Origin of the sequence: uncultured Tenacibaculum sp., assembly GCF_947495995.1 — a bacterium.
Lineage (GTDB): Bacteria > Bacteroidota > Bacteroidia > Flavobacteriales > Flavobacteriaceae > Polaribacter.
On record NZ_CANMAX010000006.1, the window covers coordinates 115,343 to 173,013 of the forward strand.

A 57,671-nucleotide genomic window follows, 5' to 3' on the forward strand; every position below is an offset into this window, starting at 1 on the left:
GTAGGTCCACATAGTTGGGATGTTAATATTACCAACGAAACTGCTACTCATCGCCAGAATATCTATACCGACAAGGCTTTTTATTTTATTAATATTTCTGATACTCCAGGGAAAAGAATAACTAATGCTTCTCCTGTTACAAATGCTTCTACTGCTACGCTAACTAGTTTTGACGATTTTATTTTTTATGAACGAGAAGAAACAAATTTACTTGCAGTTGGGCGATTATGGTTTGGAGAGAGCTTTAGTTTTGAAAATAATCAGACTTTTTCAATTCCATTTGATAAAGCTTTAACAGGCTCAAATGTTGCTGTAAGAGTAACTGCTGTTACTCAATCAACGACTACATCTAATATGAATATTACAGCAAACGGAAGTAATTTATCAACTATCGGCTTCCCTCCTGTCTCAACTTCTTCTTCATCTGGACTAGCCAGATATGGTACTAGTACCGGTACAACTAATGCAGCAAATACTATTTCTATAAATATTATATACAATAATAATGGTAATCCTTCTGCAAATGCTTATCTAGATTATATTGAAGTAGTTGGAAAAAAACAACTAATAGCAGATGATAAACAATTTACATTTAGAAGCTTTGAACAAGCTAAAAGTGCAGGAGCAATTACTTTTCAAATTCAAGATGCTTCAAATATTACGAATGTTTGGGATGTTAGTGACCCAATAAATCCGACTAATATTAGTAATGAAGATACTACTTCTGCCAATTTTATTTTTACCGCTTTAGGTGGTAATTTAAATGAATATATTGTTTCCAATGATAATGATTATTTTTCGCCTGAAAGAATCAATACTTCTTCAGTAAGCAATCAGAATTTACATGGATTAGTTGATATTGATTATTTAGTTATTACCAATACTAATTTAATTCCTCAAGCACAGAGATTAGCAGATTATCACGAACAAAATTCTAATTTCACTACTAGAGTGGTAGAAGTTGGAGATATTTTTAATGAATTTTCTTCTGGTGCTCCTGATATAGTTGGTATTCGAGATTTTATAAAACATTTACATGATAATAGTACTCGTAAATTAAAATACGTTTGCTTTTTTGGTGATTCTTCATACGATTTTAAAGATCGTTTAACCGGGAATAATAATATCGTCCCTACTTTTCATGCTGAAAATAGTTTCGACCTAGTGGCTTCATATGTTACTGATGATTTTTATGTAATGATTGAAGATAGCGACGGTAGAATGTTATCTTCTGATACTATTGATATCACTTCTGGAAGAATACCAGTTACTACAATTCAAGAAGCAACTACTGTTATTGATAAAATTTTAAGTTATTACGATACTGAATCTTTTGGTGACTGGAGAAATAATATCACCTTAATCGCTGATGATATTGACGAAAATTCTGATAGAACGCTTCAATCTGGATTAGAAGAAGTTGCTGATAGTATTAAAAAGTATAAACCTATTTTTAATATCAATAAGATTTATGCAGATGCATTCAGGCAAGAAAATTCTTCGGGTGGTGAACGTTATCCTGATGTAAAAGATGCCATAACTAATACTATGGAAAAAGGTGCCCTAGCTTTTAATTATTTTGGTCATGGTGGTGAAGACGGACTAGCAGCTGAGCGTATTTTAGAAGTTCCTCAAATACAAGGATTCAATAACTTCAATACATTACCTTTATTTATTACAGTTACATGTGAATTTTCAAGATTTGATAATCCTTTGAGAGATACTGCTGGAGAACAATTATTCTTAAATGAAAATGGTGGAGCAGTTAGTATGATTACAACTACTAGAGATGTCTTTATATTTTTAGGTGAAGCTTTTAATAAGGAATTGGCAAAATATGTTTTTGATTTTGATAATTCCGACGATAGTATTGCTACAAATTTGATTAAAACAAAAAACGAGACTTCTAGTAATCAACGATTTTTCATTTTTTATTTTGGTGATCCTGCAATGAAATTGGCTATTCCAAAACCAGATGTAAGAATAACTAAAGTTAATGATGTAGATATTACGCAGCCAATAGATACGTTAAAAGCTTTATCACGAATAAAACTAGAAGGTATTGTAAGTGATAATAGCGGAATTCCTTTATCTAATTTTAATGGAACAGTATTTACTACAATATTTGATAAACCTATTGATAAAACAACATTAGATAATGATGGTTTTGGCATTGTAAACACATTCGATTCTCAAGAGAGTAAAATCTTCAGAGGTAAATCTTCTGTTCAAAACGGACAATTTGAATTCGAATTTATTGTTCCAAAAGATATTAAAATTACCAATGGTAACGGAAAAATTAGTTTGTATGCCCTAAATGAAAATGAAGATAAAGCTGGTGTAAATTTCGATATTGTTGTCGGTGGCATCAATGAAAATGCTCCTGAAGACACAATCGGACCAGAACTTGCTGCATTCATGAATGATGAATCTTTTGTTGATGGCGGAACCACGAATTCTTCTCCAAACCTTATTTTAAAACTATCAGATATTAGCGGAATCAACACATCTATTACTGCTGTTGATCATGATATTGTAGCTATTTTGGATGACAATCAAGCTGAACCAATTATTCTAAATGATTTTTACGAAACCGAGCTTAACGACTTTACGAAAGGAGAAGTAAACTTTAAATTTAGAGATTTAGATGTTGGTTTGCATACCCTTAAAATAAAAGCTTGGGATACTTATAATAATTCTTCTGAAATCACGTTAAATTTTGAGGTTATAAGCGATACCAAACTTTCTCTAGAAAATGTATTAAATTATCCTAATCCATTTACTAATTATACAGAGTTCTGGTTTAACCATAATAAACCTAACGAACCTTTAGAAGTTCAAGTGCAGGTTTTCACTGTTTCAGGAAAATTAGTAAAAACAATTAACCAAACTGTACAGACAAATGGAGGTTTATCAAGATCTATAACTTGGAATGGTTTAGATGATTTTGGTAATAAAATAGGTAAAGGAGTTTATGTGTATAAAATCAAAGTTACTTCTTCGGTTAGTAATTTAACTTCAGAGAAGTATGAGAAATTAGTTATCCTATAATAAAATCATATATTTGTCAAAATAATGTTAAAATCAAAATGAAAAAATTACTATTACTAATTCTAGCTATTTCCGCAACGGGTATCAAAATGAACGCCCAAGTCGATTCTAAAGCAATTACAACATCTTTACCTTTCTTATTAATTACTTCTGATGCAAGAGCCGGTGGTATGGGAGATATTGGTGTTGCTACATCTGCAGATGCTTTCTCTTTATTTCATAACCCTGCAAAAATTGCTTTTAATAGTAATAAATTAAGTATTGGAGGAAATTATGTGCCTTGGTTAAGAAACTTAACTGATGATATTTTCGCTGGTAACTTATCAGTTGTAAACAGATTTAGTGAAAATAGTGCTTGGGGAGCAGATTTAAAGTTTTTCTCATTAGGTCAAATTGATTTAACAGATCAAGCTGGTTTACCTACAGGTTTTAAAAACCCAACAGAATTTGCAATTTCTGGATACTACTCTCTTAAATTAAGTGAAAAATTCTCTATGGGAGTTGGTTTAAAATATATTAACTCTAACTTAGATGTAGACGATTCTTTAGAAGCAGTTAACTCCTTCGCTGTTGATATTTCTGCATACTACCAATCTGATGAAGAAAACTATGGGACTTTTAATGGTCGATACAGAATTGGTTTAAATGTAGCTAACATCGGTCCTAAAGTAGAATACACTCCTGGAGAAGAAAACTTCATTCCAACTATCGCAAAATTAGGTGGTGGATTTGATTTCATTTTTGATGACTTCAATACATTAGGTGTTAATGTAGAATTTAGAAAATTATTAGTTCCTTCAAGCGGAACTCAATCTGAAAGAGGTTGGTTCGAAGGAATGTTCACATCTTTATTAGATCGTAGCTTCAGTGAAGAATTACAAGAAGTTAACTGGTCTTTAGGTGCTGAGTATTTATATAACAATGCATTTGCAGTAAGAGCAGGATATTTTAATGAAAGTGAAGTTAAAGGAAATAGAAAATATTTCACTTTAGGAGCTGGATTTACAGCTAACGCTTTCAACGTTGATTTATCTTATTTAGTTAACGTTTCTGACGTAAATAATCCTTTAGAAAATACATTACGTTTTTCTATATCATTTGATTTAGGTGAGATTTACGAAGATTATTAGTATCTTTCCAACATAAAAACATTAAAGAAGCAGTCAATCATGACTGCTTTTTTTAGCTACTATTGAATTTGAATACATGAAAAAAATAAATTTCTCCTCTCAAGCTATCATTTATGATGATGTTTCCGAATTAAGCATTGAAGATCAAAATATGATCAAAGAAGCAAACATTGCTAAAGAAACTTCTTACGCACCATATTCTCAATTTAATGTCGGTGCTGCTATCTTGTTAGAAAATGGCGTTGTCATTCACGGTAGTAATCAAGAAAGCGCTGCGTATCCTTCTGGAATGTGTGCAGAACGTGTAGCCGTTTGGAAAGCAGGATCTGAATATCCTAATGTGAAAATTTTAAAACTAGCTATTGTAGCTTCTTCAAAAACCACTAAAGTGGATAAACCCGTTGGTCCTTGTGGAGCGTGTAGACAAACTTTATTAGATTATGAAGTAAATCAAAAAGCTCCTTTCGAAGTTATTTTTATGGGAGAAGTGGGAAAAGTAATTAAAACAGAATCTTTAGTTTCTTTATTACCTTTTTCATTCGATAGCAGTTATTTATGATTATTCATTAACATAAGTTAATTTTTAGTTTTTCATCAATAAAAACACCTAAAAAAAGAAAATTCATTAACGAAAACGTTTTTTCTTCAAATATCACAATTGTTAAATATTCATTTTTTAACCCTATAAAATTATTAATTCTAAAAAATACACTATTCAAAATAAGAATCTGTTAAAAGTGAAATATCCTTTTGATTTTAAATAGGTTTAATAATACAAAACCTGTTTATTTGTTACTTCCCTAGATAAAATTTTAGCAAATGAAGGTAGTAATAACAGGAACAGGAAGCTATATTCCAACAATAAAAAAGGAGAATAATAAATTTACTTCAAACAGATTTTTAAATGCCGATGGAACTCCTTTTAATTCCTGTAATACCGAAATCATTGAAAAATTTAAATCTATCACTGGTATTGTAGAAAGACGATATGCTGAACATGATTATAATGCTTCTGATTTAGGTTTTTTTGCTGCAAAAAATGCAATTGAAAATGCCAACATCGATCCAGAAACTATCGACTATATTATTTTAGCTCACAATTTTGGAGATGTAAATAAATCTGGAATTCAAAGTGATATTATTCCTAGTCTTGCTACTAGAGTAAAGCATTTACTTCAAATTGAGAATCCGAACTGTATTGCTTACGATATTTTATTTGGTTGCCCAGGTTGGGTAGAAGGTGTAATTCAAGCTCAAGCATTTATAAAAGCTGGAATTGCAAAAAAAGCCTTAGTTATTGGAGCAGAAACATTATCAAGAGTAATCGATAAACACGATCGAGATTCTATGATTTATAGTGATGGTGCGGGTGCTTGTATTGTTGAATCTTCAGAGAACGGTGTTGACACTGGAATTTTAGGTCATGCTTCACAAACATTTTCAAAAGACGAAGCTTATCATCTTTTCTTTGGAAATTCTTATGATAAAAATAAAGATGAAAATGTGCGTTATATAAAAATGCACGGTAGAAAGATTTATGAATTTGCATTAACCCACGTACCTAAAGCTATGAAAACAGCTTTAGATAAAAGTAATATCGAAATTGATGAAGTTCGAAAAGTTTTTATTCATCAAGCCAATGAAAAAATGGATGAAGCGATAATCAAACGTTTTTACCGTTTATACAAGAAACCTGTCCCTAAAGATATCATGCCTATGAGCATTCATAAATTAGGAAATAGTTCTGTAGCAACAGTTCCTACACTATTAGATTTGGTTTTAAAAGGAGAAATTGAAGGTCACGATTTACAAAAAGGTGATATTTTTATTTTAGCTTCAGTTGGTGCTGGTATGAATATCAATGCAATAGTGTACAGATATTAATTTCTAAAAAATATAGGCAAAAATAAATTCAAACTATTATTTTTGCGGATGCAACAACACAACGTATTAATATTAGATTTTGGTTCGCAATACACTCAGTTAATTGCGCGTAGAGTAAGAGAGTTGAATATTTACTGTGAAATTCATCCTTACAATAAGATTCCACAAAACTTAAACGAATTTAAAGCTGTTATTTTATCAGGTAGTCCTTCATCTGTTCGATCAGAAGAAGCTCCACACCCAGATCTTTCTGAAATAAGAGGTAAAAAACCTTTATTAGCAGTTTGTTATGGTGCTCAATATTTAGCTCATTTTTCAGGAGGTTTAGTCGCTCCTTCTAATACTAGAGAGTATGGAAGAGCAAACTTATCTTTCATTAAAGAAGAAGAACAATTTTTAAATGGTATTTCTGAAGGAAGCCAAGTATGGATGAGTCATTCAGATACTATAAAAGAATTACCTACTAATGGTGTACTTTTAGCTAGTACTAAAGATGTAGAAAATGCAGCGTATAAAATTGAAGGTGAAACTACTTTTGCTATTCAATTTCACCCAGAAGTTTATCACTCTACAGATGGAACTAAATTATTAAAGAACTTTTTAGTTGATATCGCAGGAGTAGCACAAAACTGGACACCAAATTCATTTGTTGAATCTACAGTTTCTTCATTAAAAGAAAAGATCGGAAACGATAAAGTAATTTTAGGTTTATCTGGTGGTGTAGATTCTACAGTAGCTGGAGTTTTATTACATAAAGCTATTGGTGATAATTTACATTGTATCTTCGTAAATAACGGATTATTACGTAAAGATGAGTACAAAAGTGTACTTAAGCAATACGAAGGAATGGGATTAAACGTTAAAGGAGTAGATGCTTCTGAAAGATTTTTAAATGCTTTAGAGGGAATTAGTGATCCTGAAACGAAAAGAAAAACTATCGGTAGAGTATTTATTGAAGTTTTTGATGATGAAGCAGCAAAAGTTGAAAATGCAAAATGGTTAGCTCAAGGAACAATTTATCCTGATGTTATTGAATCTGTTTCAGTGAATGGCGGACCTTCAGCAACTATTAAAAGTCATCATAATGTAGGTGGATTACCAGACTTTATGAAATTACAAGTGGTTGAACCACTTCGTATGATTTTTAAAGATGAAGTAAGACGTGTTGGTGCTTCTATGGGAATTGATAAAGAATTGTTAGGTAGACATCCATTTCCTGGACCAGGTTTGGCTATTAGAATTCTTGGAGATATCACTTCAGAAAAAGTTCGTATTTTGCAAGAAGTAGACGCTATATTTATTAACGGATTAAAAGAATCTGGTTTATACGACAAAGTTTGGCAAGCCGGAGCTATTTTATTACCAGTTAATTCTGTAGGTGTAATGGGAGATGAAAGAACTTACGAAAAAGTAGTTGCTTTAAGAGCTGTAGAAAGTACTGATGGTATGACAGCAGATTGGGTAAATTTACCTTATGAGTTCTTACAAAACATATCTAATAAAATAATTAATAATGTGAAAGGTGTAAATAGAGTTGTTTACGATATTAGCTCTAAACCACCAGCAACAATAGAATGGGAATAATCGTACTTAAGTAGTTATTGAATTATATGAATAAGATTAAATTTTGGGCTTTTACTTTAGTTTTAGCTATGCTAGTATCTTGTAGTCAACAAAAAAGATACATTTCTTATAAAGTAAAAGAAGGTGAAAGTATGCGAGAAATCGCTGAACGTATTAATGTTAAGACGGAAGATTTAGTTCGTTTAAATCCTGATGTAGGAGAAAATCCGTCAACTAATAGTGTTATTATTGTACCGAATCCGAAGTACAAAAAACAAATACCATTAATACAAGAACCTAAAGAAGATAAAGATACTGATGTAGTGAAAGACGAAACTATAACAGACACTTCATCAGATAATGACAATACTACTAAAGACGAAGAAAATACAGATATCGCTGCTAAAGCAGATTCTACACAAATCGTAAGAACAGTTATTGAATTTAAAAAACATACTGTTCAACCAGGAGAAACTGTATATAGAATTACAAAACAGTACGATATTTCTAAAGAGGAATTAATCAATTTAAATCCTCAATATCCAAGATTGAGAGACAACTATTTAGATGTCGGTCAGGTTTTAAAAGTAAAAGTAGCGGAAAAGAAAATTGTTTACTTATCTCGTGAAGAAGACTTAAAAAATCATGTTACTCACACAGTTAAATCTAAAGAAACAGTTTATAGTTTAACACGTTTCTATAATATTACTAAGGAAGATTTAATGAATCTGAATCCGGAATATCCAGAGATCGAAGATAATCAATTACAAATCGGACAAGTATTAAGAATTCGTAATATAGCTGATAATGTAGAAACATATTCATCTGAAATGTTTATTGACAGTATTGCTGATATCGAAGAAAATATTAAAGTAGCTTTACTATTACCATTTAGAGCAGATGAATACAATGGAAAAGACTATGAAGATATTTTTGACACATCAAAAGCTGATCGTGGAAATGCAAACTTAGCAAACTTGGTTACCGACTTTTTCATGGGAAGTGAAATAGCAATCGATTCTATTAAAAGCTTAGGGATTAAAGTTGATGTTTCTGTTTTCGATACAGGAAACAGAGGAAAGAATATTGAACAAATTTTGGAGAAAGAACTTTTAAATGAAATGAATGCGATTATCGGTCCATTTTATTCTGACAAAGTATCATCTGTGGCTAAATCTGCTGATGCTCCAGTAATTTTCCCTCACTTTTCTAGAAATCAAAGTCAATTTTCATCTTCTAAAATTGTAAAATCTGCACCAGATAAAATAACACGTAGTGAAGTTTTAGCTAATTATTTAAGTAAAATCCATGATGGGGAAAGTATTTTTATAGTTTCTGACGGAACAGAAGTTTCTGATGCACAAGCTAAAGAAATGACGAAAATCCTAAGAGATAATGATTCTATAAAAGATGTTTTTGTTTTAAAGCCAGAAAAAGGATATATTAAAAAAGAGCGTTTTACAGATAAAATGAAACCAAATTCTAGTAGTTGGGTTATTATTGCTACAGATGAAACTGCACTAGTTGCAAATGCTGTAAATAGTATGGTTGTTTTACCAGAAGGTTTATCTGCAAAAGTATTTGCTATTTCTAAAGGATCATCTTACGAAAATGTAGACAACAATACTTTAGCTAGAATCGGTTTTACTTATGTAACCGATAACTACGCTAATTATGATGATAAAAACTTAAAAGATTTCATTAATAAATACAAAGCTAAAAACAACGATATTCCTTCGCAATACGCTGTCCGTGGTTTTGATATTACATTTGATGTATTAATGCGTTTAGCTTCTGGAGAAAAGCTTTTACACACATATAAGCAAGGTTCATCTATTCGTTTAGAAAACAAGTTTGAATTTGATAAAAAACTTTTTGGTAGTGTATATAACAAAGGATTATTTATCGTTAAATACAATCCTGATTTAACGCTACAAAGAATTAAATAAGTTCTACAACTCATAAAAATAAAAAGGTGTCTAAAATTAGACACCTTTTTATTTTTTTCATTTCAGAAATTTCTTTTTACTCAAGTAAGTATAATTAATTTTGAATAATCTTTATGCATTCTTTCAATGAATCTTTCCAATACGGAATTTCAATATCAAAATCTTCTTTAATTCTGGATTTATTTAAAAGTGAATAGTTTGGTCGTTTTGCGGGAGTTGGGTAATCTTTAGTTTCAATTGGATTAATTTCACAATCTATATTTGCTAACTCCATAATACATTTTGCGAAATCGTACCAAGATAAAACACCCTCATTTGAATAATGGTATATTTTAGATCTATTTTGAAAATCTTTATCTAATAAAAATAAACATAAATTTGCTAGATCTTTAGCATAAGTTGGAGAACCTATTTGATCAAATATTACATTTAAATTTTCTCTCTCTTCTCCCAAACGCATCATTGTTTTCACAAAGTTATTTCCAAAACTAGAATACACCCAAGATGTTCTTATAATAATTCCATCTATCATAGAATTTAAAATAAGCTCTTCTCCTACTCTTTTTGTTTTCCCATAAATTCCTATCGGATCTACATCATCGGTTTCTTTATAAGGAATGTGATTTGTTCCATTAAATACATAATCTGTAGAAATATGTATTAGTTTACTGTTTTTAACTTTAACTAAAGCTGAAAGTATATTCTTAACTCCTAAAACATTAACAGCCTCTGCTTTTTCTATTTCTGATTCTGCCTTATCTACTGCTGTATAAGCAGCACAATTTATTACAACTGAAATGTTATGCTCAGTTATATAATTTTTGATAATTTCTGATTGAGTAATATCTAGACTTTTAGAATCTTCAAAAAAGAAATTATATTCTTTGTAAGCATCTGATTCTACTTGTATTTCTGAACCTAATTGTCCTTTTGCTCCAGTTACTAGTATATTCATTTTAATAGGTAAATGGGCTTTCAAAGTTTTTAAAGAGTTCTAATTTAGTATCCTTTTCAGAAAGTTTTACTTCTTCTTTGTTTATCTTCCAATCTATTTGTAAGTTTTCGTCATTCCACATGATTCCACCTTCACATTCAGGAGCATACCAATTATCTACTTTGTAAGAAAAAATAGCTTCTTCAGATAGTACAACGTAACCATGAGCAAAACCTCTTGGAACAAATAATTGTCTTTTATTTTCACCTGATAACTCTACAATTTCATGCTTACCATAAGTTGGTGAACCTTTTCTTAAATCTAAAACTACATCAAGTACTCTACCTGTAATACATCTCACTAACTTAGTTTGAGCATAAGGTGGCTTCTGAAAATGTAAACCTCTTAAAACTCCTTTTGTTGATTTTGATTCATTGTCTTGAACAAATTCAACTTTATTTAGATGTTCTTCAAACTTTTTTTGGTTATAAGATTCTAAAAAATATCCTCTATGATCTCCAAAAACTATTGGTTCAATAATAATTAAATCTGGAATGCTTGTTTTTATAAAGTTCATTTTAATCAATTAATTTTTCTATTGAACTTTTAATTCTTAATTTATCATTATGTGTTAAATTTGAACCAGAAGGCAGGCATAATCCATAATCAAATAATTTTTCCGAGATTTTGCTGCCGTAATATAAACAATCCTTAAAAATAGGCTGCATATGCATTGGTTTCCATAATGGTCTAGATTCAATATTATCCTCTAACATTGATAATCTTAAATCTTCTCTACTGAAACCAGTTTTTTTCTTATCTATAATAACTGAACTCAACCAATGATTTGAAAAATAATCTGAAGAAGATTCAGTAAACACCTCTACTCCTTCAACATTTTTAAACACTTCTTTATAGAAATTATTATTTGCTCTGCGATAGTTTATATGCTTATCTAGTACTTCCATTTGCCCTCTTCCGATACCAGCAGTAATATTACTCATTCTATAGTTATACCCTATATGAGAGTGCTGATAATGTGGAGCATTATCTCTAGCTTGAGTTGCTAAAAACACAGCTCTTTTCTTTACTTCATCAGTATTACAAACCAAAGCTCCTCCTCCTGATGTCGTGATAATTTTGTTTCCATTAAAAGATAAAATTCCAAAATCACCAAAAGTTCCACATTTCTGGCCTTTATATGAGGAACCAAGAGCTTCAGCAGCATCTTCAATAAGTTTTATCTCATATTTTTTTGCTATTGTGGCTATTTCATCCATTTTAGCTGGCATTCCATATAAGTGAACCACAATAATAGCTTTCGGCTTTTTACCTTTTGAGATTCTCTCTTTAATTGCCTTCTCAAGAAATACTGGACACATATTCCATGTATCTTTTTCGCTATCTACAAAAACAGGTTTAGCTCGTTGATAAACTATAGGATTAGCAGATGCTGAAAAAGTTATACTTTGGCACAACACTTCATCATCGTATCCTACACCAGAAAGTATTAAAGCTAAGTGTAATGCAGAAGTACCAGATACCAAACATGCCACATGAGATTTTTCACCCAGATAGTTTTCTAAATCTTTTTCAAAACCATTCACGTTTGGTCCTAATGGTGCCACCCAATTCGTATCAAATGCCTCTTGAACATACTTTTGTTCTCCACCTCCCATATGGGGTGATGACAACCAGATTTTATCCATTTTTCTCTTTTTGTTTTATAATTCTACCTGGATTACCGACAATTGTGGTATAGTCAGGAATGTCATTAATTATTACAGCTCCGGCACCAACAGTTACCCATTTACCAATTTTTACACCTGGGATTACTATTGCTCCAGCTCCAATATGTGTTCCTTCTCCAATAGAAACTCCACCTGTAATAGTGGCATTTGGAGAAATGTGAGCGAAGTCACCAATATTACAATCGTGTTCAACTATTGCTCCTGTATTTAAAATTACATGTGCTCCAATATTTGTATCAGAATTTATAACTACAGATGGCATAACAACTGTACCATTTTCTATCGTAACAAAATCAGAAATTAGAGCCGAAGGATCAACAATAGCATTACCAATTTTATTGAGTTTTTCACTAATTATTTTTCTAATTCTATTGTTGCCTACAGAAATAACAAATTCAATATTATTTATATCAACCAAATAATCTGTATTAAGAATTGGAATATTTAATAATGTACTTGACTTAGGATTATCATCAACAAAAGCAACAATATCTATATTACACTTTACAGCAATATCTCTAATTACTTTACCATGACCACTTGCTCCATATAAATAGACTTGTCTATTACTCATTCCCCATAAATTTAGACATTGTAACTTGTCCTTCTTGACTAATTCCTTCAGACTTAAAGACTTTTAAAAAAGTCATAAAAAATATTTTCAAATCTAGAAAAAAACTTAAATTATCTACATATTCTAAATCGTACTTAAATTTATCTTTCCAACTTAAAGCATTTCTTCCATTAACTTGAGCTAAACCTGTAATTCCTGGTCTAACATTATGCCTTCTTTTTTGTTCTTCATTATACCTTGATAAATATTCAACTAAAAGAGGTCTAGGTCCAATTAAACTCATATCCCCTTTTAATACATTTAACAATTGTGGAATTTCATCCAAAGAAGTTTTTCTAACAAATTTACCGAAAGGAGTCAATCTCTTACTATCTGATAATAACTCACCGTTACTACCTGTCTTATCATTCATTGTTTTGAACTTTATAACTTTAAATATTCTTTCATTTTTACCTGGTCTCTGTTGAAAGAAAAAAGGCTTTCCATTATTATAGATAAAAAGCAATACTAATACTATTAAAAAGACCGGAAGCATTATTATTAAACCAATTAAAGCTAAAAAAAAATCTATAATACGTTTTAAAAAATATTTATACATAGTTTATCGCATTACTAATTAATTTATATGTTTTTTCTACCATATATTCTTTTTCTAATAAAGCCTTAGATTTTTCTTTCATCTCCTCTAATAATCTATCATCATGAATAAATTCATTAATTTTTTTAAGCGCTTTATTTAAGTTTCCTGATTCTACCCAAAAACCGCACTTTTCTTTTTCTACAATTTCTCCTAGATCAGTGGCTAGGTCAGTTGCTGCAAAAATAGGGAATCCCATTTCCAAATACGACAGCAATCTTGATGGAAAATTAGGTATAGTGAAATCTTTATGTAAAAAAATCATTCCAATATCACAAGACGCTAACAACTTATCGTAATCTTCCTTACATAATGCAGATAATAATTTTGCATTACGAGGTCTTTTTGTTTCAAACCACTGTTTTATTTTTATAAATTCAGTTCCTGATCCTACAATTAAAAAAAAAGCATCCGGATTTTTACAGTTTTCAATTATAGATAGTAAAAAGTCAACTCCTTGTGGCTTACCTAAATTTCCTCCATAAACAAAAACTTTCTTACCGCATGGTATATTGTACTTTTCTCTGACTTCTATTTTTTCTTCCGAAGAATATTCAATTGTTATTGGCGCTATTGTATTAGGGTTAATCTCAACTTTATCCTTTGATAACCATTGATTATGTTTTAACACATAATTCAAATTAGCTGGCGACATACAACCTATTTTATCAGAGTTTTCATAAAGATTCTTTTCCTTTTTTAGAAAAAAACGATGTAAAATCCCTCCTCTTTTTATCATTTTTAAATCTACTGCATTCTGTGGAAAAATATCCTTAAGCAGCAGATAAGAGTAGGCATTGTCTCGTTTCTTTATATAAGAAACTACATTTGAGAAAGTAATGGGAGGTGTGCTATATAAGACTAAATCAAACTTTACTTTTTTGAAATTAGATTTAACTTCTCTTAAAAACTGCTTTTCTAAAATCAGTTGTCCGATTCCTTTTTCTATTAAAGATGCTTTTTGAAGATTTAAAGTATTTACTCTTAAAATTGTAACTCTTTTTTCCTTGATAATTTTAGTAACTTTTTTTTCTCTTCTCTCCGATGGTGAAACAATATAGACATTGTCTTTATTCTTAACAAACTCTCTTAACAAATCCGTGTAAATACCTCTTTGATCCAATGAAGTTATCTTTAACATTGATAAAAATAGGATATTCATATTTTAATATTTACTCCAAACAGTTCGATTAATATAATCTGTGTATGACAAAATAATTCTAACCATTTTCTCACTTACATTTGGCATTGAATAATCATAAACTTCTCTAAAATTTCTTTCTGGATCTCTTTTTTGAACCTCTAAGGCTACTAATCCTTGTAAAACTCGTTCTGGATTTAATCCAACCATCATTACCGATGCTTCCTCCATTGCTTCAGGCCTTTCATGAGCTTCTCTTATATTTAGCGCTGGGAAATTCAGTATTGATGATTCCTCTGAAATTGTTCCTGAATCTGATAGCACTGTAAATGAATGCATTTGTAATGCATTATAGTCACTAAAACCTAAAGGTTTTAAAAATTGGATGTTTTTATGAGTTTTCATCTCTTTGCTATTCAGCATATTTCTTGTACGTGGATGTGTCGATACAATTACAGGATAATCATATTTTTCGGCAATCAAATTTAAAGACTCAATTAATCCATTAAAGTTTTTTGGGTTGCTAATATTTTCCTCCCTGTGAGACGAAACAACAAAAAATTTATTCTTCTCTAGATTCAATTTTTCAAGTACCTCAGAGCTTTCTATTTTAGATTTAAATTTATGTAGTACTTCGTACATAGGACTTCCAGTTTTAATTACTCTATCTGGAGATAATCCCTCTCTTAATAAATACTCTCTCGCTATCGAACTATATGTTAAATTTATATCGGCAACGTGATCTACAATTTTTCTATTTGTTTCTTCAGGCACTCTTTGGTCAAAACAACGATTACCTGCCTCCATATGAAATACTGGAATTTTTCTCTTTTTAGCAGGAATAGCACATAAACAAGAATTTGTGTCTCCCAATACTAAAAACGCATCAGGATTTTCTTTTTCTAAAATAGGATCTATTTTTATAAGAATATTCCCAACAGTTTCTGTTGCATTTTTTCCAGCAGCTTCCAAAAAATAATCCGGTTTCCTTAAACCTAAATCTTCGAAAAATATTTCATTTAATTCATAATCATAATTTTGACCTGTATGGACCAAAATATGATCTATTGCTTCGTTCTTATCTAAGGCTATAAGAGTACATGATAACCTGATAATTTCAGGTCTTGTTCCAACTACCGTAACTACTTTTAATTTCTTCATTTTTATATTTTAAACTTCTACAAAATAAGTATCTGCATCATCAGGGTTGTATGGTTCATTTATCCAAAACAATGTAACTAATTCTTCTTCCCCAATATTTGTGATATTATGGGTATACCAAATTGGCATATCCACATAAGACGGTTTATCTCCATCTAAAAAGTACTCTATAACTTCGTCACTATCAACTTTCCTCAATTTAATAGAAGCCTTACCTTTAATAACAGCAAAGCGTTCCACTTTTCTAGTATGATAATGATTTCCTCTTGTTATACCGGGAACCGTTGTTGAATATGAAGACTGTCCAGAAACACCTGCTCTCATAATTTCAACAAATGCTCCTCTATTATCAGTATGTTTCATGAAATTTCTGGGAAAATATGATTTAGGAATAAAACTTGTAAACGTATTAAACAAGTTCAATTCAAAAGATTTCATAGGAACATTTGGAACTTCTCCATTATCCATATAAGCCTCTTTGTATTTGCATAGTAAACTTAAAATTTCTGAAACCTTGTTACTAGATGTATGTTCAACTAATTTAGAACTGATACTCTTATTATTTCCTTTTATTTCTTCGTAAAATGACTCACACAACTCATTAATATAAATAAGATTAACCGTACTATCATTAATTACTCTAGGCTCTTCTCCATTTATAATTTGGTGACAAAATGTAGCTATAAATGAATTATAAAATGGTTTACCAAAAGGCCCAAAAACATTTGGAATTATTAAAGACGCAACTGAAGTATCATTCTTTTCTGCCCATTTTTCTAGTAAATTTCTACCATCTCTTTTGGATTTTCCATATAAATTATCTCTATCTTCTTGTGTTGAAGAAGAAAAAACAATTTTTGGTGTAGAACCAGTATTTTCACATGCAGAAATTAATTTATTAACTAAACCTACATTTGTTTTATAAATAAATCCCTGACTCTCATGTCTGTTCATTGCTGCTATATGTACAATTACATCACATGACTTTACAAATTCTTCAAGTCTATCTGTATTTTCAAAAAAAGAACGATCAAAATCAATAAGATTTAATTCTTCCTTTAAGGATAGATAATTATATAAGTGTCTTCCCATGAATCCAGATTGACCTGTGATTCCAACTTTTAATTCCATGTTGTCCATTTATTTTTATCGAATCTTACCTGATCATCAGGATTTATACCAAAAGCATAATCAGAAAAAATCATTAATTTAGAATTTTCTTTTTTTGCTTGAAAACCATTAGCAAAACCTTCAGGAATAAATAACACTTGAGGATCGTCTGCCTTTAGCAAAAACTCGTAAACTTCAAGCTTTTCTGAAGGGTTTTCAAAATCATCAATTTTCACCAACTTTACTATAAATTCACCTTCGATGCATAAAAACCATCTTTTCTCTACAATATGGGCTTGCCAAGCCCTAATAACATCAGTAGAAAAATGTTCTGTATAATAAAGTCTATTGATAACAGACATATCAAAGTCATTGACAAAATTGATACACCCTCTTTCATCGATATGCTTACCACCTTCTATTATATAAGGGCGAATCATCACTTATTTACTTCGTTCTTAATAAATTCTAGCTTTAATAGCATTTTTTTCATCCCTTCTACATCCAACCTCTCTGTATTATGAGAATGATAATCCTCAATAGAATTCATATCGATTTCTCCTTCTGAAAAATAATTAGCATAATTTAAATCTCGATTATCAGCGGGAATTCTGTAATAATCTCCCATGTCTTCTGATTTTACTCTTTCTTCTCTTGTTAATAAAGATTCATATAATTTTTCACCATGTCGTGTTCCTATAACTTTTAATTCGCTTGAGCTATTATACATTTCTATTAAGGCCTTTGCTAAAGTTTCAATAGTTGCTGCTGGAGCTTTTTGTACAAACATATCTCCTGGATTGGCATTTTCAAATGCAAACAAAACTAAATCTACCGCATCCTCTAAAGTCATCATGAATCTAGTCATGCTTGGATCTGTTAATGTCAAATCTTTTCCAGATTTCATTTGCTCAACAAACAAAGGTATAACTGAACCTCTTGACGCCATTACATTTCCATATCTTGTTCCGCTAATAATTGTATCACCTGCATTTCTAGATTTCGCAACTAAAACTTTCTCCATCATTGCTTTTGAAATACCCATAGCATTAATTGGATAAACAGCTTTATCTGTACTTAAAACCACAACACTTTTAACATTATTTCTTATTGCTGCTTCTAATACGTTTTCTGTTCCTATTACATTAGTTTTTACAGCTTCTATTGGAAAAAACTCACAAGATGGAACTTGCTTTAACGCTGCCGCGTGAAATATATAATCTACACCTCTTACAGCAACTTCCACTGAAAAAGGATCTCTAACATCTCCAATGTAAAATTTAACTTTAGGATTTGACAACTTTCTTCTTAAATCGTCTTGCTTTTTTTCATCTCTAGAGAATATTCTAATTTCACTAAAATGATTTGTATTTAAAAATCTATTTAAAACTGCGTTTCCGAAAGAACCCGTTCCTCCAGTAATAAGCAAAGTTTTTTTCTCAATTCCCTTCATTTAATACTATTTTTTTTAAAACTTCAATATGTTTATTATATATATACTCTTGCGATTTACTCTTTTTAATAATCTCTCTACCATTTGATATTAACAATTCTCTTAATTCATCATCAATAATAACATTAATAATGTTAATTGCGGCTTTTTTGTAATCAAATGGTTCAAAATACAGAGCTGCTTCTTGACATACCTCTTGCGAAAAAGAGAAATTAGTAGTTACTATTGGCACCCCCATTCTCATTGACTCCAGATAAGTGACACTATACACTTCTAATAAAGTCGGTAAAAATAAAACATTCGATTGATTGTAAACCTCTGGTAAGTCAACTAGTTTTAATTTTCCTATATTTTTAACCCTATTTATTACTCCTAACTCACTTAATTCTTTATTAAATTTATTTAGAAAATCATTCTCAGGTAATGTTACAATAAATTCAAAATCAAGATTTGGTTTAAGTAATTCTATTTCCTTGACTAATTTAGGAATTATAGATATATTTTTGTGAGGATAAGGTGCAGATAAACAAAATATTTTAATCTTTTCTGTTCCGGTATGTTTCTCAATATTTTTATTTATATATTGATCAAAAATTTTCGAATATACATTCGGTATAACATAAATACTTTCTAAAGGTATTTTTAGATTCTTGTTAATTTTATTTTTTGCTTCATTGGTTTGTGTGATTATAAAGTTATTTTTTCTAATGTAAAATCTCTGAAGTCTTGATTTTGCGAGCATTTTAATTTTGGCGAATAAACTATAAACAGAAACAGCATGTTTATTAGGTCCAATGACCCAAGGATTTGTTAGTCTTTGGACCTCTTTGTTTTTAAACTTTATATATGAAGGTGCGCCTATAGAATAAACTATATCTGGATTAAATTCTTTTTCGAGTTTTAGTATTTCCTTTTTTGTTTTATATCCCCTTATTATTGATGCCGGGGAAATATCAATTACTTTTTTTTTCTCTTCGGGTATATCCTGTAGTAACTGTTCATTTACATTTTTTGATATTACATAAAAATATTCATCTTCCTTATTTAAGGTGTTTTCAATGAAATTTACAGTTACTTGTATTCCTCCTCCTACAACTATTGTTGCCGCATTTATTAATATTCTCATAAGATATCAATATACTTTATATGGTTTATTATCATATTTTTCAAAGAATACTCTTTTGCTTTTTGAAAACTATTCTCGCTATAAGAATTGAAATTTTCTAAAACTTTGTATATTTTTTCGATTAATTCATTACTACTCTCACTCTCTAATAATGCTCCGTTATAATTGTCTAAAATTATATCTTTTATTGCTCCTTTATTTCGACCTATCACAGGCAAACCAGATCCCATTGCTTCTAAATAAACTAAACCAAATGTTTCTTTAAATCTAGAACACAATATAAACATTGACATTTCTTCATATAAGCTTATTAGTTTATCTTGGCTTAAAGCACCTAAAAAAGTTACCTTATCCACTAGATTTAATTCCTGAACTAAATTATTCAACCTCCCATAATCAGAACCTTCTCCTACAATGAAATAATGAAAATTTAATTCAAGACTAGTTAAACTTTTTAAAACAAAGTCTATTCCTTTCATAGGTACAAGCCTACTCGTTGAGACTATATTTAGTACTTGTTCTTTATCTCCAGCAAAACCCACTTGATTTTTCCTAATAAAAGATTCACTTATTCCCAAAGGTATGATTTGAAGTGGTAAATTTAAATTGAGTCTTTTTACATCTTCAAATAAATCTTTACTTACACATATTACAATTTTTGAAGCTCTTAAAAAACTCAAAACACTTAATCTATTATATTTTATTTTTGTGAATAGACTTTGTTTTCGCTGAAGAAAGGTATATCTCTCAGAGCCATGCAATGTGCAAGTAAAATTACCTAAAATCCTTTTATCTAATTTAGATCCAATCATTATAGCTGTAGAATTAGCAAAAAAGATATTATCGTAAGTATTCTTTTTTAAATGGTTTTTAAGAATATACTTCCATTCAAACACCCATATTTTATTATTCCATTTTTTTCGAAAAACCTTTATCCCGTTTTTACTTAATTCGTTATCTATATTTTTAGATTTTAAATCTTCTCCTCGGTTTGAAGTTAAAATATCTACTTTTATTTTTTCATTATTCAATCCAATAGATAGATTATATGCGTATGATCCGGCTCCTCCTATCATTGGAGGAAATTCTAAAGAAAAAATTAAAACTCTCATGATTTAATAAGTCTTTTTTTAAATGAAGAAATCATAGCAATTCCTATTACATAAATCCAAACAATGGTTGTTTGATAGTATAATATGAATCTTGAAAAGATCAATAAATTAAACATAAAAAAAAACATTAGATAATTCCTATTTTCCTTTATCATATTTATTCTCGAAATACTGATAATATTTTTAATTAATAAAAACACAATCAAACATATGAAAAACATACCTATCAAACCATAATCATATATAATTGACAAAACAGAATGAGCGGAAAGTTCTTTATCTAAAAAAGCCTTACGAGATAAAAAACGTGCATTTGCCCCAAATCCTTCTCCCAAAACTGTAGGTTTATCCTTTAAGTTTTCAATTAATGTGATTGCAGAATATAAGCGCCAATTATCTTGACTCATATTTTCTCCAAAATACCCTTCGAATCTTTCTTGTGATTTTATCAAAGCATCCTCAGATAATAATTTTTTCTGTATAAATGAAATTTGAGTGAAAAGGACAAAGAAAAAAGTTACTGAAATTACTTTTAAACCAAGATTAACTTTATCTTTCAAAAAATAAAATAAAAAGCATGATGATAATAAAAGTACTCCAGTATTGGAATCAGATGAAATAACAATCGCCATGCTTAAAAAAAACACGGTATACTTTATGATTTTGCTTTTCAAAATCGAAAATAAAATCATATTTCCTATAAATATGTATTCAGATAAAAATATTCTATCCGCATGAAATCCTCTCACTTCTAAAGGAGAGTTTCCTACAATACCATGGGTGAAAAATGGTCTTCCTGTTAAAATTTCAAAAAATAAAATCAATACTTCAATAGAAAAAACCCAAAGAAATACTTTTTGTAATTGGGAAATATCAATTTTATTTTTTTCGAAAGAATTGTAGATTATTAACAATGCAAGCATCGCTGTAATAATATGAATTAATCTATCTAAAAAAGTACTAAATCTTAAATCACCTGTATAAAATGCAAGAAAAACATGAACTAGTATAAATAGATGAAGATATATGTAAAATTTTAAAATTTTAGGAGCTCGAACAATATTTTTCAAGCCCATTTTAGGATAAAAGAAAATTAAAATAATAGAAAATAATTTCAATGGTGTAATAAATATACTTCCTAATTCAAAGGTTAACACTTCATCAAAAAAAGCACAAAAAATAAATCCGAATAAAATAAAATTATGTTTGTTAATTGTTATCATTCATCAACTTTTTTGCTAAATGAATCCAAGAATACTTGGTTTTAGCTAATTCATAATTTTCAACTCCTATTACATCCAATTCTTTCTTGTGCATCTGCGAAATTTCATCCATAAAATAAGCTAACTTTTCTACATCAAAATCAAACAAGAAACCATTAGTTTTATTCTCTAATATTTCTGACGTTGCCGTTTTAATAAAACCACCACTTCTCCAAGCTAAAATTGGAAGTTTTGACGCTAGAGCTTCTAAAATTATTTGCCCAAATGTTTCTTTCACAGAAGTAAGAAGAAATGCATTCGAAATTAAGTAATAGTCTTCAATATTTTGATTAATTGCACCTACGAAAAAAACCCTATCCTCTAGTTCTAGTCGCTTAGTTATCTTCATCAAGCTATCTTGCTCTACACCTTCCCCAACAATTAATAACTTGGATTTTCTATTTGTCATTTTTGATAAAGCTTCTATTGCATAAGAAACCCCCTTTTCTTTCACTAATCTACCAACACAGAGAAAAACAAAATCATTATTTAATTTATACTTGTTTTTTATGTTTAAATCATTGACCCGCGAAAACTTTTCAATATCAACTCCTGGATTAACAATAGTAATTGGAATATTTTTCTTCAATAAAACTTTAATTTGGTCTTTCATTGCAAAACTAAAAACGCAAACACCATTAGCCTTTTTTAATGCTAAAATTTGAAATAAAGAGTGATAAGGAAAAACAATGTTAAAGAGAATAAACTTTTTAATCTTGTTTACTGCAATTAAATTCGTCTTAGATTGGTTTATATAGATACCAGGTACCAAATATTTAACATATAACCCTAAAGAAGAAGAAGCTAAGCTATTAATATGATTTCTTGCAACTACCAAATCTATTTCACTTTTTATATTTATTTCTTTTAAAACTCTTCGTATTCTTATTAATTCTATGATTGGTTTGATAAAATTACCTAAAACCCCTCCTTTTGTGTAACTTTTATATCTTATAACCTCGATATCATCAATTAATTCGAACTTATTTAAACGACTTTTTCCCTTTCCTTTATCACTTGAAACAATTACTACTTTTTTTCCTATTTTATTGTATGCTCTAGCAAGAAAAAATAAAGAATTTTCAACTCCTCCTATATGCGGCTTATAATATGTAGATGTTAATACAATCATTAAAAATTCTCAGGATTATTTTTATATCGTTCTAAATATTTATCCTTAAATCGCTGTAAATCACTCACAACTTTCGCTGGATTACCAGCAACAATAACATCATCTTGGACATTCTTAGTTACTACGCTTCCTGCAGCCACGATCACATTGTTCCCTATATTTACACCAGGTAATATTATTGCACCCGCGCCAACAAAGACATTATCTCCAATTACAATTGTACTTCTAAAAGATTTTCTAGATCCTACTTCCCATACATTGTCTGTATTTACTAATTCTTCTAGAAATGTTGCTGGAGAAGCATCATGACCTAATAATGTACAATTTGTAAGACACACATTTTTTCCGATAATAAAACGATCTCCTTTGTGGGATGATGAGAATTTAACACTATAAAATATTGTTCCTTCACCATACTCTACTCCTTTCTCTGAATAAAAAGACATCATACGTCTGTACTGAATTTCTGATATATGTTTCTGAATTCTTTTACTTAGATAGAATTTTGAAATAATTTTCAGTAATCTGATATGAAAGAAATTTAATAATCTATTTTTGAAAAAAAACATTAAAATTTGGTTTTAAGCTTTTAACATATTCTTTTAATGACGCACCAATCATCTTTTTTACTAGCATATACCAAGAAGGTATAAAAAGTAAGCTACTGCATATTACTATAGAAAATGCCACAGCTTCAATAGTAAACTGACTACCAATAAAAACAGCTAAAGGCATAAAAAATAAAATAACCAAGTTCCAAACAAACTCCAAATGAGTCTTTCCTGTAGCAATTACTAACGATCCTATTGGGTTACCTATGGCTCTATACATCATATAAACTGATAAAATTCTAACTAAACTTACAATATTATCAAATCCTTCACCGTACATAATTCTAACGATAAAAGGTGCAAAAACAATTACTAATATATATATAGGTATATTAATAGTTGCTATTATATTAACCAATTTCAAATAATTTTTCTTTAAGACTTCTAAGTCATCCTGTAATTTTGCAAGGATTGGTGCTGAAACGTTTGTTATTATAGGATTTAATATACTTGCTGGCCTAAAAACTAATTGTTTAGCTAAATTATATCCTCCTAATATTTCTACTCCAAAAAACTTACCAACTATCAAAGTATCAATATCGCGATTAAAATAGTTAACTATCTGTCCTCCAACTTGGAAACCACCTATTTTCAAGAACGGCTTTGTTAACTGATAAGAAAAGAAAAAACTTACTCCATGGTTAGCTCTTCCAAAAATGATGAACAACATATTAGATACGACTTCTTGACCTAACGCAGCAAAAACTAATGCGTAAACTCCATACCCTTTAAATGATAGGACTATTGATATTATTAAACTGATAGTGGCAGATATAATGTTTACTATTGAAATCAACTTAAACCTTAAGGCCTTTTGAATTACTGTTTTAAACTGTCTTCCGAAACCTGATAATAAAATATTAACCCCCATAATCGGAATTAAATTTATCAATTCGGTTTCTTCATAAAATCTAGAAAATACTGGAGCTATAAGAAGTATTAAAACATAAAGAATAATACTAAAACCAACATTTAACCAATACAAACTAGAAAATTCGTTCTTACTAATTTTTTGTTTATGGAGTATAGCAGTAGTCAACCCCATATCAACAAAAATATTTGTAAAACCTAAAACAAACATAACCAAAGCCATCAATCCAAAATCACCTTTCTCTAAAAACCTTGTTAAAATGGATATTTTTAACAGGGAAAATAAAGCTACTGTAAAAGTTGAAGCTGTATTCCACTTAACACCTGATATCGCCTTCTGCTTTAACTTCATTTACCAAATTCATTTTTTAATATACTGAATAATTTTTCCTTCGAAGTTTCTTTTTTCAATATATCTCTATTATGTTTCTTTTCATCAATGGAGAGTGGCAATAAGGCATTAGAATTATTAATATTTAAATCTTCATTTATAGATAAAACTATAAACCCTTTTCGCTTTAAATAATTAAAAAATGTATTTCTATTATCAAGATAGATTTTTGCTCCCATCCACAATAAAGTAAGAATATTACCTATTGCTTGTTGTCTATATGTATTAATTACAACTATTCCACATTGCTGAATTAATTTGTTATACTCATTAAAGGACATAAAGTCCATAAGAGGTAAGAAACTATCTTTAAAAATATTTCTACCTAAATAGTTTACTTTTTTTGCATAATCTTCATTCCCATAGCTTAGTGGTACAATTATTTTTCTATCTCCAAGAGAGAATTTTGAAAGTAATTCAAATACTTCGCCATGATTATTTGTAGGAGTGGCTGAATTTCCGACTAAAATATTATTCCCTAAATCAATTTGATCATAATTTTTAAAAACATATTCCAATGGATAGTAAGAAAATTGAATATACTTTGCATTAGCTTTTACATAATTATATTCTTTGAGCATTTCTACATCTTCACGATGAATAACCGCAATTCTATCAATCTTTTTAGCTGCTTTTGAAATTAAAGACCATGATGACTTTCTAACTTGAAAATACTTAAAGAACCTATTCTTTATACTTTTCAAAATAGTCATAAATCTATTTCTTCCTAATAATTTCCTATTAGTAATATCGCCAACCATAGGAAACTTAAAGCGAACTTCTGGATTGTTATAAAATTCCCCTCCCCAAAATGACCAAACAAACTTATCTAAATTTTTAGTATTATTAACTAAAATACTATGGTAATATGACAAACTATGAAGCACTACAACATCGTATTCATCTAGCTTTTTATTTAATAACTTTATACTTTCTTCTTCCTTCTTGATTTTGATTATTCCATCATTAAATTTTATATGATTAAAGGATGAATGAAAATCATCAACAAAAACGAAAAAAGTATTCTGACAGGGAAAAACTTCTTCAAACTGCCAGTGAACGCTATTAATAAATTTTTCATCTGTAACAACATGCGCTATTTTTTTATCAGACATTTTAAAGTTCATTAAATTAGATATTTAGCTATGATTCGTTGGTATTATTTATGTGATAGCTTATTAATTAACTTAAATAAAAAGAGTCAGTATCTAGTAAGGTAATTACTCTTTTTTGAGTTCAATATTTAAAGAAACAAATATTTTATTTCCAGCCTTATCAAAATAATATGCATTTTTATAATCACCATGAGTTAATGCTCTTAATTTGTTTATTGCTTCACCCATTGTGCATTTCTCATCTAGATTTAGCTTACATAGCTCTTGAAAATCTCTTTTTAAATATAGATTGCCACTACCTTCTGGCTTGAATGCTTTATAATTATTATTTACTATTGAGTTAATACTTTCTTTTAATAGCCTTAGCTCTTCATTAATCACTCGTTCATATAAAGAACTTGAAGTATCATAGCAGTATTTCTCTACTTTTGATCTTGAAATAATATTACCATTATCTAACTTCTCATCAATTTCATGTATAGTTGCTCCAATATCAATATTGTTAACAATAGCAAATACTTGAGGAAACCATCCACGGTTAATAGGATTATAACCAGGGTGGACATTTATACATTTTATATTGGAAATTAATTTAACGGGAAATAACTGTTTACAATGTAAAGAAATTATCAAATCTTTAGCAGCTATTAATTCCTCAACAATTTGATCATTTTTTAAATTGATGTTTCTAAAATAAAAATCCTCAATAACATTAATATCACTTGTAGGACTACAAGCAAACTCAAATTCTACATCCTCCTCAACCACGGGTAAAACCTCTTTAATAAATTTTTCAGTTATTTCCCTATTATCCGTGATTATCAGTATTCTTTTATACCTATTCATTTAAGAGTTCTACAATTAAGTTCAATTCTTCCTCCTCTAAACCAACATAGAGTGGTAAACACATTATTCTACTCGAAATATCTTCGGAAATTTGACAACTATTCTCGTTAATATATGGTAATTTTTCAAGGCTTGGATAGAAATATCTTCTAGGATAAATATTATTTTGATTAAGCTTATGTTCTAACTCAAGAAGTTTTTTTTCTGAACTAAAAATTATCGGATAATAAGAATAATTCCAATCAGTAAATTCTCTTATTTTAATTGACCTATAATCTTTGAAATTTAATTTATTGTCATAAAATTGACATACTTTTTTTCTTTCATTAATAATATGGTCTATATAAGGAAATAATGATAACCCCATTGCAGATTGTAGTTCACTCATTTTTGCATTAATTCCTAGACCATGAAAATCTAGAGGTCCGTTATGCCCAAAATTGTGTCTATAAAACATTTCATGATATATTTTTTCATTTTTACAAATAGCAGCTCCTCCTTCTCCTGTATGAAACAATTTAGTGGCATGAAAACTACATGTACTTACATCCCCGTAAGAAAGTAACGAGTTATTTTTATATTTCACCCCAAAACAATGAGCGGCATCGTATATAACAATTAAATTATACTTTTCAGCAATTTCAGTAATTTTATCAACCTCACATGGATTCCCAAAAACATGAGTAGCTAAAATAGCTGTAGTTTTATCCGTAATAGCTTCTTCTATTTTTGATTCGTCAATAGTCAAATAATCAGGAGAAATATCAACAAAAACTGGTGTACATTTCTCCCAAACAATACTAGCCGTAGTAGCAACATAAGAAAAAGGAGTTGTTATTACTTCACCTTCTTCAGCAAACGCATTCAGGGCTATATTAATTGGAAGAGTTCCATTTGTCATTGGGATAATATAATCTACCTCTAGGTACTCCTTAAGTTTCTTAGAAAGCTCTTTAAATAATTCTCCATTATTAGTTAACCACTGATTATTCCATATAATCTCAGTAAATTTCGTATATTCTTCTAAAGGAGGAAAAAAGCATTTCGTAACATTTATCCTATTTTTCATTTAAGCTCTTTATTTTAATATTATTTTTCTTAGATACTCGAAGTATTCTCCTTTGGTATTAAATATATTTAATTTAAGCTGTTCTTTACTAATCCAATCATATAATAGTGCAATTTCCTCTAAACAAGCTATTTTTAATCCAGTTCTTTTTTCAACTGCCTTTACAAATTCAGTAGCTTCAGTTAACGCTTCATGTGTTCCTGTATCCAACCATGCAAATCCTCTACTTAGAATTTGCATTTTTAACTTTTCCTTTTTCAAATAAATCTGGTTTACAGAAGTAATTTCTAACTCTCCTCTATTGGAAGGTTTAACGTTTTTAGCAATTTCTACAACTGAGTTAGGATAAAAATACAAACCAACAACTGCAAAATTAGATTTTGGTTTTTTGGGTTTCTCTTCAATACTAATGACATTATTCTCTTTATCAAACTCCGCTACACCATATCTTTCAGGATCATTAACATAGTTACCAAAAACAACTGCTTTATTCTCACTTTCAACAATTTCTATAGAAGAACGTAATAATTTTTGCAATCCTGCTCCATAAAAAATGTTATCTCCTAGAATCAAACAAACATTTTCTGTACCTATAAAATCTTCTCCAATTATAAAGGCTTGAGCTAACCCGTCAGGAGAAGGCTGTTCTTTATAAGACAACTTTATTCCGTAGCGTTCACCATCTCCTAATAATTTTTTGAAATTTGGTAAATCATGTGGGGTTGATATAATTAAAATATCATTTATTCCTGCAAGCATTAAAACAGATAACGGGTAGTATATCATAGGTTTGTCATACACAGGTAATAACTGTTTTGAAACTGCTAAAGTAAGTGGATGGAGTCTCGTTCCCGATCCTCCTGCTAAAATAATACCTTTCATATTTTTTATCTGTTACTATAAAAATCCTGATAATAATTTTTATATTCTCCTGATGTGACATTTATCAGCCATTCTTCATTCTCCAAATACCAGTCTATAGTTAAAGATAATCCTTCTTCAAAAGATACAGAAGGTTCCCAACCTAATTCTTCCTTGATTTTCGTTGCGTCTATCGCATATCTTAAATCATGTCCAGGTCTATCTTTAACAAAAGTTATTAACTTTTCAGATTCACCTTTAGATCGACCTAACTTATTATCCATCAAACGGCATAGTAATTTTACTAGATCTATATTCTTCCACTCATTAAAACCACCTATGTTATATGTTTTCATATTTTCTCCTTCATGAAATATCTTGTCAATTGCTCGCGCATGATCTTTAACATATAACCAATCACGTGTATAATTACCATCTCCATAAACAGGTAAGTCTTTATTTTCAATTATGTTATTTATGAATAACGGTATTAACTTTTCAGGAAAATGATTTGGTCCATAATTATTAGAACAATTAGAAATAACAAAAGGCATTCCATAAGTCTCTCCATATGATCGAACAAAATGATCTGAACTTGCTTTAGATGCTGAGTAAGGTGAATTTGGTGAATAAGGAGTTTCTTCTGTAAACAATCCCGTTTCACCTAAAGTTCCATAAACTTCATCTGTACTTATGTGATAAAACCTTTTATCTTTCCAATTATCTGACCATCTATTTTTAAAACTATTTAATAAATTAAGTGTTCCTAAAATGTTCGTTTTGGCGAAGGCAAGAGGATTCTTTATTGATCGATCAACATGCGACTCTGCAGCCAAATGAATTACTCCATCAAATTCATATTCTGTAAATAAGTCTTGGATCCTATCTTCATTGGTGATATCTTCTAATAGAAGGTTATAATTTGGATAATCTTCAATATCTTTTAAATTTTCGAGATTTCCAGCATAAGTCAATATGTCTAAATTATAAATCTCATAATTTGAGTATTTTTTTACAAAATGTCTTATAACATGGGACCCTATGAAACCAGCCCCGCCAGTTATTAATATCTTTTTTTTAAACATATAGTCAAGAATTATATCGTTTATACCAATCAATAAATCTACTTATTCCTTCTTTAATTGGCGTGTTTGGATTATAACCGTAATCATTAATTAAATCTTCTACATTTGCCCAAGTTTTATAAACATCTCCTGGTTGAATCGGCAGCATTTCTTTTTTAGCTACTCTGTTTAACTTTAATTCAATTTCATCAATGAAATCAGTTAACTTTACACTATTATTATTACCTATGTTGTATACTTTATACTTCTCTCTAGTCTTTAAATCTTTTAACAAGATTCTTCTCACTCCTTCTACAATGTCATCTATATAAGTAAAATCTCTTTCCATTTTTCCATAGTTAAAAACTTTTATGGGTTCTCCTTTTATAATAGCCTCGGTAAATAAAAACATTGCCATGTCAGGTCTACCCCAAGGCCCATATACTGTAAAAAATCTCAAACCTGTAGTTGACAAATTGTATAAATGTGAATATGTATGAGCCATTAACTCATTACTTTTTTTCGTAGCAGCGTATAAACTAACAGGAGTATCAACTACATCTGTAGTTTCAAAAGGAACTTTTGTATTGGCCCCATAAACACTAGAACTACTAGCGTATATTAAATGTTTGATTTTGTTATGTCTAGAACATTCGAGTATGTTTGCAAAACCTACAATATTACTTTGTATATAAGCATTAGGATTTTCTAAACTATATCTCACTCCTGCCTGAGCCGCAAGATTACATACGATATCGAACCCTTCTTTTTTAAATAAACTTGATAGTTCTTTACTATCTTCTAAATTGAGTCTTATAAATTTAAAATTTTCATACTTTTTACTAAACACATAATTATTAAATTCTTCTGCTTCCTTTCTAGGAATTCCTAATTCTTTTAATCTTGAATACTTTAGATTTACATCATAATAATTATTTATATTATCTATTCCTATAATTTGAATTTCTTCTTCCTTCAATAATCTTTCACACAAATGAAATCCAATAAAACCAGCTGCACCTGTAATTAAAATTTTCATGACTTTCCAATTCTATAATACTCTATGCCTTTTTCTTTCAAATTATAAGCCATATATTGATTTCTTCCATCAAATATAACAGGTTGACTAAGTTGTTTCTTTATTTCCTCAAAATCTGGAGAACGAAATTCTTTCCATTCAGTTAATAAAATTAAAGCATCAGATTCTTTTAGCACATCATATTTAGATTTTTCGTAAACTAACCTGTCTACATCTTTAAGGTAAAAATGTTTTGCTTCTTCCATAGCTTTCGGATCATAACATTTAATTTTCGCACCTCTTCTAACCAACTCCTTAATCACATATATAGCTGGGGCTTCTCTCATATCATCAGTTCCTGGTTTAAAAGCCAACCCCCAGATTGCAAAAGTTTTACTTGATAAATCCTTACCAAATCTTTTAATGACTTTATTAGCAATTACGAATTTTTGACGATTATTTACATCCTCTACAGATTCTATTAGTTGAGCTTTATAATCATGTTCTTCTGCTATCTTTTTTAAAGCCTTAACATCTTTTGGAAAACAAGAGCCTCCATACCCTGCTCCTGGATAAATAAAACTATATCCAATTCTTGAATCAGAACCTATACCTATCCTAACATTATTGACATCTGCACCTACATGTTCACATATATTTGCTATTTCATTCATAAATGAAATTTTTGTAGCTAACATAGCATTGGCAGCATACTTAGTCATTTCAGCGGATCTAATATCCATTGTTATAAATCGGTCTCTTGACATTGTAAATGGGGTATATAACTGCTTCATTTTTTCAAAAGCATATTCAGAATCAGCCCCTATAACCACTCTGTCTGGCTTCATAAAATCTTTAATTGCATCACCTTCCTTTAAGAATTCAGGGTTAGACACTACGTCAAAATCTATTTTTTTCTTTCTTATATCTAGTTGTTCTTGAATTTTCTCTCTGACTTTATCAGCTGTACCAACTGGCACGGTAGATTTATCAACAATAACAAGCCTCCCTTTCATTTTTTGACCAATCTCTTCTGCCACAGACAAAACAAATTGTAAGTCAGCGGATCCATCCTCCCCCATTGGAGTTCCTACAGCTATAAAAACTATTTCTACGCTATCAATCGCTTTCTCTAAATTAGTAGTAAAATGTAAATTTTCGTTCTCTACATTTTTAAGAACCATTTTTTCTAAGCCAGGCTCATATATTGGTATTACTCCTCGTTTTAATTTATTAATTTTATCTTGGTCAATATCAACACAAGTAACAAAGTTTCCCATTTCTGAAAAACATGTCCCTGAAACCAAACCTACATACCCCGTACCTATGACTGCAATATTCATTTTTATTTTTTTTAATCGAATAATTATCTTCTGAAAAAATGTTATAAACTTTCATGTTCTACTGAAGATGGTAAAATATTCTTAACATCATACACCAACATACTCTCCTCGCCTAACCCTTTAAAATCTAAATCTTTAAATTCATTATGTGCAACTGCAAGTATAACAGCTTGAAACTTTTTTTGACGAGGAATTTCTTTTACCGTGCTTATAGAATATTCAAATTTAACTTCTTCTTCGTTAGCCCAAGGATCAAAAACTGTTATTTCAGTTCCATATTCTTTTAACGCATGAATAACATCTACAACTTTTGTGTTTCTAACATCAGGACAATTTTCTTTGAAAGTAATTCCTAAAACTAAAATATTAGCACCTCTTACATGAATATCTCGCTTTATCATTAACTTAACTACCTGAGAAGCTATGTAATCTCCCATACTATCATTTAACCTTCTACCTGCTAATATGATTTCAGGATGATAACCAAACTCTTGGGCTTTTTGAGCTAAATAATATGGGTCAACTCCAATACAATGTCCTCCAACTAGACCTGGCTTAAAAGGTAAAAAATTCCATTTTGTCCCTGCTGCCTCTAAAACATCATGAGTATTAATTCCCATAAGGTTAAAAATTTTTGCAAGCTCATTTACAAAGGCAATATTAATATCTCTTTGTGAATTTTCGATTACCTTGGCCGCCTCGGCTACCTTTATTGTAGGAGCTAAATGAGTGCCCGCAGTAATTATAGACCTATATAAGTTATCTATTTTCTCGCCAATTACAGGAGTGGAACCAGATGTAACCTTTAAAATTTTTTCTACTGTATGTTTTTTATCTCCTGGATTAATTCTTTCTGGTGAGTAACCCGCAAAAAAATCTTTATTAAATCTAAGTCCAGATTTTTTTTCTAAGACTGGTATACATTCCCCTTCAGTAGCACCAGGATATACGGTAGATTCATAAATAACTATATTATCTTTACTCAAAACCTTACCTACTGTTTCACTTGCTTTTAATAAAGGAGTTAAAACCGGTCTATTATTCTTATCAACAGGTGTTGGGACAGTTATGATATAATAGTCACTTCCTTCTATAGACTCTAAAGATGTGGAACAAAAAAGACCTTCTTCTTCAGAGGGTTCTTGAACGATTACAGATTTAAGTTCTTTATTAGAAATTTCAAGCGTAGAATCAATACCATTCATTAATTCTCTTACCCTTTTATCATTTATATCAAAACCTACGGTTGGGTATTTAGTTGCAAATAATCTTGCCAAAGGTAACCCAACATATCCTAAACCTATAATAGCTATTTTTGGTTTATTTATCTTCATTTATATGCTATTAACAAAACTTTATAGAATTGAATTTCTACAATCTCTTTTCTCAAAAAAATTACTTATCCTTTTTTTTTAAACTTTCCTTTTCATGAACTTCTTTTCTTAAACCGCTACTTGAAAAACGATGTTCTCTTTTATTGAAGTATAATTTTATTCCTTTTTTCTCACAGTAGTCTCTTCCTGTAAACATCTTACTAGCATATTCATCACCTATGATCCTCACATCGATATGAAAAGAACGTAAAACATCTTCTAAATCCTGCTCTGTAGCATAAGGAACAATTTCATCCACATATTTACAGCCTTTTAGTTGAATATATCTTTCAACTACTGACTGAACAGGTTTATTTTTCTCAGGTCTATCAATAGTAGGATCTGTTTGAAGTCCACAAATTAAGTAATCACACTGACGCTTAGCTTCTTCCAACATTTTGATATGCCCTGCATGTAGCAAATCAAATGCACTAAATGTTATACCTACTTTCATAATTTCTGTTTCTTTTCAATGAACAAATATATTAAGTTAATTTATTTTGAAAAGTCTTTTTAGGATTTATTAATAATTATTTTACTCTAAACTTCTTAAAATCATAAAACTTATAATCAATTTCAGGTTATAACTATAAAGTCTTATCCTTAATCTTTAAAGCATTTTTCACATCGTAAACTACAGCTTTTATTTCTTTTAAAGAATCGAAATCTAACTCAGTAAATTCTTTATGAGCTACTGTTAACACTAGTGCATTATACTTTTCTTCTGGTAGACTTCTAGTTGATTTTAAGTTATATTCTGACATAACTTCTTCTTCATTTGCCCAAGGATCAAAAACATCTACATTTAATCCGTAATCTTTTAATGCATGTACTACATCTACAACTCTGGTATTTCTAACATCTGGACAGTTTTCTTTAAAAGTTATCCCTAACACTAGAACCTTAGCATCTTTTATCCTAAGATCATTCCCTATCATTAACTTAATAACTTCAGAAGCTACATACTCTCCCATACTATCATTCAATCTTCTCCCAGCTAAAATAATTTCTGGATGATAACCATACTCTTGGGCTTTCTGTGCTAAATAATATGGATCAACACCAATACAATGACCACCAACTAAACCTGGCTTAAATGGTAAAAAATTCCATTTTGTACCAGCTGCTGCTAAAACATCGTGAGTATTAATATCCATCAAATTGAAAATCTTTGCTAATTCGTTAACAAACGCAATATTGATATCTCTTTGAGAATTTTCAATAACTTTTGCAGCTTCAGCAACTTTTATTGTTGGAGCTAAATGAGTTCCTGCAGTAATAACAGACTTGTAAAGATCATCTACTATCTTACCTACTTCTGGTGTAGACCCAGCAGTTACCTTTAATATTTTTTCTACAGTGTGTAGTTTATCTCCAGGATTGATTCTTTCAGGAGAATAACCCACATAAAAATCTCGGTTAAATTTCATACCTGAAATCTTTTCTAAAACTGGCACACAATCTTCCTCTGTTGCTCCAGGATAAACCGTAGATTCATATATAACAATATCATCTTTCTTTAAAACTCCTCCAACTGTTTCGCTAGCTTTTATCAATGGAGTCAAAACCGGTCGATTATTTTTATCTATTGGAGTAGGTACAGTTACAATAAACACTGTACAATCATATAAATCTTTTGTAGAAAAACTACAAAATAAACCTTCAGAATCAGAACTCTTATCAACTAAAACCGATTGCAAAACATCATTCTCAACCTCTAAAGTACTATCTATACCTTTTCTAAGTTCGTTTATTCTCTCTTCATTAATATCAAAACCAACTACTGTATACTTTGTAGCAAATAACCTAGCTAAAGGCAATCCTACATATCCTAACCCTATTATTCCTATCTTAGGTTTACTCATTTCTTATAAATTTTCCCAATACCAAGTTACCGCTTCCTTTAATCCTAATTGTAAAGAAAACTTTGGATCATAATTTAATAATTCTCTAGCTTTATCAATATTTGCTAAAGAATGTGGTATATCTCCTTGCCTATTCGGTCCGTGTTTAGCTTCTACGTTACTAATATTCGCATCAAAATCTGATAAATATTCTTTTAAATACTTCATTAGATCTACTAAAGTATTTCGTTCTCCGTACGCAACATTATAAACCGTATTTACAGCTTTTCCATTTTCTGAAATTAAACACAAAATATTAGCTTGAACTACATTATCAATATAAGTAAAATCTCGAGAATAAGATCCGTCTCCATTAATAACCGGAGATTCATTATTCATTAAAAGCTTCACGAATTTAGGAATTACCGCCGCATAAGCTCCATTAGGATCTTGTCTTCTACCAAAAACATTGAAATATCGTAATCCGATAGTTTCTATTCCATATGTTTTCGAAAAAACATCAGCATATAATTCATTTACATACTTTGTAATTGCGTATGGAGACAAAGGCTTCCCAATCTTATCTTCCACTTTCGGTAAAGATTCAGAATCTCCATAAGTCGAAGAACTCGCGGCATAAACAAATCTTTTCACTCCTGCGTCTCTAGAAGCTACTAACATATTTAGAAAACCGCCAACATTAACATCATTAGAAGTTATTGGATCTTTAATTGACCTTGGTACAGAACCTAACGCTGCCTGATGCAAAACAAAATCTACATTTTCAACTGCTTTTTTACAGTCTTCTAGATTTCGAATATCTCCTTCTATTAATTTGAATTTAGAATTACTTAATAAATGTTCTATATTTTCTCTCTTACCTGTTGCAAAATTATCAAGACAAACAACCTCGTTATTCATTTCGATAAGTTTATCACACAAGTTTGATCCTATAAAACCTGCACCACCTGTAACTAATATTTTCTTTCCTTGTAATGTCATATCTTAAATTTAACACTTAATCGTGTTAGCTTAAACTTCTAAATTTGATAAATAAGGATGTTTTATTCCTTTACTAATAATATTTATATTTCTAATATTATACACTGTTTCTATTGATGGTCTAGCATCCTTTAAAGAAAAACCATTCCCTTTTAAGACTTCTTCGTAAGTTTTAGTATGCAAATCTGTAAAACCTTGACTAAACTCTATTTCTTCTCCCTCTACCGTTATGGATCTATACGTTCTTTGTCCTTTTTCTTTAATTTCTTTTGGTAAAGAATTTGAATCAATTGATAAAAACCATCGTACTCTAGCATTTTCTAATTCTAGATACCCACTTGCTTTATCATGTTCTCTTAAATGAACTTCGCTTTCTTGAACATTTCCAAAAATCCAAGTCAACATATCAAAGAAATGTATCCCTATATTAGTTACAATACCTCCAGATTTACTTTCATCTCCTTTCCAAGAAATGTCATACCATTTTCCTCTAGAAGTAATATATGTTAAATCTATTTCGTATTTCGCCTTATTATTTTGAGCTTGTACTTTTTGTTTTAAAGCTATTACACTTGGATGTAATCGTAATTGTAAAATAGCATTAATTCTATTTTCACTTTCGCTTTCTATTGCTTCAAGTGCATCTAAATTCCATGGATTTAAAACTAATGGCTTTTCACAAATCGCATCTGCACCTCTTCTTAAAGCCATTCTAATATGAGAATCATGTAAATAATTTGGAGTACATACACTTACATAATCTAACTGAATATTCTCTTGTCTTTTTAACTTTTCAATATGACGATCAAATCGTTCAAACTCCACAAAAAAGTTTGAATTTGGAAAATAACTATCTAAAATACCAACACTATCATTTTTATCTAACGATGCTAGTAAATTATTCCCTGTATCTTTTATCGCCATTAAATGCCTAGGAGCTATGTAACCTGCTACTCCTAAAATTGCAAAATTCTTCATTTAAATTTTACTTTACTCTTTTAACATGATTATTTTCTAATTGATAAACTTGATTACTTTCACTACAAACAGCACAACCTTTTTCATCAAACATCAATCTATGTCCGTATTCACTTACCCATCCAATTTGTTTAGAAGGATTCCCTACAACTAAAGCATAAGCTTGAACATCTTTTGTCACCACTGCACCTGCTCCTATTAAGGCATATTCTCCAATTGTATTTCCACAAATTACGGTTGCATTAGCTCCAATTGTTGCTCCTTGTTTTACTAAAGTCTGTTTAAATTCTGATTTTCGATTTACAGCACTTCTAGGATTTATAACATTTGTAAAAACCATTGAAGGACCAAGAAAAACATCATTTTCACAAACAACTCCTGTATAAACAGAAACATTGTTTTGAACCTTTACATTGTTACCTAAAATTACTTCTGGAGAAATGACAACATTCTGACCTAAATTACATCGATCACCTATCTTACTGTTTGGCATTACGTGAGAAAAATGCCAAATTTTTGTTCCCTCTCCTATTTGAGAACCTTCATCTATTACAGCGGTTTCATGTGCAAAATAACTCATCAACTCTCTTGTATTAACAATATAGCTTAAGACTATCTTTTGTAATTAACAAACCTACAAAAAGCAGACGTAAAAACAGTATAGAAAACAAAAAACCTCAATCTGTTTAGATTGAGGTTTTGTTTGTGGGCGAAGAGGGATTCGAACCCCCGACCCCTTGGGTGTAAACCAAGTGCTCTGAACCAACTGAGCTATTCGCCCGAATATTTTCACTTTTTGTGGGCGCGAAGGGATTCGAACCCCTGACCCCTTGGGTGTAAACCAAGTGCTCTGAACCAACTGAGCTACGCGCCCCTGCTTTGCTATTGCGGATGCAAATATAACACCATTTTGAATACTGACAACATTTTTTTTAAGTTTTTTTCTATAAAATTTCAGCAACAGTAAAAGTACTTCCTCCTACAAACACTAAATCCCGATCAGCAGACAAAATAAGAGACTCATTGTAAGCCTGTTGAACAGATTCATAAGTTTTACCCTCTAAATTATATTTTTTCGCTTCGTTACTTAATTTTTTTTCTGAAAGTCCTCTTGGCATGTCTGGTTTGCAGAAATAATATGTTGCTTTTTCAGGAAACATTGGTAAAATCTCTTCCAAGTTTTTATCAGAAACGACTCCTAAAACAATATGTAATGTTTCATATTTTTCTTCTTGAAGTTGTTTTAATACATATTGAATACCTTCTTTATTGTGTGCGGTATCACAAATCACTTTAGGATTTTCTTGAATAACTTGCCATCTTCCTTTTAGATTTGTATTAAAAACTACATTACTTAATCCTTTTTGTATATGTTTTTCACTTACTGTAAAATTAGCAAGCTTAGTAATTGCTGTAACTGCTGTTTTTATATTTTTCTGTTGATATGAACCTAATAAATCGGTTTTAAAACTAATTTCATTACTATCTGAAGCAAATACAATTTCAGACGATAATTCTTTTGCTTTATCTATAAAAACACTTTCGGTATCTGTATCTCTTTCACCAATAACTACAGGAACTCCTTTTTTTATAATCCCTGCTTTCTCTACTGCTATTTTCTGAACAGTATCTCCTAAAATTTGAACGTGATCTAATCCTATGTTTGTTATAACAGATAATTCTGGAGTGATTACATTCGTAGAATCTAATCTTCCTCCTAAACCAACTTCTATTACCGCTACATCTACTTTTTTATTTGTAAAATATTCAAATGCTAAACCAACTGTCATTTCAAAAAAAGATAATTGATTCGATTCAAAAAACGTTTTATTTTCAGTTATAAACTGAACAACTACATCTTCTGGTATTTCCTCTCCATTGATTCTAATACGCTCTGTAAAACTTTTTAAATGCGGAGAAGTATATAAACCAACCTTATATCCTGCTTCTTGTAAAATTGAAGCAATCATATGACTTGTAGAACCTTTACCGTTAGTTCCACCTACATGAATTGATTTAAATTTATTTTCTGGATTTCCTAAATAATCACAAAGCTTAATGATATTAGATAAGTCTGCTTTATATGCAGTTTTCCCTTGACTTTGATACATCGGTAACTGATTAAACATCCAATTTACCGTTTCTTGATACGTCATATTAACAATAAACTACTTTGATAATGAGAATTTGTATATAATGGTTCCTCTTTGCTTTTCAGGAGCATTTCCATCAGGATTCCATTTTGTTTTTAATGCTGCTTCTTTAGCGGCTTTAAATAAACACGGAGCTGAATTTGTAGTTCCTCTTGCTCCAGGCGAAGCTTTTAACACTTTACCATCTTTACTAACTTCTATACTAACCACTACAGTTCCTTCCTCTTCACAATCTGGATTTTGAATTGGTTTAGATAATGCTTTTCTACCTGCTAAATTGTAATTTCCGCCAGAACCATCTCCAGCTTTACCATAATATTTATTTGAATCAGGATCTCCAGATTTATCACCTTTCACTCCCGCTTCTTTATCATCTCCTTCACCTTTCTTAGCTTCACCATCAGGAGAACTACCTTTTAGTAAACTATTCAATGCATCTGTTGCAGCTTTTGAAGGTTTAGGTTTTGGCTTTTCTTTTGGTTTCTCTTCCTTAACCTCTTTAACAGGTTCTTTTTTTTCTTTCTTTTTATCTACCACAGGAACATCTTCTTCAGTAGTTTCATCTGTAATAACATCTTCAATTACTTCCTCTTTTGGCTGTTCTTCAACTGGTTCTACTTCTTCTTGAGGTTCTTCTTTTTGTTCTTCTTCTACTTTTGGTTCAGCAGCTTTCACTTTTTCTACAGGCTCTCCACTTCCAACATCAGAATCTCCATAATTAATTGATACTCCATATTCAATAGGCGGATCCATATAACGCATCCCAAATCCGTACATCATAAGAAGTATTAATAGTAAAAGTATTGCTGTAATAATTGCAGACTTTCTTTTATGTATTGTATCAAATAATTGCATTTACCTTCCTTTAACAGCGAGTATCATTTTCAATTTATTTCTGTTCGCAATATCAATAACTTGCATTACATTTTTATAAGGTACATTTTGATCACCTCTAATAACCACCGTTTTCTCTTTATTTGCTCCTACTTTATTTAACAATTCTTGTTCCAAACTATTCGATGCTACTTTAGACTTATCGATATAAAAATCTGAATCTTTTGTAATTGTTACTGCTACTGAAGTTTTATTTTCTGTTTTTCCTCCAGCTTTAGGAAGTAAAACATCTATTGCGCTTACTGTAACTAAAGTTGAAGTTAACATGAAAAAAATCAATAACAAGAATACAATATCCGTCATAGACGACATATTGAAATTAGGATCTACTTTATTTCTTCCTCTTAAATTCATTATACAGGCTCATTTAATAAATCTAAAAACTCAACAGACTGTGCTTCCATTTGATACACAACTTTATCTGTTCTAACTACCAAATGATTATATGCGATGTAAGAGATAATACCAACAATTAAACCAGCAACTGTAGTTGTCATTGCAGTATATAAACCATCCGATAACATTTTAATATCTATTTGTCCACCCGAATTTGCTATTTCATGAATAGCTACAATCATACCAATTACTGTTCCTAAGAAACCAATCATTGGAGCTGCACCAGCTATGGTTGCCAATACAGAAACATTCTTTTCTAATTTATAAACTTCAAGCTTTCCTGCATTTTCAATTGCTGTATTAATATCATCTAAAGGTTTTCCTATTCTTGAAATTCCTTTACCTACTAATCTTGACGAAGGAGTATCTGTACTTTCACATAAAGCTTTTGCTGAATCTAAATTTCCGTTTAATACAAAGTCTCGAATTTGATTCATAAAGTTACTATCTTCTTTAGAAGCTGATTTTATAGCAAAGAAGCGCTCAAAATAAATATATAAAGCAACACCAAGTAAAACAAATAAGATAGCAATAATAATTTGTCCGCCTAAACCACCATCTTTTATCAATTGTATAATCGATAGTGTTTTTTCTTGAGTTGATTCATCTACAACTTCTTTAGCTACTTCTTGAATAAATAAAAACATATAATACCTCTACTTTTTTGAAATTAACGAATTCGACGTTAAAAAATTATATTAATACAAACATCTAAAGACAACTATAACAAACCTTTAACGAACGTAATAAATCTCATATACATATTTAAAAAGTTCTAACTTAAAAATTCTTTATGAAATTGTTATTACAAAACACTTGATATAGACCTTAGTTACTAGCAAATATATTGATTCTATGCAAAAACTGATGTGATTTTATCACAAGAAAAACACAAAGAAATTTAGCTACCGAACCATTTCATTGCATAATGTGTAACAGCATCATTTTCAAAATACACATAAAGGTATTTTTTCTTAAAAACCTTTTCTTTATTCACTTTATATATCCATGTACTTCCTAGTAGTTCTTTATAAGAAGTTCCCATAATTTTTTCTACTGAAGATTTCTTTAGATTTATCAAATCATCAAAATTGTTTAAAAATGATTTTTGCTCTTCTTCATACTCACAAGAAAAATTATTTAGTATCCTTTCGTACAAACTATCATCACCACTCAACGGAGTTCTACCTAACTTCTTAGAATTAAAAACAGTTTCTTGCTCTTGTTCAATAACTCGAAGTTCTTTCTCTTCATCAATGACATCGTTATTCGCTAATATTTCTATCGCAAGATTTAAATAACACTTTGAACCAATGCATGTAGCATCATATTCTATTACACTCTTACCTAAACTTGGTGCTTGTGTAATTTTAGCATTTCTATCTATTATTGTTGAAAATACTAAATCTTGAAAATAATTCCGAACATAATCGGCCACTTTATTCGAAAGATTGACTCTCTTATCATACATCGTTAATAAAAATCCTTCAATATGTAAATTACTATTTAGTTTCTTTTGTACGAACCGAACTGTTTTTAAAAACTTATGCAATCCTTCTAAAGCATAATAGTCACATTGCACAGGAATAATTACAGCGTCTGAAACTGCTAATATTTCTAAATTTTTAGCTTTAAAAAAAGGAACACAATCAATCAAAATAAAATCATATGATTTCTTAATGCTGTTTAATGCTTTTTTAAATTTTGAAGAGACTGATGCTTTTTCAAAGAAGTTTAAATCTTCATAAAAAGGAAATAAATCTACATTTGGTGAATTAGTTGTAATAATATTATTTCTTATTACCGATGTAAAATCCATAAACTGTAACGCTGGATTATCAAAGTTCTCAACTCCAAAACCAAATGAAACCGATGCATTTGCTTGTGGATCTGTATCTATTACCAATACTTTTTTCTCAAGAACTCCTAATGCAGCAGATAAATTTACGCAGGTAGTTGTTTTACCCACGCCTCCTTTCTGATTACAAATAGAAATAATTTTTCCCATGTAAAATGTTACTAGTTGAAATTAAAAGTTAGTTGATTAAGATTTCCAATATTCAACACTCGAGAAAAAGCAGACTTAAAATTATTTTAGCATACTAATTTAGGGGGATGTATCACTATAAAAACCTTTATAGTTTATTCTTTAATCATGAAAACAAAATTTTAAATCATTGTTTATAAAAAGAATAGACCTTTAAAGCTAAAAAAAAATCCTGAATTTAAAAAATTCAGGATTTCAATCTATTCGTATATAATTATGTTATAACATTACTTTTACTAATACATAACCTAACCCTCCTAAAACTATCGTGTAAGGAAGCGCCATTTTTACCATTTTTCCGTAAGATAAATTAATTAACGGTGCTAATGATGATGTTAGTAAGAATAAGAAAGCTGCTTGTCCGTTTGGAGTAGCCACACTTGGTAAGTTAGTTCCAGTATTAATAGCTACAGCTAATTTTTCAAAATGCTCTCTAGTGATTACACCACTTTTAAATGCACTTTCTACCTCTCCAATATATACTGTAGCCACAAATACATTATCACTTATTGCTGATAAGAATCCGTTAGCAATGTAAAATAATCCTGGTTGAGATGCTGGATCTTGCTCTAAAGCCCATGCGATAATTGGACTAAATAAGTGCTGATCGTGAATCATTGCTACAATAACAAAGAACACTACTAATAAACCTGTAAAAGGTAAAGCTTCTTCAAAAGCGTGTCCTAACTTATGCTCATCAATAATTCCCATAAAAGCAGTTTGAACAATAATTAAAGCTAAACCAATAAAGCCTACTGGCGCAATGTGTAATGCTAAACCTGCTATTAATAAAATTGCAGAAACTCCTTGTACTATTAAACCATACTTTTCACCATCAGTTCTCTTATTGTCTTCTTCAATTGTATAGTTTTCAATAATTTCAGCAGCGACTGAAGGTAATTTAGCTCCAAAACCAAACCAACCTGTAGTCTCTAAAACAACTGTTGTTAATAAACCTGCTAGCAAAACCGGAATTGTTATTGGTGCCATTTGTAGGAAAAAGTCTACAAAATCCCATCCTAACCTTTCTCCAATTAATAAGTTTTGTGGTTCACCAACTAAAGTACAAACTCCACCAAGAGCTGTACCTACAACTCCGTGCATAATTAAACTTCTTAGGAAACTTCTAAATTGTTCTAATGTATCTCCACTTAACTCTTTTCTATCTAAAGTTCCGTCATTATCATAATCCGCCGAACTCGAAGCAATTCTATGGTATACTCCATAAAACCCTACTGCAACACTAATTAATACAGCAGTAACTGTTAAAGCATCTAAGAAAGCCGATAAAACAGCTGCTAAGAAAACAAATAATAAGGATAGAATTAATTTCGATTTTATCTTAGTGAATACCTTACTGAAGATATACATTAATAAAGGCTTCATAAAATAAATTCCTGCCACCATAAAAACTAAAAGCAATACTACTTCTAAGTTTTGATCTACTTCATGATAAGCATTTTTAGGAGTGGTTAAACCTAATGCAATAGCTTCAATTGCTAATAAACCACCAGATTGTAGTGGATAACATTTTAAAGCCATGGCTAATGTGAAGATAAACTCTCCAATAAATAACCATGCAGTAATGGTTTTACCTAGAACGAAATAGGAAAATATATTAAATATTAAAAAACCAATCATGGTTAACTTGAACCACTTTGGACTATTTCCTAAAAAGTATTTTAACATAATTGTACTTATTTGATTAAATTAATTCCTTTAAGGCGATTTCAAACGCCGTTTTGCTAATATTCGTTTTACTCGAATCTTTAGCATGTGCTTTTTCTAAAGCTTTTTTAATTATTTCTGATGTATCATTAAAAATAGATTCATCACTCATCGCTACTCTTTTCTCCATGAAATAAGCAAATACTCTCGCCATTCCACAATTAGAAATAAAGTCAGGGATTAAACTCACTTTCTTATCGGTACTTTCCATAATTGGTCCGAAGAAAATTTCTTGGTCAGCAAAAGGAACATTCGCTCCACAAGAGATAACCTCTAAACCAGTACCTATCATTTGATCAATTTGCTTATCAGTAATTAATCTTGAAGCCGCACAAGGTGCAAAAATTTCACAAGGTAAATTCCAAACTCTTGCATTCATTTCTTCAAAAGGAATCATGTTTTCAGCAACAAGAGTATTTCCGTCTTTATTTAAGAACAACTCTTTAATTTCTTCGAACGTAAAACCTTCTTCATTTATTACTCCTCCAACTCTATCAATAATACCTACAACTTTTGCTCCCATTTGAGCTAAGTAATATGCTGCTGCAGAACCTACGTTTCCAAAACCCTGAACAACTGCTCTTTTACCAACAACACTTCCTCCATAAATATTATAGTAATGCTTTACAGCTTCAGCTACACCATAACCAGTGATCATATCTGCAACTGTATATTTTTTTGCTACATCTGGTGAAAAATCTTCGCTTTCTAATACTTTGATTACTCCATGACGTAACTGACCAATTCTATTGATTTTATCAGCTTCTGTTGGTTTAAAGTGTCCATTAAATACTCCTTCTTGTGGATGCCATACTCCACAATCTTCAGTAATTGGAATAACTTCGTGAATTTCATCAACATTTAAATCTCCTCCGGTTCCGTAGTAATTCTTTAATAACGGCGCTACTGCTTTATACCATCTTCTTAACACTCCTTCTTTCCTTGGATCTCTTGGATCGAAGTTAATTCCAGATTTAGCACCTCCAATAGCCGGACCAGAAACAGTAAATTTAACTTCCATTGTTTTTGCAAGCGACATTACTTCATATTTATCTAATCCTTTTCTCATTCTAGTTCCTCCACCAGCTGCACCACCTCTTAATGAGTTTATTACTGTCCAACCTTCAGCTTCAGTTTCTGGATCTTTCCAATTAAAAACTATTTCTGGTTGCTTCTCTTCGTATTTTTTTAATAATTCTTTCATGATTTAATTAATAATGGTTGTTTGTTAATTTTTTTGCTTGTTTTTAAATTAAATCATGTAAGCTAAAGTTGTGTCATTTCGTTTATTTTTTGTTACCTCGCAAACTTACCAAAAAATTAGATTTTTTATTGCAAATATTTTCATACAATATTCAACAAAAAACATCTAGTTACTAACGTTTTCTACACGCAATAGTGTTACTTAAATACGATCGCAATTTACTAAGGAAACTTTTAAAACAAAAATAGTTTCCATAGTTTCTTACCACTTTAACATTTCTTTAGCAACAGTTATTAGTTCAATAAGGATTAAAAATTACTCCTGAAGAATGATCTTTACTAGCTCCAGTAACTGAACGTAAGCAGTTTACCTCTTCATTCAATCTTAATAATCCTAAAAAACCAAAGATTAAAGCCTCTTTATATTCAATTAAAAGTTTTGGAGCCATTTTGATTTTTTTATCAATATTCTTTTCTATCTCACTTATTAAAAAAGAATTAAAAGCTCCTCCTCCTGTGATTAGAATAGTATTTGAATTTTTAATTATTTCACTTATTTGAAAAGCGCTATGCTTTACAAATGTTTTTAAAATTGTAGGAATATCTGTTTCTAAATTGTTAATTAAAGGAAAAACTTCTTCTTGAACCCATTCTAATCCTAAAGACTTTGGAGCTGGTTTTGAATAAAAAGGAAGTTTATTGAGTGCATTTAACAAATCAAAATTCACATTTCCAGAAGCTGCTATTTTTCCACTTTCATCAAATTCATAGCCTAGCTTTTTTGCATAGAAATTCATCACAATATTTACCGGACAAACATCGAAAGCTATTCGTTGCGCATTTTTAACATAAGAAACATTTGCAAAACCTCCTAAGTTCAGACAATAATCATAATTATTGAAAAGTAATTCATCTCCAATCGGAACCAAAGGAGCTCCTTGACCTCCTAGAGCAACATCTTGCGATCTAAAATCACATATAACTTTTAATTTTGTAACCTCAGCAATTTTTTTTCCGTTTCCTATTTGTAATGTAATCCCTTGATCTGGCTGATGAAAAACGGTGTGGCCATGAGAAGCTATAAAATCTATTTCTTGAATTGAAAACGTTTCAATAAACTTATTTACACACTTTCCCAAATATATTCCATAATCATCGTCAAGTTTCTTTAACTCTGATTTTGAAAATGTTATCGCTTCTTTTAAATCAGATTTCCATTTTATATTATATGGCTGTGTTTCAGCATGAATTATGCTAAAATCTTTGTAATCGGAATTATTAAACTTCACATAAACTAAATCTAAACCGTCTAGAGAAGTTCCTGACATTAATCCGATGGCGTATCTATACTCATTCTGCATAAGGTAAAAATAGGAAAGCTATTGAAAAAATAATATTAAAAGGGTATCTTTGGTCGCGTTTTATACAAATTTATTATAACTATAACGATTTAGTATGGATTTTAATCTTACAGAAGAGCATTTAATGATACGAGATGCAGCTCGTGATTTCGCTCAAAATGAATTATTACCAGGTGTTATTGAAAGAGATGAAAAACAACAATTTCCTGATGAATTAGTGAGAAAAATGGGTGAACTAGGCTTCATGGGAGTAATGGTTGATCCTAAATATGGAGGTAGTGGAATGGATACTATTTCTTATGTTTTAATTATGGAAGAGCTATCTAAGATTGATGCATCTGCTTCTGTAATGGTTTCTGTAAACAATTCACTTGTTTGTTATGGTTTAGAAGCTTATGGTACTGAAGAGCAAAAACAAAAATATTTAACAAAATTAGCAACTGGTGAGCAAATTGGTGCGTTTTGTTTAAGTGAGCCAGAAGCTGGTTCTGATGCAACTTCTCAAGCTACGACTGCAGAAGATAAAGGAGATTACTATTTATTAAACGGAACTAAAAACTGGATTACTAACGGTGGACGTTCTGATGTTTATTTAGTAATTGCTCAAACTGATAGAGCTAAAGGACATAGAGGAATTAATGCGTTTATCGTAGAGAAAGGCATGGAAGGTTTCCATATTGGTCCGAAAGAAGATAAATTAGGTATCCGTGGTTCTGATACACATACATTACAGTTTAATGATGTAAAAGTTCCTAAAGAAAATAGAATTGGTGAAGATGGATTCGGATTTAAATTTGCTATGAAAACTTTATCTGGTGGACGTATTGGTATTGCTGCTCAAGCTTTAGGTATTGCTTCTGGAGCTTACGAATTAGCTTTAAAATATTCTAAAGAGCGTAAAGCTTTCGGAACAGAAATTTGTAACCACCAAGCTATTGCTTTTAAATTAGCTGACATGTACACTGAAATTACAGCTGCTCGTCATTTAGTAATGCAGGCTGCTTGTGATAAAGATAATGGTGATGATTATACTCGTTCTGGTGCAATGGCAAAATTATATGCTTCTAAGGTAGCAATGGAACATACTGTTGAAGCTGTTCAAATTCACGGTGGAAACGGGTTTGTAAAAGAATACCATGTAGAGCGTTTAATGCGTGATGCTAAAATTACTCAGATTTATGAAGGAACTTCAGAAATTCAAAAGATTGTAATTTCTAGAAGCTTAATCAAAGAATAACAATTTTATTATTGTTTATATTTCAAAAACTCATCTTTCAAAGGTGAGTTTTTTTATTTAAAAAGATTCGATTTTGGTATTGTAAACTCAAAACGAACTCCTTCTTCATTATTCGCTTTTATTCCTAATCCTATTGTTCCGCCTAATCGCGTAATTATTGATTTTATAGTGGCTAAACCTATACCCGTGTTTTGAAAATTAGCTTCACCTAAAGTTTCAAACATCATAAAAACTTTATCATAAAACTTCTCAGGTATACCTGGTCCGTTATCTTCATAAATAAACTGATACGATTCTTCATCAGAAGTATACGTGATATGTACTTCGCATTTGTCTTTGTCATTAAATTTATGAGAGTTTGTTAATAGATTTTGAAAAATCTGAATAAAACAAATTTTAGAATGTAATAGGTTTATATCTAAATCATTTAGGTTGATATTTACTAAACCATCTAAATCACAATTTTTTAATATGTATCCTAATAACTCTTTTAAATTGAAGTTTTCAAAATCGATATTAGTATTGGTAACTTTAGCATAAATTAAAAGTTGATTGATCATCGACTCCATATACTGAGCTCTAGAAGAAATCAACTCTATAAATTCATTTGTTTTAGAATCGCTAGATGCTTCTTCTAAATCTTCTTTTAAAAATAAAGCTAAAGAATTAATACCACGAACTGGAGTTTTTAAATCATGTGTAAGTCTATGTGCAAATTGATTTAATTCATTATTTAATCTTGTTATTTCGTGATTTGCTTGTTCTAGTTTTAAATTCTTTTTTCTCAACTCAAGTAAACTCATTACTTGTTGTGATAATGCTTTTAAAGATTCTTTCTGACCATCTGTTAACGACAATCGAGGTTCATTATCTATAACACATAAAGTTCCTAACGCATAACCTTCTTTTGTTTTTAAAGGTGCGCCTGCATAAAATATAACATGTGGATCGTTTACAGTTAAAGGATTATCATTAAAGCGGATATCTTTTGTTGCATCTGGCACAATAAATAACTCATCTGGTTGTAAAATACTATGTGCACAAAAAGCAAAATCTCTCGGTGTTTCTGTTGCATTTAAACCATAAGCTGATTTGAACCATTGTCTTTCTGGATCAACCAAAGACACTAATGCTATTGGAGCGTTACATATTTCAGCTGCAATTTTTGTAATATTATCGTAATCTTCTTCTGGAAGTGTATCTAGGATGTTATAACTATTTAAAGCTTCTATTCTTTTTTCTTCATCCTTTGGTATACTTGCTGTTTGCATAGAGTAATTTTAACGGGGTAAATAATGACGTTCCTATCTTACAAATGTTAGGTGAATTAATCTTAAAAGTTCACCTTACTCTTCAAGCTCTATCTTTAAATATAGCATATTAATTTCAGAAAAGAAAGAAAATAAAATGATATACAGTGATTTACCCCTTTTTTATAATTCGGTGTATTTTTTCTAAAATCGCTTAAAAAACTCAAGTTTTTAGCTGTATACAGATCAAAAATGCGTTGATTTATTCAAAAGAATCAGAAATAAATTATACGTTTCTTTTTTTGTTAAGGATTTCTTAATTCAATTTTATGGCACAGTACTTGCCTATCAAATGGAAATTATAAATCTAAAAAACATGAAAAAATTACTTTTATTATTCGCTTTAACTTTTACATTAATTTCTAATGCTCAAGACGGGGGATTTAATCTTGGTGCTAATTTTAGTTTACCTGTAGGAAATGCTAGTGAAACTCACAATTTTGCTTTAAGTGTAGAAGCCAACTACTTATTTGATGTTACAGATAATATTCAAATTGGTCCATCTGCTTCTTTTATCAACTACTTTGGTAAAGAAGAAAACAATGTTGGTTTTGGAAGTGTTCAATTTTTACCAGTAGCTGGTGCTGCAAGATTTAATGTTTCTGAAGACTTTACTTTAGGTGCTGACTTAGGTTATGCTATTGGAATTAACACAGGAAATGAAGGAGGATTTTATTACAGACCTTTAGTAGCTTACAACATTTCGGAAACTATAGCTTTACAAGCTAGTTATAATGGAGTGGCTAATGATGGACAAAACTTTAGTAGTGTTGGTTTAGGCGTAGTATTTAAACTTTAAAAAACATCTCGTTAAAATTATAAAGTCTATTCAATTTTGAATAGGCTTTTTTTATTTTTACAACTATGATAAAAAAGAAAAAATTTGATAATCCAGTTTGGTTTGCTTTAGAAGAAACTCATAAAGAATATCTCATCAGTTATGAGAATGCAAAGTTTTATCATCCAGATTATTGTCCGTTTGGAAGTTTTAACGATGCTAAAGATATTATAAAAGCTATGGAATCTTATGCAGAATTAACTTCTGATTTTTTCATTGTTTGTCAAGAAGCTCCTACTTATCCTAAAAGTTTAACCTTAAAAGGAGAATATCACTGTTTACAAATGGAATTATCTCAAGAAGATTTTAAAATTCCAGAATATACTTCAACTATAGTGAAATTAACCAAAGCTCATGAACAACAACTTTATGATTTAATAATGCTTGTAATGCCAGGAACTTATCGTAAGAAATCTTTTGATGTTGGTGATTATTATGGAATTTTTGATGGTGATGAATTAGTAGCAGCTACAGGAGAACGCATTCAAGGCGATGAATTTATTGAAGTTAGCGGTGTTGTTACTCATCCAGATCATGTTAGAAAAGGATATGCAAAACAATTAGTTGCTTATACTTCTGCTGAAGTTTTACGAAAAGGAAAAACTCCAATTTTACATGTCTTAGAAATTAATGAAGGTGCAATACGACTTTACGAGAAATTAGGGTATAAAACCATAGACTTTATGTATTGGAGACATTACATAAAAGATTAGTACTACTTAAAGTTTACTTCATGCAAATGCAAACCAGAAGCAGGTGCAATACTTTTAAGAAATTCAATATTAGAATTTCCATTTAAACTTTGTTTAATAAAATCTAAATCATAATTTTCTTTACCTAATTCGGCTAATGCTCCCATAATTAATCGAATCTGATTTCTTAAAAAACCTTGTCCTTTTATAATTAATATATAACTCTTATCAGGGAAAAAAGAAGCTGTTAATTCTGTGTTTTCAATAATCTCACAAGAATCAATTGTTCGTTCGACTTTTGTTTCTTCTGAGGGTTTGGTACAGTAATGTTTAAAATTATGAAAGCCTTCAAATAGTCTTGCTCCTTCTATCATCAAATCAATATTAAGATGATCTAAATATCCTACTAAAAAGGGTGCGCAATATGGGTGATTTTTTTCTCCAAAAGAAAAGTAATAACGATACTCTTTTTGTTTTGGATGCTGAATTATATTAAAGCTTTCGTCTTCTATTCTTTCAATTGCTGTTACTCTGATATCAGAAGGAGAGTTTATATTAAAAGTTTTTATAAAAATATCTTCATCTAACTTTTCATCTATGAATAATTGGTACGCATAATTTGTAGAAGAAACCTTCGCATCTGTTCTCCCCACTCCTATTGTTTTACAACGAATTCCTTTACAAACAAACTTTAGAGTTTTATCTAAAGCCCAATGCACAGTTTTCAAATTTGGCTGTTTTTGCCATCCATGAAATCGAAATCCTAAATATTGAAAACGTACTAAATACGCGTAATTATAATTCATATGCCAAAGTTACTATTTTTAAAATGTTGAACTACTCTATAAAACTCACCTAACATTTTCAGCTAGTTAACTATCAATCAACATAGTTTACATTAAGCTAAACTTTCTTTTATTTTTAAATAACTATTTAAAAACATCTATCAGCTTCATTTGCTGATTAATTATTAACCCCAAACTTTTTATCAAAATGAAAAAAATTTTATTCCTTTCAATTTTAACTTTATTCACTTTAATCAGTTGTTCTGAATCTGATAATTGTTATGAATGTGAATCTTCTATTACTAATGAAATCGAATCATCAGACATAGAAACAACAAAAAACAGAGCTGTAAATCTTGATCAATTAAAATACAATCAAGTAATGTACAAAGGTTCTCATAATTCTTATGAAAGAAGAGAAGATATTACAGAACAGATAACAAATAGTAGTCCGGCTTACCAAAATAATGTATTAGCATTAGAATTAGATATTTGGAGAAATACACCAAGAAACTCATATACAAATACTAGTATTCCTTCGAATACTTGGGTTGTAAATCATTGGCCACACCCAGGACGTTATGGAAGAACTTTAGCTTCTTACTTTTCTAAATTAAAAGATTGGCACAATAGAAACAGAAATCACTTACCAATCATGATTAAATTAGATGTAAAAAGTTCTAACGGTGGATATCAAAATTTTCACGAACAAATAGAATGGTATTTACAACGCTTCTTAGGAGATAGTGATGTTATTTTTAAAGCGCAACGTTTATTTAAAGATCCTAATAGATCAATCAGACATAATGTTTTGTATGAAAATGCTTGGCCTTCTATGGATGAACTTCGTGGTAAATTTATTATTGTTTTAACTGGAAATGGAAGTTGGATGGATCAGTACGTTAGAACAAATTCTCGTTACAGATGGGCTTTTGGTATGAAAGCGCAAACTATTGCTAATACTGATAATACGAGTAGTGGTATATCTCAAGCTAACAATACCATTGACAATAACCCTAATTATGTGTTTTATAACTTTAGTATGTCGGATATAAATGATAAAAGAAATAAAGCAGGTTCTAGAGAATATGCTCGTCAACTAGCAAGAAGAGGAATGATTACTAGAGTTTATTCTGCAAATAACAGAGATGAATGGGAACGTTGCAAAAGTTGGAAAATCAGTTGTATTTCTACTAACAAAATTAAGAATCACGATTGGGCTAAAATTGATAATAACAACATGTTCATTCAACGATAATTAAAATTGTTATAATTTTAAAAAGGAGAGTTTTTTAGCTCTCCTTTATTTTTTACTTTCATAAAAACAACCTCTTCATTTTTTTCAAATCAAAAAATAAAAGGGTATATTTTTAAATATTCGTAATATTTTTCATTCTTTCTCGTAGCTTAAAACTATTCTGTAACTTACAACGAAATCGTTGTAATTACTATATCATTTTTTCATGAAAAATAGAAAACTATTAATGATACCAGGACCAATTGAAGTTGATCCTGCAGTATTAAGAGCTATGGGAGAAGTGACTACCAGTCATATTGCTCCTAATTTTATAGAAAGTTTTGGAAACTCATTAGAGTTAATGCGTAAAATTTGGTTAGCTCCAAAGGGTCAGCCATTTATTATTGCTGGTAGTGGAACTTTAGCTATGGATATGGCTGTAAGTAATCTTATCGAATCTGGTGATAATGCATTAGTAATTTCAACAGGATATTTTGGAGAACGTTATAAAAATATTTTAGCAACGTATGGTGCAAACGTAACTGTACTTCAGGCTGAAATTGGTGAAACGGTGTCTTTAGATAAAATTGAGGCAGAATTATCTTCTAAAGATTACAAATTATTAACTATTACTCATGTTGATACCTCAACCGGAGTTTTAACAGATCCTAAAGCGATTGCTACATTAGCTCAGCAATATAATACACTGAGTATTGTCGATGGAGTTTGTGCGACAGCTGGAGAAGAAACACAACAAGAAGCTTGGGGAATTGATGTGGTATTAACTGGTTCTCAAAAAGCAATTGGAGTTCCTCCTGGTTTAGCTTTACTAGTTGCTTCAGAAAAAGCAATGAATGTTTGGAAAAACAGAACAACTCCTGTACAAAACTATTATGGAAGCTTTACAAATTGGTTGCCTATTATGCAGGCTTACGAAGAAAGGAGACCTTCATATTTTGGTACACCTCCGGTAAATTTAATTCGTGCTTTAGAAGTAAGTTTAGATTTAATCAATACAGAAGGAATAGAAAATAGAGTAGCAACTCATATTACGTATGCAAAAGCATTTAGAAAAGCTGTACAAGCTATCGGTTTACAGTTGGTTCCTAAAACTAACGATATTGCTGCTAATACAATGACTGCTATTTATTATCCTGAAGAAATTGATGGAAACTTATTTAGAAAAGATATTTCTGAATACGGAGTAATTTTAGCTGGTGGTTTACATGCAGAAATTAAAACCAAATACTTTAGAATTGGTCATATGGGAGCAATTACTAAAAGTGATATTGTTGCTACATTGAGCGCAATAGAATCTGCTTTACAAAAACAAAACTACAACTTTGAGTTTGGTAAAAGTGTTGGAATATTTTTATCAAGCTTGACTTAAAATAATATAAACCCTTGTGTTTTTACAAGGGTTTTAAAATTTTATATTCTCTCTCTTTTTGCGGTAAGTGTTCAATTACAGAATTCTGAATCAGTAATTTTAATTCTGATAATAATTTCTTTTTTACAAAAAACTTATGCGTAACTAAACCTACTTTTCGAACAGGAATTGGTTTATCAAATTCAACTAATCTTTGTTTTATATCTGTAGATAAATCAGTAGTTGCTAAATATGGTAAAATTGTCATTCCTTTTCTAGCTCTGGTAATTCTCAATAAGCTATCCATAGAACCAGATTCAAATTCAAAGTTTTCATCTCGATTTGTATATTGATCAGATAAATCACAAATTCGTTGCACTTGTGTTCTTAAACAATGACCTTCTTGTAAAAGGCAAAGTTTAGAATAATCAATATCATTCACCGAAATCTTACTTGTAATATCACCTTCACTGCAATCATATAAAACAAAAGGTTCGGAATATAAATCTACTTCATTCAGCATTTCATCTTCTAAAGGAAGCGCTAAAACTCCAACATCAATACTTCTTATTTTTAAAGCTTTTTGAATTTCACTTGTTGTCATTTCACGAACGATAATTTTTACTTTTGGAAAGGCTTCAGCAAAATTTGTTAAAAATAGAGGTAATAAATATGGAGCGACAGTTGGAATAATTCCAATCTTTAATTCTCCAATCATTTCTCCTTTTAATTCCTGAACCAAATTATTTAATGCATCAACTTCACTTGCTAAAATTCGTAATCGTTTTATAATTTCTTCACCTTCTACTGTAATCGAAACAGGCTTGGTTTTTCTATTAAAAATCTTAATTCCGATTTCCTTTTCAAACCTTCCAATCATAGTGCTCAACGTAGATTGTGTAACAAAACATTTCTCTGCTGCAGCTTCAAAATTTTTTAAATCTACGACAGCTAATACGTACTGAAATTGTTGTATATTCATAATGAAGCAAATATAACACAATATTTACATTGTAGATGTTAGCTACACAAATATCGTTTTTATAAATAAAAATGATCCTCTTACTTTGTAACCTCTAATTAATCGAATAAATATGAAACTACATTTTTTTACAGGAATGTTTCTTGCGCTTTTGGTGTCGTGTAACAACACAGAAGTTAAAGAAGAAAAGCAAGAAGCCGGAAGTTGTCCCCTTGGTTTTGGTAAAACTCCATCAACAGGTTTAACCATTAAAGGAGAAGGAAAAACAACTAAAGATTGGTGGCGAAACAATTTAGACTTAACAGTCTTAAGACAAAATTCTTCATTATCAAATCCGTTAGGAGACTTTGATTATAAGAAAGAATTTGAAAGTTTAGATTACTTTGCTTTAAAAGAAGATATCGCTAAAACTTTAAAAGATTCTAAAGATTGGTGGCCGGCAGATTACGGTACATACGGTGGTTTATTTATTCGTATGGCTTGGCATAGTGCTGGTACTTACAGAACTGGTGATGGAAGAGGTGGAACAAGAGAAGGTAGACAACGTTTTGCGCCACAAAACAGTTGGCCAGACAATGCTAACTTAGATAAAGCAAGAAGATTACTTTGGCCAGTAAAACAAAAATATGGTCAGAAAATTTCTTGGGCAGATTTAATGATTTTAGCAGGAAACGTTGCTTTAGAAAAATCTGGATTTAGAACTATTGGTTTTGCTGGTGGTAGAGAAGATACTTGGGAACCACAAACAAACGTATACTTTGGTTCTGAAACAGAATGGTTAGCTAATGACAAACGTTATAAAGACGGAGAATTAGAAAAACCTTTAGCTGCTGTACAAATGGGATTAATTTATGTGAATCCTGAAGGACCAAATGGTAATCCAGATCCGATTGCTTCTGCAAAAGATATTCGTGTTACTTTCGGAAGAATGGGAATGAATGATGAAGAAACTGTAGCTTTAATTGCTGGTGGACATACATTAGGTAAAACTCACGGACAAGCTGGTGGAGATCATTTAGCAGCATCACCAGAAGGTGCAGGAATTGAAGAACAAGGTTTAGGTTGGAAAAGTGATTATAAATCCGGAAAAGGTAAAGATGCAATTACATCTGGATTAGAAGTAATCTGGACGGTAACACCAGATAAATGGAGCCAAGGATATTTCAAAACATTATTTGAAAACGAATGGGTATTATCTAAAAGTCCAGGTGGAGCACATCAGTTTGAAGCAAAGAATTCTGTAATTAAATTTCCAGATGCATTTGATAAAACTAAATTCCACAACCCAACAATGTTAGTTACAGATGTTGCTTTAATTAAAGATCCTGCTTACGAAAAAATCTCTCGTCGTTTTTATGAAAACCCAAAAGAATTTGATGAAGCTTTTGCTCGTGCTTGGTTTAAATTAACGCACAGAGACATGGGACCAAAATCAACATATTTAGGTCCGGAAATTCCAAAAGAAGATTTTGTTTGGCAAGATCCTATTTCAGCTGAAAACTCTTCAACAATTACCACTGCTGATCTTAACATTTTAAAATCTAAAATTGAAGCTTCTGGATTAACAACTGGAGAATTAGTTTCAACTGCTTGGGCTTCTGCTTCAACGTATAGAAATTCTGATAGACGTGGTGGTGCAAACGGAGCAAGAATTCGTTTAGAACCTCAAGTAAACTGGGAATCTAACAATCCTAAGCAACTGAAAAAAGTTTTAGCTGCTTATGAGAAAATTCAGGAAGATTTTAATAAAGGAAATAAAAAAGTTTCTATTGCAGATTTAATTGTGTTAGGTGGAAATGTAGCCATTGAAAATGCAGCAAAAAAAGCAGGAGTTACTATTAAAGTTCCTTTCTCTCCAGGAAGAGCTGACGCAACACAAAAGCAAACTAATGTTGAAGGAATGGCTGTTTTAGAACCAATGGCTGACGGATTTAGAAATTATCAGAAAACAGATTATACTTTATCTGCTGAACAACTATTGGTAGACAAAGCTCAACTATTAACTTTATCTGCTCCAGAAATGACCGTTTTATTAGGAGGAATGAGAGCTTTAAATGCAAATTATAATGGTTCTAATATTGGAA

51 protein-coding genes, 2 tRNA genes and 1 pseudogene (2 of these 54 running past the window's edge) are annotated in these 57,671 nt (G+C 30.3%); 12 read left to right on the plus strand and 42 right to left on the minus strand.

Annotated features, from left to right (window positions below; translation table 11 throughout):
• The 6 genes from porU to Q1A15_RS15655 all read left to right on the plus strand — a co-directional run.
• Positions 1 to 3,051 carry the 3' portion of a type IX secretion system sortase PorU gene (gene porU, locus Q1A15_RS15630; RefSeq protein WP_299626029.1) on the plus strand. 330 nt of this gene lie to the left of the window's left edge, so only the last 3,051 of its 3,381 coding nucleotides appear in the window; the start codon falls outside the window, past its left edge; it ends in the stop codon at positions 3,049 to 3,051.
• A gap of 38 nt (positions 3,052 to 3,089) precedes the next feature.
• The gene (gene porV / locus Q1A15_RS15635; RefSeq protein WP_299626031.1) at positions 3,090 to 4,181 is read left to right on the plus strand and encodes a type IX secretion system outer membrane channel protein PorV; all 1,092 of its coding nucleotides are present in this window, start codon (positions 3,090 to 3,092) and stop codon (positions 4,179 to 4,181) included.
• 76 nt (positions 4,182 to 4,257) lie between these two features.
• Entirely contained in the window at positions 4,258 to 4,740 is a 483-nt protein-coding gene (locus Q1A15_RS15640) for a cytidine deaminase (RefSeq protein ID WP_299626033.1), read from the plus strand.
• Between the two features lie 260 nt (positions 4,741 to 5,000).
• On the plus strand, positions 5,001 to 6,065 hold the full coding sequence (locus Q1A15_RS15645; RefSeq protein ID WP_299626035.1) for a 3-oxoacyl-ACP synthase III family protein: 1,065 nt from the start codon (positions 5,001 to 5,003) through the stop codon (positions 6,063 to 6,065).
• Positions 6,066 to 6,113: 48 nt separating this feature from the next.
• Positions 6,114 to 7,649 (plus strand): glutamine-hydrolyzing GMP synthase, encoded by a 1,536-nt coding sequence (gene guaA / locus Q1A15_RS15650; protein ID WP_299626037.1) that lies wholly within the window; start codon positions 6,114 to 6,116, stop codon positions 7,647 to 7,649.
• A gap of 26 nt (positions 7,650 to 7,675) precedes the next feature.
• The gene (locus Q1A15_RS15655; RefSeq protein ID WP_299626039.1) at positions 7,676 to 9,577 is read left to right on the plus strand and encodes a LysM peptidoglycan-binding domain-containing protein; all 1,902 of its coding nucleotides are present in this window, start codon (positions 7,676 to 7,678) and stop codon (positions 9,575 to 9,577) included.
• A 94-nt stretch (positions 9,578 to 9,671) separates the two neighbouring features.
• Here Q1A15_RS15655 and rfbD read toward each other — a convergent pair whose 3' ends face one another.
• The 39 genes and pseudogenes from rfbD to Q1A15_RS15850 form a co-directional block, all read right to left on the minus strand.
• Positions 9,672 to 10,532: a dTDP-4-dehydrorhamnose reductase gene (gene rfbD / locus Q1A15_RS15660; protein ID WP_299626042.1), complete on the minus strand. Its 861-nt coding sequence runs from the start codon at positions 10,530 to 10,532 to the stop codon at positions 9,672 to 9,674.
• A gap of 1 nt (position 10,533) precedes the next feature.
• Positions 10,534 to 11,088, minus strand: coding sequence for a dTDP-4-dehydrorhamnose 3,5-epimerase (gene rfbC / locus Q1A15_RS15665; protein WP_299626045.1), 555 nt, complete (start codon positions 11,086 to 11,088; stop codon positions 10,534 to 10,536).
• A 1-nt stretch (position 11,089) separates the two neighbouring features.
• Positions 11,090 to 12,220 carry a DegT/DnrJ/EryC1/StrS family aminotransferase gene (locus Q1A15_RS15670; RefSeq protein WP_299626048.1) on the minus strand — a complete coding sequence of 377 codons (1,131 nt, stop codon included), beginning with the start codon at positions 12,218 to 12,220 and terminating at the stop codon, positions 11,090 to 11,092.
• Entirely contained in the window at positions 12,213 to 12,836 is a 624-nt protein-coding gene (locus Q1A15_RS15675; RefSeq protein WP_299626051.1) for an acetyltransferase, read from the minus strand. Before Q1A15_RS15675 ends, Q1A15_RS15670 begins: the two co-directional genes overlap by 8 nt.
• On the minus strand, positions 12,829 to 13,434 hold the full coding sequence (locus tag Q1A15_RS15680; protein ID WP_299626054.1) for a sugar transferase: 606 nt from the start codon (positions 13,432 to 13,434) through the stop codon (positions 12,829 to 12,831). Before Q1A15_RS15680 ends, Q1A15_RS15675 begins: the two co-directional genes overlap by 8 nt.
• The gene (locus Q1A15_RS15685; protein ID WP_299626057.1) at positions 13,427 to 14,635 is read right to left on the minus strand and encodes a glycosyltransferase family 4 protein; all 1,209 of its coding nucleotides are present in this window, start codon (positions 14,633 to 14,635) and stop codon (positions 13,427 to 13,429) included. Before Q1A15_RS15685 ends, Q1A15_RS15680 begins: the two co-directional genes overlap by 8 nt.
• Positions 14,636 to 14,638: 3 nt before the next feature.
• A complete protein-coding gene (wecB, locus tag Q1A15_RS15690; protein WP_299626060.1) occupies positions 14,639 to 15,775 on the minus strand; it encodes a UDP-N-acetylglucosamine 2-epimerase (non-hydrolyzing) in 1,137 nt (378 codons plus the stop codon).
• A 9-nt stretch (positions 15,776 to 15,784) separates the two neighbouring features.
• A complete protein-coding gene (locus tag Q1A15_RS15695; RefSeq protein ID WP_299626062.1) occupies positions 15,785 to 16,906 on the minus strand; it encodes an NAD-dependent epimerase/dehydratase family protein in 1,122 nt (373 codons plus the stop codon).
• Positions 16,897 to 17,325 (minus strand): dTDP-4-dehydrorhamnose 3,5-epimerase family protein, encoded by a 429-nt coding sequence (locus Q1A15_RS15700; RefSeq protein WP_299626065.1) that lies wholly within the window; start codon positions 17,323 to 17,325, stop codon positions 16,897 to 16,899. The genes Q1A15_RS15695 and Q1A15_RS15700 overlap by 10 nt, the downstream gene beginning before the upstream one ends.
• Positions 17,325 to 18,338: a polysaccharide biosynthesis protein gene (locus tag Q1A15_RS15705; RefSeq protein ID WP_299626068.1), complete on the minus strand. Its 1,014-nt coding sequence runs from the start codon at positions 18,336 to 18,338 to the stop codon at positions 17,325 to 17,327. Before Q1A15_RS15705 ends, Q1A15_RS15700 begins: the two co-directional genes overlap by 1 nt.
• Complete coding sequence (locus Q1A15_RS15710; RefSeq protein ID WP_299626071.1) at positions 18,325 to 19,464, minus strand: glycosyltransferase; 1,140 nt, start codon at positions 19,462 to 19,464, stop codon at positions 18,325 to 18,327. The genes Q1A15_RS15705 and Q1A15_RS15710 overlap by 14 nt, the downstream gene beginning before the upstream one ends.
• Positions 19,461 to 20,576, minus strand: coding sequence for a glycosyltransferase family 4 protein (locus Q1A15_RS15715; RefSeq protein ID WP_299626074.1), 1,116 nt, complete (start codon positions 20,574 to 20,576; stop codon positions 19,461 to 19,463). Before Q1A15_RS15715 ends, Q1A15_RS15710 begins: the two co-directional genes overlap by 4 nt.
• The gene (locus tag Q1A15_RS15720) at positions 20,573 to 21,799 is read right to left on the minus strand and encodes a hypothetical protein (protein WP_299626077.1); all 1,227 of its coding nucleotides are present in this window, start codon (positions 21,797 to 21,799) and stop codon (positions 20,573 to 20,575) included. The genes Q1A15_RS15715 and Q1A15_RS15720 overlap by 4 nt, the downstream gene beginning before the upstream one ends.
• Positions 21,786 to 22,970, minus strand: coding sequence for a glycosyltransferase family 4 protein (locus tag Q1A15_RS15725; protein ID WP_299626080.1), 1,185 nt, complete (start codon positions 22,968 to 22,970; stop codon positions 21,786 to 21,788). Before Q1A15_RS15725 ends, Q1A15_RS15720 begins: the two co-directional genes overlap by 14 nt.
• The gene (locus tag Q1A15_RS15730; RefSeq protein ID WP_299626083.1) at positions 22,970 to 23,539 is read right to left on the minus strand and encodes a DapH/DapD/GlmU-related protein; all 570 of its coding nucleotides are present in this window, start codon (positions 23,537 to 23,539) and stop codon (positions 22,970 to 22,972) included. Before Q1A15_RS15730 ends, Q1A15_RS15725 begins: the two co-directional genes overlap by 1 nt.
• Positions 23,520 to 24,803, minus strand: a complete 1,284-nt coding sequence (locus Q1A15_RS15735) for an MOP flippase family protein (protein WP_299626086.1) — start codon at positions 24,801 to 24,803, stop codon at positions 23,520 to 23,522. Before Q1A15_RS15735 ends, Q1A15_RS15730 begins: the two co-directional genes overlap by 20 nt.
• Positions 24,800 to 25,957 carry a TDP-N-acetylfucosamine:lipid II N-acetylfucosaminyltransferase gene (locus Q1A15_RS15740; protein ID WP_299626089.1) on the minus strand — a complete coding sequence of 386 codons (1,158 nt, stop codon included), beginning with the start codon at positions 25,955 to 25,957 and terminating at the stop codon, positions 24,800 to 24,802. The genes Q1A15_RS15735 and Q1A15_RS15740 overlap by 4 nt, the downstream gene beginning before the upstream one ends.
• A 105-nt stretch (positions 25,958 to 26,062) precedes the next feature.
• Positions 26,063 to 26,803, minus strand: a complete 741-nt coding sequence (locus tag Q1A15_RS15745; protein ID WP_299626092.1) for a dTDP-4-amino-4,6-dideoxyglucose formyltransferase — start codon at positions 26,801 to 26,803, stop codon at positions 26,063 to 26,065.
• Positions 26,796 to 27,872, minus strand: a complete 1,077-nt coding sequence (locus tag Q1A15_RS15750; RefSeq protein ID WP_299626095.1) for a DegT/DnrJ/EryC1/StrS family aminotransferase — start codon at positions 27,870 to 27,872, stop codon at positions 26,796 to 26,798. The genes Q1A15_RS15745 and Q1A15_RS15750 overlap by 8 nt, the downstream gene beginning before the upstream one ends.
• Positions 27,873 to 27,881: 9 nt before the next feature.
• Entirely contained in the window at positions 27,882 to 28,754 is an 873-nt protein-coding gene (gene rfbA / locus Q1A15_RS15755; RefSeq protein ID WP_299626098.1) for a glucose-1-phosphate thymidylyltransferase RfbA, read from the minus strand.
• Positions 28,755 to 28,759: 5 nt separating this feature from the next.
• Entirely contained in the window at positions 28,760 to 29,818 is a 1,059-nt protein-coding gene (gene rfbB / locus Q1A15_RS15760) for a dTDP-glucose 4,6-dehydratase (protein ID WP_299626101.1), read from the minus strand.
• Positions 29,819 to 29,822: 4 nt separating this feature from the next.
• Positions 29,823 to 30,836 (minus strand): NAD-dependent epimerase/dehydratase family protein, encoded by a 1,014-nt coding sequence (locus Q1A15_RS15765; RefSeq protein ID WP_299626104.1) that lies wholly within the window; start codon positions 30,834 to 30,836, stop codon positions 29,823 to 29,825.
• The gene (locus tag Q1A15_RS15770) at positions 30,833 to 32,158 is read right to left on the minus strand and encodes a UDP-glucose/GDP-mannose dehydrogenase family protein (protein ID WP_299626107.1); all 1,326 of its coding nucleotides are present in this window, start codon (positions 32,156 to 32,158) and stop codon (positions 30,833 to 30,835) included. The genes Q1A15_RS15765 and Q1A15_RS15770 overlap by 4 nt, the downstream gene beginning before the upstream one ends.
• Before the next feature lie 41 nt (positions 32,159 to 32,199).
• A complete protein-coding gene (locus Q1A15_RS15775; protein ID WP_299626109.1) occupies positions 32,200 to 33,492 on the minus strand; it encodes a nucleotide sugar dehydrogenase in 1,293 nt (430 codons plus the stop codon).
• Between the two features lie 61 nt (positions 33,493 to 33,553).
• The gene (locus tag Q1A15_RS15780; protein WP_299626112.1) at positions 33,554 to 33,985 is read right to left on the minus strand and encodes an adenylyltransferase/cytidyltransferase family protein; all 432 of its coding nucleotides are present in this window, start codon (positions 33,983 to 33,985) and stop codon (positions 33,554 to 33,556) included.
• Positions 33,986 to 34,118: 133 nt separating this feature from the next.
• Positions 34,119 to 35,396, minus strand: coding sequence for a nucleotide sugar dehydrogenase (locus Q1A15_RS15785; protein WP_299626115.1), 1,278 nt, complete (start codon positions 35,394 to 35,396; stop codon positions 34,119 to 34,121).
• 3 nt (positions 35,397 to 35,399) lie between these two features.
• The gene (locus Q1A15_RS15790) at positions 35,400 to 36,377 is read right to left on the minus strand and encodes an SDR family oxidoreductase (RefSeq protein WP_299626118.1); all 978 of its coding nucleotides are present in this window, start codon (positions 36,375 to 36,377) and stop codon (positions 35,400 to 35,402) included.
• 30 nt (positions 36,378 to 36,407) lie between these two features.
• On the minus strand, positions 36,408 to 37,355 hold the full coding sequence (locus Q1A15_RS15795; protein WP_299626121.1) for a Gfo/Idh/MocA family oxidoreductase: 948 nt from the start codon (positions 37,353 to 37,355) through the stop codon (positions 36,408 to 36,410).
• Positions 37,356 to 37,362: 7 nt separating this feature from the next.
• Positions 37,363 to 37,935: an acyltransferase gene (locus tag Q1A15_RS15800; RefSeq protein ID WP_299626124.1), complete on the minus strand. Its 573-nt coding sequence runs from the start codon at positions 37,933 to 37,935 to the stop codon at positions 37,363 to 37,365.
• A 126-nt stretch (positions 37,936 to 38,061) separates the two neighbouring features.
• Positions 38,062 to 38,136, minus strand: a tRNA-Val gene (locus Q1A15_RS15805).
• 18 nt (positions 38,137 to 38,154) lie between these two features.
• A tRNA-Val gene (locus tag Q1A15_RS15810) sits at positions 38,155 to 38,229 on the minus strand.
• 70 nt (positions 38,230 to 38,299) lie between these two features.
• Positions 38,300 to 39,511 carry a folylpolyglutamate synthase/dihydrofolate synthase family protein gene (locus Q1A15_RS15815; RefSeq protein ID WP_299626127.1) on the minus strand — a complete coding sequence of 404 codons (1,212 nt, stop codon included), beginning with the start codon at positions 39,509 to 39,511 and terminating at the stop codon, positions 38,300 to 38,302.
• Positions 39,512 to 39,523: 12 nt separating this feature from the next.
• A complete protein-coding gene (locus Q1A15_RS15820) occupies positions 39,524 to 40,363 on the minus strand; it encodes an energy transducer TonB (protein ID WP_299626130.1) in 840 nt (279 codons plus the stop codon).
• Positions 40,364 to 40,756, minus strand: coding sequence for a biopolymer transporter ExbD (locus Q1A15_RS15825; protein ID WP_299626133.1), 393 nt, complete (start codon positions 40,754 to 40,756; stop codon positions 40,364 to 40,366).
• The gene (locus tag Q1A15_RS15830; RefSeq protein ID WP_299626136.1) at positions 40,756 to 41,445 is read right to left on the minus strand and encodes a MotA/TolQ/ExbB proton channel family protein; all 690 of its coding nucleotides are present in this window, start codon (positions 41,443 to 41,445) and stop codon (positions 40,756 to 40,758) included. Before Q1A15_RS15830 ends, Q1A15_RS15825 begins: the two co-directional genes overlap by 1 nt.
• Positions 41,446 to 42,071: 626 nt before the next feature.
• A pseudogene (locus Q1A15_RS15835) lies at positions 42,072 to 42,806 on the minus strand (ParA family protein); the annotation flags it as partial.
• A 258-nt stretch (positions 42,807 to 43,064) separates the two neighbouring features.
• A complete protein-coding gene (gene nhaB, locus Q1A15_RS15840; protein WP_299626139.1) occupies positions 43,065 to 44,534 on the minus strand; it encodes a sodium/proton antiporter NhaB in 1,470 nt (489 codons plus the stop codon).
• Between the two features lie 16 nt (positions 44,535 to 44,550).
• Positions 44,551 to 45,777 (minus strand): Glu/Leu/Phe/Val dehydrogenase dimerization domain-containing protein, encoded by a 1,227-nt coding sequence (locus Q1A15_RS15845; RefSeq protein ID WP_299626142.1) that lies wholly within the window; start codon positions 45,775 to 45,777, stop codon positions 44,551 to 44,553.
• 298 nt (positions 45,778 to 46,075) lie between these two features.
• On the minus strand, positions 46,076 to 47,137 hold the full coding sequence (locus Q1A15_RS15850; RefSeq protein ID WP_299626145.1) for an anhydro-N-acetylmuramic acid kinase: 1,062 nt from the start codon (positions 47,135 to 47,137) through the stop codon (positions 46,076 to 46,078).
• 94 nt (positions 47,138 to 47,231) lie between these two features.
• On the opposite strand from Q1A15_RS15850, the gene Q1A15_RS15855 reads away from it, so the two are divergent.
• Complete coding sequence (locus Q1A15_RS15855; RefSeq protein ID WP_299626148.1) at positions 47,232 to 48,374, plus strand: acyl-CoA dehydrogenase; 1,143 nt, start codon at positions 47,232 to 47,234, stop codon at positions 48,372 to 48,374.
• A 53-nt stretch (positions 48,375 to 48,427) separates the two neighbouring features.
• Here Q1A15_RS15855 and Q1A15_RS15860 read toward each other — a convergent pair whose 3' ends face one another.
• Complete coding sequence (locus tag Q1A15_RS15860; protein ID WP_299626150.1) at positions 48,428 to 49,645, minus strand: ATP-binding protein; 1,218 nt, start codon at positions 49,643 to 49,645, stop codon at positions 48,428 to 48,430.
• A 355-nt stretch (positions 49,646 to 50,000) separates the two neighbouring features.
• On the opposite strand from Q1A15_RS15860, the gene Q1A15_RS15865 reads away from it, so the two are divergent.
• A complete protein-coding gene (locus Q1A15_RS15865) occupies positions 50,001 to 50,483 on the plus strand; it encodes an outer membrane beta-barrel protein (protein WP_299626153.1) in 483 nt (160 codons plus the stop codon).
• Positions 50,484 to 50,548: 65 nt separating this feature from the next.
• Positions 50,549 to 51,235 carry a GNAT family N-acetyltransferase gene (locus Q1A15_RS15870; protein WP_299626156.1) on the plus strand — a complete coding sequence of 229 codons (687 nt, stop codon included), beginning with the start codon at positions 50,549 to 50,551 and terminating at the stop codon, positions 51,233 to 51,235.
• A 2-nt stretch (positions 51,236 to 51,237) separates the two neighbouring features.
• Here Q1A15_RS15870 and Q1A15_RS15875 read toward each other — a convergent pair whose 3' ends face one another.
• Positions 51,238 to 52,020, minus strand: a complete 783-nt coding sequence (locus Q1A15_RS15875; protein ID WP_299626159.1) for a tRNA pseudouridine(38-40) synthase TruA — start codon at positions 52,018 to 52,020, stop codon at positions 51,238 to 51,240.
• A 187-nt stretch (positions 52,021 to 52,207) separates the two neighbouring features.
• Here Q1A15_RS15875 and Q1A15_RS15880 point away from each other — a divergent pair, with 187 nt between their 5' ends.
• Together Q1A15_RS15880 and Q1A15_RS15885 are read left to right on the plus strand one after the other, a co-directional pair.
• Positions 52,208 to 53,257, plus strand: coding sequence for a Ca2+-dependent phosphoinositide-specific phospholipase C (locus Q1A15_RS15880; protein ID WP_299626162.1), 1,050 nt, complete (start codon positions 52,208 to 52,210; stop codon positions 53,255 to 53,257).
• Positions 53,258 to 53,462: 205 nt separating this feature from the next.
• Positions 53,463 to 54,626 carry an alanine--glyoxylate aminotransferase family protein gene (locus tag Q1A15_RS15885; protein WP_299626165.1) on the plus strand — a complete coding sequence of 388 codons (1,164 nt, stop codon included), beginning with the start codon at positions 53,463 to 53,465 and terminating at the stop codon, positions 54,624 to 54,626.
• Positions 54,627 to 54,648: 22 nt separating this feature from the next.
• On the opposite strand, the gene Q1A15_RS15890 is transcribed toward Q1A15_RS15885, so the two are convergent.
• Positions 54,649 to 55,587, minus strand: a complete 939-nt coding sequence (locus tag Q1A15_RS15890) for a hydrogen peroxide-inducible genes activator (RefSeq protein WP_299626168.1) — start codon at positions 55,585 to 55,587, stop codon at positions 54,649 to 54,651.
• Between the two features lie 112 nt (positions 55,588 to 55,699).
• Here Q1A15_RS15890 and katG point away from each other — a divergent pair, with 112 nt between their 5' ends.
• Positions 55,700 to 57,671, plus strand: the 5' portion of a protein-coding gene (gene katG / locus Q1A15_RS15895) for a catalase/peroxidase HPI (RefSeq protein ID WP_299626171.1). It continues 290 nt past the right edge of the window; the window shows 1,972 of its 2,262 coding nt (coding positions 1–1,972); its start codon is at positions 55,700 to 55,702; its stop codon lies beyond the right edge, outside the window.

Excerpts from the sequence above, each read along its gene's own strand:
- porV (WP_299626031.1), top strand. The coding sequence starts at position 3,090 with ATGAAAAAATTACTATTACTAATTCTAGCTATTTCCGCAACGGGTATC.
- Q1A15_RS15640 (WP_299626033.1), top strand. The coding sequence starts at position 4,258 with ATGAAAAAAATAAATTTCTCCTCTCAAGCTATCATTTATGATGATGTT.
- Q1A15_RS15645 (WP_299626035.1), top strand. The coding sequence starts at position 5,001 with ATGAAGGTAGTAATAACAGGAACAGGAAGCTATATTCCAACAATAAAA.
- guaA (WP_299626037.1), top strand. The coding sequence starts at position 6,114 with ATGCAACAACACAACGTATTAATATTAGATTTTGGTTCGCAATACACT.
- Q1A15_RS15655 (WP_299626039.1), top strand. The coding sequence starts at position 7,676 with ATGAATAAGATTAAATTTTGGGCTTTTACTTTAGTTTTAGCTATGCTA.
- rfbD (WP_299626042.1), bottom strand. The coding sequence starts at position 10,532 with ATGAATATACTAGTAACTGGAGCAAAAGGACAATTAGGTTCAGAAATA.
- rfbC (WP_299626045.1), bottom strand. The coding sequence starts at position 11,088 with ATGAACTTTATAAAAACAAGCATTCCAGATTTAATTATTATTGAACCA.
- Q1A15_RS15670 (WP_299626048.1), bottom strand. The coding sequence starts at position 12,220 with ATGGATAAAATCTGGTTGTCATCACCCCATATGGGAGGTGGAGAACAA.
- Q1A15_RS15675 (WP_299626051.1), bottom strand. The coding sequence starts at position 12,836 with ATGAGTAATAGACAAGTCTATTTATATGGAGCAAGTGGTCATGGTAAA.
- Q1A15_RS15680 (WP_299626054.1), bottom strand. The coding sequence starts at position 13,434 with ATGTATAAATATTTTTTAAAACGTATTATAGATTTTTTTTTAGCTTTA.
- Q1A15_RS15685 (WP_299626057.1), bottom strand. The coding sequence starts at position 14,635 with ATGAATATCCTATTTTTATCAATGTTAAAGATAACTTCATTGGATCAA.
- wecB (WP_299626060.1), bottom strand. The coding sequence starts at position 15,775 with ATGAAGAAATTAAAAGTAGTTACGGTAGTTGGAACAAGACCTGAAATT.
- Q1A15_RS15695 (WP_299626062.1), bottom strand. The coding sequence starts at position 16,906 with ATGGAATTAAAAGTTGGAATCACAGGTCAATCTGGATTCATGGGAAGA.
- Q1A15_RS15700 (WP_299626065.1), bottom strand. The coding sequence starts at position 17,325 with ATGATTCGCCCTTATATAATAGAAGGTGGTAAGCATATCGATGAAAGA.
- Q1A15_RS15705 (WP_299626068.1), bottom strand. The coding sequence starts at position 18,338 with ATGAAGGGAATTGAGAAAAAAACTTTGCTTATTACTGGAGGAACGGGT.
- Q1A15_RS15710 (WP_299626071.1), bottom strand. The coding sequence starts at position 19,464 with ATGAGAATATTAATAAATGCGGCAACAATAGTTGTAGGAGGAGGAATA.
- Q1A15_RS15715 (WP_299626074.1), bottom strand. The coding sequence starts at position 20,576 with ATGAGAGTTTTAATTTTTTCTTTAGAATTTCCTCCAATGATAGGAGGA.
- Q1A15_RS15720 (WP_299626077.1), bottom strand. The coding sequence starts at position 21,799 with ATGATAACAATTAACAAACATAATTTTATTTTATTCGGATTTATTTTT.
- Q1A15_RS15725 (WP_299626080.1), bottom strand. The coding sequence starts at position 22,970 with ATGATTGTATTAACATCTACATATTATAAGCCGCATATAGGAGGAGTT.
- Q1A15_RS15730 (WP_299626083.1), bottom strand. The coding sequence starts at position 23,539 with ATGTTTTTTTTCAAAAATAGATTATTAAATTTCTTTCATATCAGATTA.
- Q1A15_RS15735 (WP_299626086.1), bottom strand. The coding sequence starts at position 24,803 with ATGAAGTTAAAGCAGAAGGCGATATCAGGTGTTAAGTGGAATACAGCT.
- Q1A15_RS15740 (WP_299626089.1), bottom strand. The coding sequence starts at position 25,957 with ATGTCTGATAAAAAAATAGCGCATGTTGTTACAGATGAAAAATTTATT.
- Q1A15_RS15745 (WP_299626092.1), bottom strand. The coding sequence starts at position 26,803 with ATGAATAGGTATAAAAGAATACTGATAATCACGGATAATAGGGAAATA.
- Q1A15_RS15750 (WP_299626095.1), bottom strand. The coding sequence starts at position 27,872 with ATGAAAAATAGGATAAATGTTACGAAATGCTTTTTTCCTCCTTTAGAA.
- rfbA (WP_299626098.1), bottom strand. The coding sequence starts at position 28,754 with ATGAAAGGTATTATTTTAGCAGGAGGATCGGGAACGAGACTCCATCCA.
- rfbB (WP_299626101.1), bottom strand. The coding sequence starts at position 29,818 with ATGTTTAAAAAAAAGATATTAATAACTGGCGGGGCTGGTTTCATAGGG.
- Q1A15_RS15765 (WP_299626104.1), bottom strand. The coding sequence starts at position 30,836 with ATGAAAATTTTAATTACAGGTGCAGCTGGTTTTATTGGATTTCATTTG.
- Q1A15_RS15770 (WP_299626107.1), bottom strand. The coding sequence starts at position 32,158 with ATGAATATTGCAGTCATAGGTACGGGGTATGTAGGTTTGGTTTCAGGG.
- Q1A15_RS15775 (WP_299626109.1), bottom strand. The coding sequence starts at position 33,492 with ATGAAGATAAATAAACCAAAAATAGCTATTATAGGTTTAGGATATGTT.
- Q1A15_RS15780 (WP_299626112.1), bottom strand. The coding sequence starts at position 33,985 with ATGAAAGTAGGTATAACATTTAGTGCATTTGATTTGCTACATGCAGGG.
- Q1A15_RS15785 (WP_299626115.1), bottom strand. The coding sequence starts at position 35,396 with ATGAGTAAACCTAAGATAGGAATAATAGGGTTAGGATATGTAGGATTG.
- Q1A15_RS15790 (WP_299626118.1), bottom strand. The coding sequence starts at position 36,377 with ATGACATTACAAGGAAAGAAAATATTAGTTACAGGTGGTGCAGGTTTT.
- Q1A15_RS15795 (WP_299626121.1), bottom strand. The coding sequence starts at position 37,355 with ATGAAGAATTTTGCAATTTTAGGAGTAGCAGGTTACATAGCTCCTAGG.
- Q1A15_RS15800 (WP_299626124.1), bottom strand. The coding sequence starts at position 37,935 with ATGAGTTATTTTGCACATGAAACCGCTGTAATAGATGAAGGTTCTCAA.
- Q1A15_RS15815 (WP_299626127.1), bottom strand. The coding sequence starts at position 39,511 with ATGACGTATCAAGAAACGGTAAATTGGATGTTTAATCAGTTACCGATG.
- Q1A15_RS15820 (WP_299626130.1), bottom strand. The coding sequence starts at position 40,363 with ATGCAATTATTTGATACAATACATAAAAGAAAGTCTGCAATTATTACA.
- Q1A15_RS15825 (WP_299626133.1), bottom strand. The coding sequence starts at position 40,756 with ATGAATTTAAGAGGAAGAAATAAAGTAGATCCTAATTTCAATATGTCG.
- Q1A15_RS15830 (WP_299626136.1), bottom strand. The coding sequence starts at position 41,445 with ATGTTTTTATTTATTCAAGAAGTAGCTAAAGAAGTTGTAGATGAATCA.
- nhaB (WP_299626139.1), bottom strand. The coding sequence starts at position 44,534 with ATGTTAAAATACTTTTTAGGAAATAGTCCAAAGTGGTTCAAGTTAACC.
- Q1A15_RS15845 (WP_299626142.1), bottom strand. The coding sequence starts at position 45,777 with ATGAAAGAATTATTAAAAAAATACGAAGAGAAGCAACCAGAAATAGTT.
- Q1A15_RS15850 (WP_299626145.1), bottom strand. The coding sequence starts at position 47,137 with ATGCAGAATGAGTATAGATACGCCATCGGATTAATGTCAGGAACTTCT.
- Q1A15_RS15855 (WP_299626148.1), top strand. The coding sequence starts at position 47,232 with ATGGATTTTAATCTTACAGAAGAGCATTTAATGATACGAGATGCAGCT.
- Q1A15_RS15860 (WP_299626150.1), bottom strand. The coding sequence starts at position 49,645 with ATGCAAACAGCAAGTATACCAAAGGATGAAGAAAAAAGAATAGAAGCT.
- Q1A15_RS15865 (WP_299626153.1), top strand. The coding sequence starts at position 50,001 with ATGAAAAAATTACTTTTATTATTCGCTTTAACTTTTACATTAATTTCT.
- Q1A15_RS15870 (WP_299626156.1), top strand. The coding sequence starts at position 50,549 with ATGATAAAAAAGAAAAAATTTGATAATCCAGTTTGGTTTGCTTTAGAA.
- Q1A15_RS15875 (WP_299626159.1), bottom strand. The coding sequence starts at position 52,020 with ATGAATTATAATTACGCGTATTTAGTACGTTTTCAATATTTAGGATTT.
- Q1A15_RS15880 (WP_299626162.1), top strand. The coding sequence starts at position 52,208 with ATGAAAAAAATTTTATTCCTTTCAATTTTAACTTTATTCACTTTAATC.
- Q1A15_RS15885 (WP_299626165.1), top strand. The coding sequence starts at position 53,463 with ATGAAAAATAGAAAACTATTAATGATACCAGGACCAATTGAAGTTGAT.
- Q1A15_RS15890 (WP_299626168.1), bottom strand. The coding sequence starts at position 55,587 with ATGAATATACAACAATTTCAGTACGTATTAGCTGTCGTAGATTTAAAA.